Below are 48255 nucleotides of genomic sequence, written 5' to 3' on the forward strand. Positions count from 1 at the left end.
CGCGTCGAACAACACCCCGGCGGCCGCCGGGTGCAGCGACGTCTCCGGTTCCTCGATTCCCAGCAGGGTCGCCTCGCCTTCGAGTACGGCGGGCTGGAACAGCGCGGCCAGCAGCCCCGCCGCGCGCAGCGTCCCCTCGGACATGGCGTCGGGACCGAACACCAGCCCTCGATCCACGTGACGGGTACGCATAAAGAGCTCAACGGTGGAGTAGGTGTCCAGGAGCCGCTGATCGATCCCCACGGCCCCGGGAACGATGGCGCCCATGTAGTCGTCGATCCGCGCCTTGAACGCCGGATACCGCTGTGCGAGGGCCCCGAGCACCGACCCCAGCCGCCTTCCGGCGTCATCCAGCGTGGTCCCGGCGGACCTGGACTGAACCTGCCGCATCAGGCCCGCGTCCAGGTGGTAGAAGAGCATGCGGCGCAGGCTGCGGTAGACCTCACTGAAAACGCCCTGGGTGGCGGCCAGCGGGAGATAGAGCCGGTCCGGCTCGATACCACCGTCACCTGCCTGGTTGAAGAAGCCATGGGTCATGACGAAGCTGATTTCTTTGAAACTCGACTGCGGCTGGGTGTTACGGACGAAGCACTGCTCTCCCAGCACCAGGAGCGGACGGCGACCGGCGGGGTCCCGGCCGATGGTGAAGCTGTACGTGACCGACAACGGCTCGTCGTCCGGCTGGATCACGAACTCCAGCAAGACGCCGAAAGCCTTCGTGTCCGTCTGGCCTCGTCGGCTCACCTCGTCCAGGCCACCGCGCCTCACCAGGGCGTCGGCGGGCGTCGTCTCCAGCGCGTCCGCCACGAACCTGAGCACGTCAAGGAAATTGCTCTTCCCCGCCGCGTTGGGGCCGACCAGGACCAGGAGTGGCGTGAAGGTGACATCGCACGACGCGATGCTTTTGTAGTTCTCCACCTTCACGCGTCGCAGAAACGGTACGGCCCGCCCCATCACACCCCCGCCATGTCGAGCTGTCCTGTGGCGGCGGCCGTGACCGGCGCCTACCCGCGTTCCACCAGGAAACCGGCGCCACCACGATAGCGGTTCGACCGGTCCGGAGATCGGAAAGGCGGTCCGGTTCCGGGGACCCCCGGACCTCCAGGTGGCGCTGCGCGTGGGATCGGAGAGCATCTCCTCAAGAGGCGAGTTCGCTGTCAAGGTAGGCGCGGAACTCCCGAACCTGAATAGTCGTCCCGTACGGCTCAAGGCGGTCGGAGAACTTCCTGATGCGTTCGACCGAGCGCACGGACGTCAGCGACCTGGCGATCGGGATCGCGGCCCGCGCCGAGTCGACGGCCTGTTCCACCTCACCCATGCCAAGGTACGCCTCGGCGGCGTTCACCCGGTTGATCTGGGCAGAACGGGGACGCTTCTCCATGAACTCGCGTATCGCCAGCTCCGCGTGATCGGCTGCCCGCTCATACTTGCCGAGCAGCTCCCAGCAGAGCCCTGTCTCCGAGGCCAGCTCCGGTTCGTCGTGCCATGCGATCCACGCCGGATCACGGTCGGTACCTCCTTGGGCATACACCCGTTCGGCTTCGGCGAGCAGCTCTTCGACTCGCTTCGCCTGGTGTGCGTCCCGGCTCTCGGACGGCATCGCCTGCAGGGCGGTTGCCCACGCTTCCCTGACCAACAGCAACCCCATGACCTGGGGCGGCGCCTGCGCCCGGCGGGCCGCGTCCACCGCGGCACGGGCGAGCCACACCGCCTGGGAAGTGTGCTTCAGGTATATCGCCTGCTGGGTCAGACTGGTCAGCACCCACGCGCCCGTCAACGCGTCGCCACCGGTTTTCGCCAGTTTGAGTGCCTGACCGAAGTAGTGCTGAGCCTGCCCATGGCGGCCGAGATCAAAGGCCGTCCAGCCTGCCATCTGAGTCATCGCCGCCGCCGCCGTCATCAGCGCGGCCCCGACCTTGTCGTCATAACGGCCACGCAGCATCGGAGCCACCGTGCTGTGCAGGTAGTCCACAACCGCCGGGCGTATCATCCCCGCCCCGAAACGGTGATCCATCTCCCCGAACGCCTGCCGCGCCTCGACGATCCGCCGGACGTCCGACAGCCCCACCGCCGTACCGGAGCCCTGGTAGGCCGCTGAGATGTTGGGGGCGCCGTAGCTCCACTCCGACAGCCATCCGCCCAGTGCCGCCGGGACGAACGGCAGCGCGGCCAGCACGTGTCGCCGTTCCGGGTCCACATCGCACCTCCACAGTCGTCCGGCCGCCTCGACGGTAGCCCCGAGGGACAGGTCGCTGAAGTCCGGCACCAGCCAGGCTTCCGTATCGACCGGAGCAGTGCCCTCGATCCACCGTTCGACCTCGGTCGGGTCCACCCCGAACACCTCGGCCATCCGCGCCCGGTAGACCGGCCGGATCTCCTGACGCCCCCGCTCCCACCGGCTCCACGTCGTCGCCGACACCCACAGCGCCGCCGCGATCTCGTCCTGGCTCATGCCCATCCGCCGGCGAGCCCGCACCAGCTCCGGACGTCCCTCACCACCCACGGCAACCTCCATCACCCGGAGCGACGAATCATCGACCCATTGTCGACGAACGCGGCTCGCGCGGCTCGCCCGCCGACGGAAACGACCAGGAAACGACCAGCCGACAGGGTGATCCAGACGGCGTGCGACAGCGACGGCTCCCCCACGCACCCCGCGCGGGGCATCGCAACGTCCACGCCGGAACCTGGCCGCCGCCCATCCCGTGCCGTTTCCTGCTGGAACAGTCACCGAGAGCGATGGAGCGCGCACATGTGGCCAACCTTCCCCGGCCCGGCGGACCCGCCCGGCGTCCCGAGCACTTCCCGCCGGGAGATCATCGTCACCGGCGTGGGAGCCCCGGAGGAGGCCCTCGGCGAGATCGGCATGCTGGTGGCCGTCCTGCGTCCAGGCTCGGCCTCCCGCCGGGCCCGCGTCGTCGTGCGCGAGGTGCTGCTGGCCGAGGGCCTGCCCGGCGACGACGTCGCCGACACCGAGGCGATCGCGGCCGAGCTCGCCGCCAACTGCGAACGGCACGCCCGTCCGCCGTACGAGATCCGCGTCTTCAGCCTGGCGGGCGTCCCCGCGTGGTGCGAGCTCGTCGACGGCGACCCCGACCTGGGCTGGATCCCCGCGGTCCTCGACCACTCCCGTCCGCAGGCCGCGCCGGACCCGCTCGCGGAGAGCGGCCGTGGCCTGCCGCTGGTCCGGGAGCTCTCTCGGGGACACTGGGCTATCCCACGACGATCTTCACCACCGGCGCACCGGCCAAGGCGGTCGCCTTCACCCTCCCCACCCGCTGGGGCACCCGCCTGACCTGCCCGCCACTGCTGCACCTGGGCCGCCGCTCGGCCCGTCTCCTCCGGGAACCGTGACCCCTCGGTTCCACCCGCGCCGTCCGGAACCGCTCCGGGACGGGAAACCCGGCAGGGGCGTGGCTGGCGGTCCCGGCGTCCTCACGCCCCCCGCCGCCCCGGCGGGCGCGGCGATCTTATGGTGGGAGACGAACGCGACCCGAGGAGATTCCGTGAACGATCTGCCCATCTGCGTCACCTGCGGGGTCCAGTACGCCGGCCCCCGGGAGAGCTGCCCGATCTGCGAGGACGAGCGGCAGTACGTCGGCTGGGAGGGGCAGCGCTGGACCTCCCTGAACGAGCTGCGCGCGACCGGGCACAGGGCGCTGGTCGCCGAGGAGGGCACCGGGGTGGTCGGGGTCGGCACCGACCCCGCCACGGCCATCGGGCAGCGGGCGCTGCTGGTCCGCACGCCCGGCGGCAACGTGCTGTGGGACATGGTCACCCACCTCGACGACGAGTTGGTCAGGCAGATCACCGAGCTCGGCGGGATCGACGCCATCGCGATCAGTCACCCGCACTTCTACGGCTCGATGGTGGAGTGGGCGCACGCCTTCGACGCGCCGATCCACATCCACGCGGCCGACCGTGACTGGGTGGGCCGCCCCGACGACTCCGTCGTGTTCTGGGAGGGCGACACCCACGAGATCCGCGAGGGGCTGACGCTGATCAACGCGGGCGTCCACTTCGACGGCGGCCAGGTCATGCACTGGCGCGACGGCGAGGAGGGCCGGGGCGCCCTGTTCTCCGGCGACATCCTCCAGGTGGTCCAGGACCGCCGCTGGGTCAGCTTCATGTACAGCTACCCCAACCTCATCCCGGAGCGCCCAGGCACGATCCGCCGCGCCCTGTCGCTGCTGGAGCCGTACCCCTTCGAACGCGTCTACGGCGGCTGGTGGAAGCGGATCGTGCACACCGGCGGCGCCGAGGCCGTCCGCCGCTCCGCCGACCGCTACCTGTCCTTCGCCCTGGACGACTCCCGCCGGTGAGACGGACTCCTCACGCTAAAACACACTCCCGCCGGTGAGACGGGCTCCTCGCAGCGGGCACCGGAATGAAACCCCCGCGCGAGGGGCCGGAGCGGAGCCCCGGGTGAGAAACCGGGAAGGGATCCCGGCCTCTCACCCGGGGAGATCCCGGGAACCTCGAAGCCCCGGCTCAGAAGTACTTCGAGGTGAGGTCGGCCGTCGGCCACGAGGTCACCGCGCGCGCCGCCTGGCCGAGGAGCGGGTCGATCACGTCGAAGTCGGGCGACCCCTCCTCCTCACGGCGGTTGAACGTGGCGCAGTAGGAGATTCCGCCGCTCAACCGGGCCAGGAAGGCGAACGTGCCGGGCATCGAGCCCGTGTGCCAGGTGTTGACGCCGCTGCCCGAGGTACGGATCCACCAGCCGCCGCCGTACCAGGCCCCGCCGGAGTTGACGCCGGTCTCCGGCTTCGCGAACAGTTTGGCGATCGAGGCGGCGTTCAGGACCGGACCGGCGGCGTCGAAGACCGTGGCGAACTTCACCATATCGACCGCCGAGGCGATCCAGCCGCCGTTGGCGTCCTGGTTGGGCATGTTGAAACCGCCGTAGGGGTACGGCACGACGGCGCCGGAGCCGTCCACGACGGACTTGTTGGTGAACTTCGAGACGTAGTTCACCTCACTCGTCGGCGACTCCGCCCGCAGGCTGCGTCCGAGCCGCATCCGGGTGACCCCGGCGGGCGCGAGGAGCCTCTGCTTGACGTACGACTCGTAGCTCGTACCGGAGACCTTCTCGATGATCCGCCCGAGCAGCGCGTACCCGTAGTTGCTGTAGACCATCTTGGAGCCGGGGTCGAAGTCGAGGGGACGAGCCGTGGAATAGCGGATGATGTCCGCGTGGCCGACCGGCAGCGGCACGCCGAGCGCGGCCGAGATCGTGTGGTCCAGCCAGAGCCGGTCCCTGGAGACCGCGCTGTCCCAGCCGCCCAGGTGCTGCATGAGCCTCAGCACGGTCACCTCGGCCAGCCGGGGGTCGGCCGCCCCCGAGAGCCCGAGCAGGGTGGTGACCGGGGCCGAGAGGCCGAGCTTGCCGTCCTGGACCAGCCGCATGATCGCGGCGGAGGTGATGTGCTTGCTCAGGCTGGCGACGCGGAACAGCGAGGTCGGCTGCACGCGCGCGAGGACCGGCGTGCCCTGGGCGTTACGCACCGAGTACGTCCCGTACCCGCGCGCCAGCAGGATCTTGCCGTTCCGCGCGACCGCGAGCTGCGCGCAGCCGATCTGGCGCTCGGTGACGTACTTCTTCATCACGTCGTCGAAACCCTTCAGCGCCGCCGGGACGACCCCGCTGACGAGCGGCTCCCCCGCCGCCCGCGCGGGCCCCGCGCCCAGGGCGAGGGCGGGTACGGCCCCCATACCCGCCTGGAGAAGCCGGCGGCGTGTGAGCCCGGTCATGCTTGTCGTCACTGGTGACCCCCGCATCACGTACGTATCAGGAAAACCCATATATTACGGATCTTCCTGGGTGCACGGATGCGCGTCACGCCAGCGTGGTCTGCCCACCTCTCTCACGCCCGGGGCGGCGCTCGGCCCGTCCCCGGCCACCGGATCCCTCTGACGCAGTCAAGGACGATCTACTCGAAAAGGGTGTGCCGCTCGCCGCGCCGACGTCTGCGGGCGATTCTGATCCCGATCACCACGATGTCCGCGACGGCGACGGCCGCCAGCACGGCCAGGGCCACGGCGAGCACGGTGATCCCGGCCCACGCTGAGAGAAGGGCCAGAGCCGCGCACACGACAAGGCCGAAGCTCGCCAGGAGAAGCCGCAGATTCAGCGCGCTCTTCGGGTGATCGTGCGTTCCTGTCTTCTCATCCATAAGGTCACCTCCGGGCAACCTCGCTTCCCCTCGATCTCCATGTTCGCGCGAGGGGGTATGTCCCATTTCGTACCCAGGACATCCCTTACGACCCACGGCGACCCCATGGTGATCACACGCTTCACCGCAGGTCGTCGCCCCACAAGGGGTAGCGGCACACCGGGCCCGCCGGGGCTCACCACCCGGTCTCCATGTCGCGAAGATGTTATTAGCTAGATTTGTCCTTTCTTGGGCTGTTTGGCGCTTATATGCGGGTATGCAGGGATAAATCCACCTGCACAGGAAATCGAATTCGCATGAAATCGGTAAGGGGGAATGGGTCATGACGAGACCCGCAAGCCTGGAGCACCACCCCGATCTCATCGAGATGCGGGAAAGGTACGAACGAGCGGGCTCCACCTCGGTAGCCCAGGTCATCGACGGACTGGGCCTTCTGGCGGGCCTGTATCTGGCGATCTCCCCCTGGGTGGTCGGTTTCAACGGCCTGTCCAGGCTCACCGTGAGCAACCTCGTCACCGGCATCGCCGTCGCCGCCCTGGCCCTCGCCTTCGCGTCCGCCTACGGCCGGACGTACGGGATCAGCTGGGTCGTGCCGGTCATCGGAATCTGGACCATCCTGGCACCCTGGATCACCGGCTCGGCGACAAGGGGGAACATCTGGAACAACGTCATCACCGGCGGCATCATCTTCCTGCTCGGCCTGGGAGCGGTGGCGGTGGGCTCCAGGGGAGTGCCCGGCATGTCCTCGAAGAGGGACATGTCCAGGGGAGACACGTCCAACAGGCCAGACATGCCCGGTAGGCCGGACATGCCAGGCAGGCCCTAAGGTCGGGGTGGCACCGGGCGGCGGTGAAGGATCACCCCGCCGGTGCGAGCCCCCCTCCGTCACGCTCCGGAGGGGGATGCGGCACGGCTCGAACAGGGAAACCGGCAAAGATCAGGCCCAGGCGGGCGTCGGGGTCCGTCGGGGTCCGGAGGCGGGAAGCAACGGCGGGGACCCGGGTGACCGATAGCGGTGGGCGCGCTCAGCGCGGGGTGAAGAACAGGTCGCTCTCACCCGGGGTGAACTCAAGGCGCATCGACTTGTCCTCGCCCAGCTCGATGACGCGGTCGCCGGCGTCGATGCCGTCGTCACGCGACCAGGTGGCCGGGAGCACCAGCACTCCCTTGGCGGTGCGAACGAGGAGCTTCAGGCCCTCGCAGCGGTAGCGGAAGGCGATGTCCTTGCCCTTCAGCGGCCTGCAGGTCACACCGGCCGGGAACAGGGGATCCTTGTTCGCGTAGACGACCACGCCTCTCCTGCCCTCCAGCCTCACCGCGGTCAGGTGCGCCTCCTGCGTGCCGACGTGCTCGGCGTACTCGTCGGTGGCCGCGAAGATCCCGACGACCACGAGGAGCGCGACGAGGACCACCGGCAGGGTGCGCACCCACAGCGGCGGGCGGTCGGTGACCTGCGCCGGGTGATCGGCCCGCCACCAGTGGCGCCACAGGAGACCGCAGTAGATGAGTAGCCCGACCCCGCAGGACAGGAGGGTGTCGCGGGTCACCAGGGGGGATGCCCGCACCACCGGGTCACCGGCCGCGGCGAGCGCGTCGAGCGCGACAAGGGCGCCCGCGCCCACCACGGCCGCGACGCCGGCGCGCATGACCTTCCTGTCGGGCGCGGCCCTCTCGTGATCGGCGGGACCGCGCAGGCGGCGGCTCCCGAGCCTGCGCCGGACGAGGAGCAGGATCACGCCCGCGAGCGCAACGGCACCCGCCGAGGCACCCACCTGGGCGAGCGCAGGGACCTTCCCCGCCAGCCGGTTGAGCGGAGCGCCCGCCCAGACGAGCAGGGCGAGGACGGACGCTCCGGTGAGCGCGACGGTCGCCACCCGCACGGCGAGACGCCCCCGGGGCCGCTGTTGTCCGTGAAGGATCAGCCGGTGCGCTCCGATGACGAGGAGGCCCAGCATGACCAGGACGAGCACGACCGTGTAAACGGAGGTCGCGCTGCGCAGCAGGTATTCCTGGACGCTGAAACCCAGCATGCTGCTGTCGATGCCGAAATAGACGGCGTAGGTCTGGGTGCGCCTCCAGCCGAAATAGAAACCCAGCGCGGTGAGAAAGGTCGCCGGAGCGGCGATCAGCCCGACGGCTTCGACCACATCACGGATCATGAGTGGCCCGTCCGCCTGCCCAGGCTCCTCGGCGGAATCAGCCGTAGATGAGGCTGTCGACATCTATCCCCATGATTTTTATCCACGGCACGAGCTCGGGCGGCGGTCTCTTCCTTCCGCAAACCGGTTGTGTTATCCGCCCGATTCCCGAGTTATCGGCCTCGGCTATTTCCACCTTGGTCGTGGTACATCGCCGTATCCACTCCCTCTGGGCGACGACCCACGCGTTGACGGCCGCCACGATCTCCGGCGGAACGACGGGGGACGGGGGTGGAGGCGGTGGCGGAGGAGGCGGCGGGGGCGGGGGCGGAGGAGGGGGAGGCTCGACGGGCTGGCCCGAGTCCGTGGGCTGACCTGAGTCCGTGGGCTGACCTGGGCCGTCGGACACCTGCGAGACGGAGACGTCGGGAGAGGGCGGGGGGTCGGACGGCACGAGGTCCGACGTCGGCACGACGGTGGGCACCGGCACGCCCTCCACGACGTCGATGGCCTTCTTCTCCGCCCTGTCGCGCTTGTCCTCCGCTTTCACCGCCGCGCGGTAGGCGCGCTTCACCTGAGGCGGCGCGTTCTCGGGAAGGGTGAGGCCCGTCGAGGTCTCACCGTCACCGGGATCTTCACCGTCCGACCCCGAGACCCCCTCCCCACCGCAACCGGCGAGAAGCAGGGGAACGGATATGCACAGAGCGATGAAACGCACCCTTACATCGGGATTTCCATTCACGCTTTATCCCCCCAGAAGCCCGAGAGTTAATTCAACCCGCAATATCGGACAAAAAGGAAGATGGGTTCACAAGTGCAACAGAACAGCGTTGATATGGACTCCCGAAACGCACCGGCGGTCTCGCCCCCAAGCGTAACCGCCGCCATTTCCCTGCGTTCAGGGTAACTTTCCGGGTCGCGCGGAGTAAACCTCTTTTCACCCACCGTCCGCCACCACGCCGGTGACGGCGAGACCACTTCCCCTGACGACGGCTCCTCCTCCCGGCCACGGCCCTTCCCCGCAACGGCTCCCCTCCCCGCCGCGGCCCTCTGACGACGGCTCCCCTCCCGGCCACGCCTCTTCCCTGACGACGGCTCCCCTCCCGGCGACAACCCCCTGGCCACGGCCCTCCTCCCGGCGACAGCCCTCCCCAGGCCACGGCTCTCCCGACGGCGCGACTCCCCCGGTCTCCGGAGCCATGGCACGCGAAAGGCCCCCGTGGGGGTCTCCCACGAGGGCCTTTCAAGCATGCGTGCCGGTCCTGCCGGACCGTACGCGCGCGAGGAACCTGCTAGTAGATCGGGCGCGAGGAGGAGCGCAGCCGCTCCAGGGCCTCGGCCAGGATCTGCGCGCCGTCCTTGTCGCTGCGGCGTTCCTTCACGTACGCGAGGTGCGTCTTGTAAGGCTCGTTGCGCGGCGGCGCGGGCGGGTTGGCCTCGTCCTGACCGGCGGGGAGACCACACCGGGGGCAGTCCCAGAACTCGGGAACGGCCGCGTCGCTGGCGAAACTGGGACGCGTCTCATGCATGTTCGCGCACCAGAAAGGCACCCGCACACGGGGGGCCGCCTCGCCGCGCTCCGCCTCCCCCATCGGGCCGGCACCCACACGGCTGCCACGGATCGCGTTGCCACTACCCACGGATGAACTCCTTGCTCGATGGCCCCGCCGCTTGGGGATGCGGGGACTGAACCACTGTCACGCCTGTCGAAGCCGGGTCAGGGCCGCAGAAGCAGGCCCAGCGCGATGATGCAGACGAACCAGACGACACCGGTGATGACGGTGAGCCTGTCAAGGTTGCGCTCCACCACGGAGGAGCCTCCGAACGACGACGAGAAACCGCCACCGAACAGATCCGAGAGACCACCGCCCTTGCCCTTGTGGAGCAGGACGAGCAGCATCATCAGCAAGCTCGACAGGATGAGGGCGATGGAGATTCCGATTGTCACCGTTGACCTGTTCCCTATGTGCGCGTGACCCGCGTCCGGGCACGACCCTTGTGTACGCCGAAGGCGTGACGATTCAAACTTGCTCTAAGAGGGTATGACGTGGTGTCAAGTCGTACCCACCGAATGACTCAGTCAGCTCGACAATTCGCCAAAACGGCAAATCTTGACGAACTCCCCAGGGTCGAGGCTCGCGCCACCGATCAGGGCACCGTCGACATCAGGCTGCGCCATGATACCCGCGATGTTGTCAGACTTGACCGACCCACCGTAAAGGATACGGACACCGGCGGCCACTTCGGCGTCGTACAGCTCGGCGAGTCGCACCCGGAGTGCCCCGCAGACCTCCTGCGCGTCGTCCGGGGTGGCCACCTCGCCGGTGCCGATCGCCCACACCGGCTCGTAGGCGAGCACGACGGAGGCGGCCTGCTCGGCGGTGACCTTGCGGAGCGCACCGTCGAGCTGGGCGACGCTGTGGGCCACCTGGCCGCCGGCCCGGCGCACCTCCAGGCCCTCCCCCACACACAGGATGGGGGTGAGCGAGTGCCGGTAGGCCGCCTGCACCTTGGCGTTGACGACGTCGTCGTCCTCGCGGTGGTACTGGCGGCGCTCGGAGTGTCCCGCGAGGACGAAGGTGCAGCCGAGCTTGGCGAGCATGGCACCGGAGATCTCACCGGTGTAGGCGCCGCCGTCGTGCTGCGACAGGTCCTGCGCGCCGTAGACGATCCGCAGCTTGTCGCCGTCCACCAGGGTCTGCACGCTACGCAGGTCGATGAACGGCGGCAGCACGGCCACCTCGACCCGGTCGAAGTCCTTGTCGTTCAGCGCGAAGGCGAGCTTCTGGGTGTGCGCGATGGCCTCGAGGTGGTTGAGGTTCATCTTCCAGTTGCCTGCCATGAGCGGCTTACGAGGTGTGCTCATCGTTCGCTCACCACTCCCTGTTCACTGCGCGGACGGCGTCGGTCGTCGACCGGCCACTCCGCTCACCGCGTGGGTTCACTTCTACCGCTCCAGCGCCACGAGTCCGGGGAGGGTCTTGCCCTCCAGGTATTCGAGGCTGGCCCCGCCACCGGTGGAGATGTGCGAGAACCCGTCCTCCGGCAGGCCGAGCCTGCGCACGGCGGCGGCCGAGTCTCCCCCGCCGACGACCGTGAAGGCCTCCGAACCGATCAACGCCTCGGCGACCGCGCGAGTTCCGCCCGAGAAGGCGTCGAACTCGAAGACGCCCATCGGGCCGTTCCAGAACACCGTCTTGGCGTCGGCCAGCCTGCCCGCGAACAGCTCGCGGGTGCGCGGGCCGATGTCGAGCCCCTCGCGGTCGGCCGGGATCGCGGTGGCGTCGACCACCTCGTACTCGGCGTCCTCCGCGAACTCCGTGGCCGCCAGCACGTCGACCGGGAGGACGATCTCCACGCCGCGCCTGCCCGCCTCGTCGAGGAAGCCCCGCACCTTGTCGAGCTGGTCCTTCTGGAGCAACGACCCACCCACCTCGTAGCCCTGGGCCGCCAGGAAGGTGTAGGCCATGCCGCCGCCGATGAGGAGCCGGTCGACCTTGGTGAGCAGGTTGCCGATGACGCCGAGCTTGTCGGAGACCTTGGCGCCGCCGAGCACCACGACGTACGGCCGCTCGGTCTCGTCGGTCAGCTTTTTGAGCACCTCGACCTCGGCCAGGACCAGCCGGCCCGCGGCGTGCGGCAGCAGGCCGGGCACGTCGTAGACGCTGGCGTGCTTGCGGTGCACCGCGCCGAAGCCGTCGCCCACGTAGACGTCGGCGAAGGCGGCCAGCCTGGCGGCGAGGTCGGCGCGCTCGGCGTCGTCCTTGGACTCCTCGCCCGGTTCGAAGCGCAGATTCTCCAGAAGGGCCACCTGGCCGTCCTGAAGGGCCTCCACGACGTCCTGGGCGGACTTGCCGACCACGTCGGTCGCGAAGGCGACGTCGGCGCCCAGGAGCTCACCCAGCCGCTTCGCGACGGGGGCCAGGGAGTATTCCGGGTTCGGCTTGCCCTTGGGGCGTCCCAGGTGCGCGACGACGACCACGCGGGCACCCCTGCCCGCGAGCTCCTTGATCGTCGGCACCGAGGCGCGGATGCGGCCGTCGTCGGTGATGACGTCCCCCTCCAGGGGGACGTTGAGGTCGGCGCGCACCAGGACGCGCCGACCGTCCACGTCGAACTCGGAGATGTCCTTCATCAGAGGTCGGCGCCGACCAGCTCGATGAGGTCGACGAGGCGGTTGGAGTAACCCCACTCGTTGTCGTACCAGCCGACGACCTTGACCTGGTTGCCGATCACCTTGGTGAGGGCGGAGTCGAAGATGCAGGACGACGGGTCGGTCACGATGTCGGAGGAGACGATCGGGTCCTCGGTGTAGGTGAGGTAACCCTTGAGCTCGCCCTCGGCGGCGGCCTTGAGGGCGGCGTTGACCTCCTCGACGGTGGTGTCGCGGCCGACCTCGACGGTGAGGTCGGTGGCCGAGCCCGTGGGGATCGGCACCCGCAGCGCGAAGCCGTCGAGCTTGCCCTTGAGCTCGGGCAGCACCAGGCCGATGGCCTTGGCTGCGCCGGTCGAGGTCGGCACGATGTTGATCGCGGCGGCGCGGGCGCGGCGCAGGTCGCTGTGCGGGGCGTCCTGCAGGTTCTGGTCCTGCGTGTAGGCGTGGATCGTGGTCATCAGACCCTTCTCGATACCGAAGGTGTCGTTGAGGACCTTGGCCATCGGCGCCAGGCAGTTGGTGGTGCAGGAGGCGTTGGAGATGACCGTGTGGTTGGCCGGGTCGTACTTGTCGTGGTTGACGCCCATCACGACGGTGAAGTCCTCGTTCTTGGCCGGAGCCGAGATGATGACCTTCTTGGCGCCGTTCTCGGCGTGCACGCGGGCCTTGTTGGCGTCGGTGAAGAAGCCGGTCGACTCGACGACGACGTCCACGCCCAGGTCGCCCCAGGGCAGCTTGGCGGGGTCGCGCTCGGCGAACGCCTTGATCGTCTTGCCGTCCACGATGATCTCGTCGGCGGTGCTCTTCACCTCGTACGGCAGACGGCCGAGGATGCTGTCGTACTTCAGCAGGTGGGCGAGCGTGGCGTTGTCGGTCAGGTCGTTGACCGCGACGATCTCGATGTCCTTGCCGCTGGCAGCGACCGCGCGCCAGAAGTTGCGGCCGATGCGGCCAAATCCGTTGACGCCTACGCGGATGGTCACGGTGCCGATCTCCTCGTACGTCGGTGCGCCGGTCTCTCGGATCGGCGACTTGGGGCTGGCTGAAACCTCAAACACGAACCTTATCGGACCCAAATTGGCCTAGACCACTTGAGGGGGGCCTCCGTTATTGCTTAACCCACGAACAGGTATCGCACCATTCAAGTAAAGTGCCCGACTCGTCACCGTAAATACCTCCGACCCCAAGAGGAACTGCCATGACAGACAACGATCCGCACCTGGCGAACGGGCTCCTACCAGGCATTATCGCCGGTCTCCTCGCGACCCTGGCCGGCGCCGCGGGCTACGGCGCGCTCATCGCCTTCAGCGGCTACGAGATCGGTTTCGCCGCCATCGGCGTCGGTCTCCTCGTCGGCCTCGCCATGATCGCGGTCAGGCCGACCAGCCCGGTGCTGCCCCCGCTGGCCGCCTTCTTCTCCCTCGCCGGCGCCGCGCTCGGCCAGATCGCCGGGGCCGTCGTCGTCTGGGCGCGGCTGTCGGGCGAGGACTACGGCTCCGCTCTCGTACGGATCCTCGACGCCTTCCCCGACGCTCTCAGGAACGACCCGATGTCGCTGCTGTTCTGGGTGGTGGCCGCCTACGCGGGCTTCAGCTTCGTGAACAGGCGCGTCAAGACCGCCCGCGAGGCCCACGACGCCCGCGCCGCCTCGTCCGTCCCGCAGCCGGACAAGGCCGCCGAGCACGTGAACTACTTCGAGCCCAAAAAGCAGCCCTGAGCGAAGGCCCTACGGGGCCAGCATGTCGACGGTGAGGTTGGCCTCGGTGTTGGGGATGCCGATGTCCTGGGCGCGCTTGTCGGCCATGGCCAGCAGGCGGCGGATGCGACCGGCGATGGCGTCCTTGGTCAGGGGCGGGTCCGCGAGCTGGCCGAGCTCCTCCAGGGACGCCTGCTTGTGCTCCACCCGCAGTCGACCGGCGATCACCAGATGCTCGGGGGCCTCCTCCCCGAGGATCTCCAGGGCCCGCTGGACCCTGGCCCCCGCGGCGACCGCGGCGCGGGCCGAACGGCGCAGGTTGGCGTCGTCGAAGTTGGCCAGCCGGTTGGCCGTCGCACGGACCTCGCGGCGCATCCGCCGCTCCTCCCAGGCCAGCACGCTGTCGTGGGCGCCCAGCCGGGTCAGCAGCGCGCCGATGGCGTCGCCGTCGCGGACCACCACCCGGTCGACGCCGCGCACCTCCCGGGCCTTGGCGTGGATCTTCAACCGCCGCGCGGACCCGACCAGCGCGAGCGCCGCCTCGGGCCCGGGACAGGTGACCTCAAGCGACATGGAGCGCCCCGGCTCGGTGAGCGAGCCGTGCGCCAGGAACGCCCCCCGCCAGGCCGCCTCGGCGTCACAGGTCGCCCCCGCCACGACCTGGCGGGGCAGGCCCCTGACCGGACGCCCGTGGTTGTCGATCAGACCGGTCTGGCGGGCGAGCGCCTCCCCGTCGCGGTAGACCCGCACGAGGTAGCGCGAACCCTTGCGCAATCCGGCCGGGGCCAGCACGAGCACCTCCGCCTTGTGCCCGAAAACCTCGCCGATGTCCTTGATCAGCCGCCGGGCGGTGACGTTGGTGTCAAGCTCGGCCTCGATCACGATCCGGCCGCTCACCAGGTGCAACCCGCTCGCGAACCGCAGCAGCGTCGACACCTCGGCCTTACGGCAGCAAGGCTTCAAAACCGGCAGCCTGCTCAGCTCGTCCTTGACCACACCTGTCATCGCCATGCGCGTTCGTCCTCCCCCATACAGACCCCATGCGGCCCGAGATAAATCGGGCTCACAGAAGTTTCTCGCACTCCTGAGCACCGCTGACCAGGATCAACGCTTCTCACGGAAAATCTCGTCCAGGACGGAGGCAAGACGTTGTGCATCGTGTCGCGGGGAGCCGTCCTCGTCCGCCACGGAGGCGAGGACCAGCCGCCCGCCGAGGTCGGCCGCGGCCTTCTCCAGCTCCTCGCGGTCGTCGATCACCCCGGTGTCGGCGACGACGACGTCGATCTCCAGGGAGGGCGCGTGCTGGCGCAACACCTCCAGGTGCTTCTGGGGGGAGAAACCGTCGGTCTCCCCCGCCTGCGGGGCGAGGTTCAGCGCGACCAGGCGGCGCGCGCGGGTGGCGTGCAGCGCCTCGGCCAGCTCGGGCACCTTCAGGTGGGGCAGCACGCTGGTGAACCAGGAGCCGGGGCCGAACACCACCCAGTCGGCGTCGAGGACCGCCTGGACGGCCTCCGGGCACGCCGGCGGGTCCTCGGGGAGCAGCGAGATGGCCCGGACCCTGCCGGGGGTGAGCGCGCAGGCCACCTGGCCCCGCACCGTGCTCACCCGGCCGTCCAGCTCGACCTCGGCGGCGATGTCGAGCGGCACCGAGGACATCGGCAGCACCCGCCCGTGCGCGCCGAGCAGCCGCCCGAGCCAGTCGAGCCCGGCGACCGTGTCGCCGAGCCGCTCCCACAGCGCCACGATCAGCAGGTTGCCGATCGCGTGGCCGTGCAGGTCGCCCTCGCTGCGGAAGCGGTGCTGGACGACCTCGCTCCAGGTGCGCCCCCACTCGTCGTCACCGCACAGGGCGGCCAGGGCCATCCTCAGGTCTCCCGGAGGGAGCACGCCGAGCTCACGGCGGAGACGGCCGCTCGACCCTCCGTCGTCGGCGACGGTGACCACCGCCGTCAGCTGGGAGGTGACCCTTCGCAACGCCGACAGCGAGGCGTACAGCCCGTGTCCTCCACCCAGCGCGACGATCTTGAGACCCTCGTTCACTCCCGGCCCACATCCCGATGGCTCACCTGCACCTCCATGCCACCCTTGTCGCGCAGCCGGCCGCCGATCTGCTCGGCCATGGCGACGCTGCGATGCTTGCCGCCGGTGCAGCCGACGGCGAGCGTGGCGTAGCTCTTGCCCTCGCGGGTGTAGCCGGAGGCGATGATGCTGAACACCTCCTCGTAGGCGTCGAGGAGTTCCTTCGCACCCGCTTGGTTGAGAACGTACTCCCGTACGGGAGTGTCCAGTCCGTTCATGGGGCGAAGTTCGGGGACCCAGTGGGGGTTGGGCAGGAACCGGCAGTCGACGACCAGGTCGGCGTCGACGGGCAGACCGTACTTGTAGCCGAAGGAGACGACGTTGACCCGCAGGCCGGGACGGTCCTCGCCACCGAAGAAGGCGACGATCTTCCCGCGGAGCTCGTGGACGTTGAGGTTGGAGGTGTCGATCACCAGATCGGCGTTGGCCCGGACCTCGCGCAGGATGCCGCGCTCGCGGGCGATCCCGTCGACCAGGCGGCCGTCGCCCTGCAGCGGGTGCGGGCGGCGGACGTTCTCGAACCTGCGGACCAGCTCCTCGTCACTGGCCTCCAGGAAGACCACGCGCACGGCGACGCCGCGCCCCTCCAGCTCCTCGATCGCGCTGTTGAGGTCGCTGGTGAAGGCCAGGCTGCGCACGTCGACCACCGCGGCCACCTTGTCGGCGGCCAGCTTGACCCGCCCCGCCTCCTCGGCCATGGCGAACAGCAGGCCGGGCGGCAGGTTGTCGATGACGAACCACCCCAGGTCCTCCAGGGCCTTGGCGGCGGTGCTCCGCCCCGCCCCCGACATTCCGGTGACGAGGACGAACGCGGGCGCTCTTTCGCTCATGGGTACTGCCCCTTCAAGGCCGACACGATCGTCTCGGCCGTCGAGGGGCCGATCCCGGGAACCTCGCAGATCTGCGCCGCGGTCGCCTCCCGCAGCCGTTTCACCGATCCGAAATGCTTGATCAACGCCTGCCTGCGGGCCGGGCCGAGACCGGGGACCTCGTCCAGAGCGCTTTCCTTGACGCTTTTCGACCGCTTGGATCGATGGTAGGTGATGGCGAAGCGGTGAGCCTCGTCGCGCACCCGCTGAAGAAGGTAAAGGGCCTCGCTGGAGCGGGCGAGGATCACCGGCAGGTCGTCGCCGGGCAGCCAGACCTCCTCCAGCCGCTTGGCCAGGCCGCACACCGCCACGTCGTCCACGCCCAGCTCGTCGAGCGCCCTGCGGGCCGCCGCGGCCTGCGCGGGGCCGCCGTCGACGACGACCAGGTTGGGCGGGTAGGCGAACTTGCGCGGCCTGCCGGTCTCCGGGTCGATGCCCGGCGTCCGCAGCCCCTCACCCGGCCCCTCCCCCGCTTCCTCGGCAGGCTCTTCGAGCGGCCCTTCCGCGGGCCCGGCCTCGGCGCCCGCGTCGAGCTCCCCGGTGGCGGAGCGCTCCTCCAGATAGCGCTTGAACCGGCGGGAGATCACCTCGTGGATAGAGGCGACGTCACCCTCGGTGGAGCGCACGGAGAACCTGCGGTATTCGCTCTTGCGGGCCAGGCCGTCCTCGAACACCACCATGGAGGCCACCACGTCGGTGCCCTGGATGTGGGAGACGTCGTAGCACTCGATGCGGAGCGGCACCTGGTCGAGGTCGAGGGCGTCGGCGATCTCCTGCAGCGCCCTGCTCCGCGCGGTCAGGTCGCTGGCCCGCCTCAGCTTGTGCTGCTTCAGGGACTCGACGGCGTTGCGCTCGACGGTCTCCATCAGCGATCTCTTGTCACCGCGCTGGGGGACCCTGATCTCCACCCGCGCCCCGCGGTGCTCGCCGAGCAGCTCGGTGACCGCCTCGGTGTCGGGGGGCAGGACGGGCACCAGCACCTCCCTGGGCAGCGCCTCGGCGGCCGCGTCGCCGTACATCTGCAGGAGGAACTGCTCGACCAGCTCGCCCGGCGTGACCTCGTCGACCTTGTCGACCACCCAGCCTCGCTGGCCCCTGATGCGCCCGGCGCGGACGTAGAACACCTGGACGGCGGCCTCCAGCGGATCCTCCGCCAGGGCGACCACGTCGCAGTCGGTGTTGTCGCCGAGGACCACGGCCTGCTTCTCCATCGCCCGCTGCAACGCCTGGAGGTCGTCGCGCAGCCTGGCGGCCCGCTCGTACTCCTGCGCGACCGCGGCCTCGCGCATCTCGCGCTCCAGCCGCTTGATGAACCGGCCGGTGTTGCCCGCCATGAACTCGCAGAAGTCGTCGGCCAGCTCCCGGTGCTCCTCGGCGGTGACCCGGCCGACGCAGGGGGCGGAGCACTTGTCGATATAGCCCAGCAGGCAGGGGCGGCCGATCTGGGCGGCCCGCTTGAACACCCCGCTCGAGCAGCTCCTGATCGGGAAGACCCGCAGCAGCAGGTCGACGGTCTCCCTGATCGCCCAGGCGTGGGAGTAGGGGCCGAAGTAGCGGGTGCCCTTGCGCTTGGCGCCGCGCAGCACCTGGACCCGGGGGAACTCCTCCGCCATGGTGACCGCGAGGTAGGGGTAGGACTTGTCGTCGCGGTATTTGACGTTGAACCGCGGGTCGTACTCCTTGATCCAGGAGTATTCGAGCTGGAGCGCCTCGACCTCGGTGCCGACGACCGTCCAGTCGACGTCCACGGCGGTCGTGAGCATGGTCTGGGTGCGCGGATGCAGGCTCGCGAAGTCGGCGAAGTAGGAGTTGAGTCGCTGGCGCAGGCTCTTGGCCTTGCCGACATAGATGACCCGGCCGTCGGCGTCCTTGAACCGATAGACGCCTGGGGACTCGGGGATGGACCCCGGCTTCGGCCGGAAACTCGCCGGACCACCCACAGATCTCACCACACGGAAAGCCTATCGGCCCGGACCGACAGCTTTCCTTACAGCTTTCCGCACGGCTTTCCCGCACGGCCCGCGTCACGGTCCGCGGCCGGGACACGGCCTCGCGGCACAGCGGCGCCCGCCCCCGGGACCCCCTTGGACGTTCCAGGACACCGTCGGACACCCCTGGACACCTCTGGACACGGCCTCACACGACGGCGACGCCGCTCCATCGGTGGCCCGGCACCGCACGAGGGCCGCCACGCGGCGCACGGCCCCCCGCCGGAACGTTCCTCCGGCGGGGGTTCGCGGCCGGGTTCAGGCCAGGACGATGGAGTCGCCGTCCACCTTGATCGCCTTCTCCTCCAGCGGCTTGGTGGCCGGGCCGTTCGCCACGGAGCCATCAGTGATCTTGAACTTGCTGCCGTGGCACGGGCAGTCGATGGTGCCGTCCGCGATCTTGTCGACGTCACACCCCTGGTGGGTGCAGACGGAGCTGAAGGCCTTGAACTCGCCCGCGGCCGGCTGGGTGATCACGATCTTCTCGTCCTTGAAGACCTTGCCGCCTCCCTCGGGGATGTCCGCGGTCTTGGCCAGGGCGTTCGCGGAGCCGCCGCCGTCGGCGCCCGCGCTCGTCTCGGCCGCCTCCGGCGCCTGCGAGGAGGCGGTCGAGGAGGTGTCCCCGCCCTCCGCCGCCGGCTCTCCGTAGCCCGCGCACGCGGTCAGCACCGCGGCCATCCCGGCCCCACCGGCACTCAATATCACCGTACGACGCGTCGTCTCAGTCATGTATATCCTCCAGATCATTATCTTCAGGTACGGCTGGCACCCCGATGACGGTTCAGCATGCCGTACATCGCGTCAGGAGAATGTGAAGAATTACCGCCTCAGGCCCTCTTTCCGGACCATTCGGAGAGTGCCTGCCGGCCCCCCCGGCCGCGGGCTTCCTGCCCGGCACACCGGAACCGGCGGATCCGCGCCCTCCCCCGGGGAGAGGGCGGCGCCGACCGTCAGACCATGATGATCCCGTCGCCCTCGACCTTCAGCGCGTACTGGACCAGCGGCGCCTCCGCCGGGCCCTTGAGGCACTTTCCCGAGTCGGCGGCGAACTCGCTGCCGTGGCAGGGGCAGCGGATGACGCCGTCCCCGACCCTCCCGACCGCGCACCCCCGGTGCGGGCAGCTCGCCGTGAACGCCCTGAACACCCCCGAAGTCGGCTGGGTGATCACGATCTTCCACTTGGTGATCACTTTTCCGCCGCCCACCGGGATGTCGGCGGTCCGCGCGATGACCTTCCCCTTGATCCCCGGCGGCACGATGGCGGCGGCGGACTCCCCGCCGCACCCCGCCAGCGCCGCCCCGCACGCCACGGCACCCGCGGCGGCGATCACGCGCCTGCGCGCGGGCATGGCGGAAGTCTCCTGCGTGCTCATCACGGCCCTTCTCGCAACGTCGTCCCCGTCGGAACAGGGCTCCCGCGTCAAGGGTATTGACGCGGGAGCCCGGTCCCGAATCCGGCCTTCAGCTGCCGAGGATCTTGCGAAGGAAGCGGCCGGTGTGGCTCTCGTCGACCAGGGCGACCTCCTCGGGCGTCCCGACGGCGAGCACGCTGCCGCCCCGGGAGCCGCCCTCGGGGCCCATGTCGATCAGCCAGTCGGCGGTCTTGATCACGTCGAGGTTGTGCTCGATGACGATGACCGTGTTGCCCCCGTCGACGAGCTTGCCCAGCACGCCGAGCAACCTGCGGATGTCCTCGAAGTGCAGGCCGGTGGTGGGCTCGTCGAGCACGTAGATCGTCCGGCCGGTGGAGCGGCGCTGCAGCTCGGAGGCGAGCTTGACGCGCTGGGCCTCGCCGCCGGACAGGGTCGTGGCGGGCTGGCCGAGCCTGACGTACCCCAGGCCGACGTCGTTGAGCGTCTTCAGGTAGCGCTTGATGGCCGGGATGGAGTCGAAGAAGCCCAGGGCCTCCTCGATCGGCATGTCGAGCACCTCGGAGATCGTCTTGCCCTTGTAGTGGACCTCCAGGGTCTCCCGGTTGTAGCGCGCCCCGTGACAGACCTCGCAGGGCACGTAGACGTCCGGCAGGAAGTTCATCTCGATCTTGAGGGTGCCGTCTCCCGAGCAGGCCTCGCACCGGCCGCCCTTGACGTTGAAGCTGAACCGGCCCTTCTGGTAACCGCGGACCTTCGCCTCGGTGGTCTGCGCGAACAGGTCGCGGACCTTGTCGAAGACGCCGGTGTAGGTCGCCGGGTTGGACCGGGGCGTGCGACCGATCGCCGACTGGTCGACGTGCACGACCTTGTCGACCAGGTCCATCCCGTTGACCCGCGCGTGGCGGCCGGGGACGGTGCGCGCGCCGTTCAGCTCCTTGGCCAGCGCGTTGTAGAGGATGTCGTTGACCAGGGTGGACTTGCCGGACCCCGAGACCCCGGTGACCGCGGTCAGCAGCCCCAGGGGGAACTCCACGTCGACGCCCTTGAGGTTGTGCTCGCGGGCGCCCTTCACGGTGATCTGCCGCTTCTTGTCGCGCTTGCGGCGGGTGGCGGGGATCGCGATCGACTTGCGGCCGGACAGGTAGGCGCCGGTCATCGAGTCTTCCGAGGCCAGCAGGTCGGCCACGGTGCCGGAGACGACGACCTGGCCGCCGTGCTCGCCCGCCCCGGGGCCGATGTCGACCACCCAGTCGGCGGCGGCGATGGTGTCCTCGTCGTGCTCGACCACGATGAGCGTGTTGCCCATGTCGCGCAGCCTGATCAGGGTCTCCAGCAACCGCTGGTTGTCGCGCTGGTGCAGGCCGATGGAGGGCTCGTCCAGCACGTACAGCACCCCGACCAGGCCGGAACCGATCTGGGTGGCGAGCCGGATGCGCTGCGCCTCACCACCGGCGAGGGTGCCGGAGGCCCGGTCCATGGTCAGGTAGTCGAGACCCACGTCGAGCAGGAAGCCCATCCGGGCGTTGATCTCCTTGACCACCCGCTCGGCGATGTGCATGTCGCGGTCGGACAGCTTCAGCCCCGCCAGGAACGTCGCGCAGTCGCCGATCGACATCGACGAGACGTCGGCGATCGAGCGGTCGTCGACCGTGACGGCCAGCGAGACCGGCTTGAGCCTGGCCCCCCGGCAGGCCGGGCACGGGATCTCCCGCATGTAGCCTTCGTACTTCTCGCGCATGCCGTCGCTGTCGGACTCGCCGTGGCGGCGCTGCACCCAGGGGATGACCCCCTCGAAGGCGGTGTAGTAGGAGCGCTGACGGCCGTAGCGGTTGCTGTACCGGACGTGGACCTGCTCGTCGTGGCCGTACAGCAGGGCCTTCTGCGCCTTCTTGGGGAGCCGCTCCCACGGAGTGTCGAGACCGAACCCCATGGTCAGGCCGAGCGCCTCGACCAGGCGGACGAAGTAGTCGCTGGTGTGGCCGCCGGCCCACGGCGAGAGCGCGCCCTCGCCCAGCGGCCTCTCCGGGTCGGGCACGATCAGGTCGGGGTCGACCTCCATCCGGACGCCCAGGCCCGTGCACTCGGGACAGGCGCCGAAGGGCGAGTTGAACGAGAACGAGCGGGGCTCCAGCTCCTCGAACGACAGGTCGTCGTAGGGGCAGTAGAGGTGCTCCGAGTAGAAGCGCTCGCGGTTCGGGTCGTCCTCGGGCAGGTCGACGAACTCCAGGGTGATCGTCCCGCCCGACAGGCTCAGGGCGGTCTCCACCGAGCCGGTCAGGCGGCTGCTCGCGCCCTCCTTCACGGCCAGGCGGTCGACGATCACCTCGATGTCGTGCTTTTCCTGCTTCTTCAGCGTCGGCGGCTCGTCCAGCCGGACCACGGTGCCGTCGACGCGGGCACGGGCGAAGCCCTTGGCCTGGAGCTGGCTGAACAGCTCGGCGTACTCGCCCTTGCGGCCGCGGACCACCGGGGCGAGCACCTGGAAGCGGGTGCCCTCCTCCAGCTCCATGACCCGGTCGACGATCTGCTCGGGGCTCTGCCTGGCGATCGCCCGCCCGCACTGCGGGCAGTGCGGCTTGCCGATGCGCGCCCAGAGCAGGCGCAGGTAGTCGTACACCTCGGTGATCGTGCCGACGGTGGAGCGGGGGTTGCGGCTCGTCGACTTCTGGTCGATCGACACCGCGGGCGAGAGCCCCTCGATGAAGTCGACGTCGGGCTTGTCCATCTGCCCGAGGAACTGCCGCGCGTACGCCGACAGCGATTCGACATACCGGCGCTGACCTTCGGCGAAGATCGTGTCGAAGGCCAGGCTGGACTTGCCCGAGCCGGACAGTCCGGTGAAGACGATCAGAGAGTCTCGCGGAAGATCCAGCGAGACGTCCTTGAGGTTGTGTTCACGTGCACCACGCACGATGAGGCGGTCAGCCACAGCAGTCCCGACGTCGTTGGTAGAGGGTTGGAAGCAGTCGCGGGAAGACTAGCGAGAGGGGCCGACAATTTTCCGGAACAGCGTCCGAGGTCGTTTTCCCGCCCTCTCCAGACTACGGTCTCCCCCTGGATATGGCAGGTCGCCCACGGTTTCAACGATGTGAACACCCCCCTTATGCCCCCGCATGCCCCCGCTCTGCCCGCCGGGCGGAATGATGATGGTGACGAGGGCGAGGCGCGCGTCGCCCCGCCTTCCCGCGACCCCGTCCGAGGAGAATCCGTGACGTACACCGGTGATGTGCAGGTCGGCGGCCCCGCCGACCTGCGCGAGCTGCCCGCCCTGACGATCGCCAAACTGGCCGTCGGCCCGTTCGACAACAACGCCTACCTGGTCCGCTGCACCCAGACCGGTGACGGCGCGCTCATCGACGCGGCCGCCGAGCCCGACCGGCTGCTGGAGCTCATCGGCGACCGGCCGATCAGCAAGATCATCACCACTCACCAGCACGGCGACCACTGGCAGGCCCTTGAGGAGGTCGCCAGAGCGACCGGCGCCTCGGTGATCGCCCACCCGCTCGACGCGGGGGCGCTGCCGGTGCCGGTGGACCTGGAGGTGGAGGACGGCGACGACGTCACCGTCGGCGTGGTCAGCCTGGAGGTGATCCATCTGCGCGGGCACACCCCCGGCTCGATCGCCCTGTACCACCCGGGCCACCTGTTCACCGGCGACTCGCTCTTCCCCGGCGGCGTCGGCAACACCAACAAGGATCCCGAGCGGTTCGCCCAGCTCTTCGCCGACGTGTCGGAGCGGATCTTCGACCGGCTGCCGGACGACACCTGGGTCTATCCGGGCCACGGCAAGGACACCACGCTCGGTGCCGAGCGCCCCTCGCTGCCCGAGTGGCGCGAGCGCGGCTGGTGACACCCCCGCCGGGCGGCGAGGGGCCGGCCCCTCGCCGCCCGGACACGGCCGGTGACCGCTCGCGACGAGAAGGCGGGCCTCAGCCGCCGAAGACCCGGAGGATCCGATCCGCGGCCTTGGACGGATCCTCCACCCGCTCGACCAGATCGCCCCAGGACCAGCGGTAGAACCAGCCGTCGGGCAGCGAGACGCAGTCGAGGGTCTCGCTGAACATCGCCGCCTCGGGATCGGTGACCCGCAGCGACGGCGGGCTCCGCTTGAGCGTCACGCTCATGCCCCTCAGCTCCAGCTCGCGGGCGAGCATGCCGAGGAAGTAGGTGCGCGTGTGCTCATGCGGCTCAGCTGCCATGAGGCAATTGAACGCAGCCGCGCCGGGCAGGGGAAGCGGATGGGGACATTCCACGACGAGAACGAATCCCGGCATGGTGCGTTCGCGACCATCCACCGCCCCCGCTCCGCCGGGAGACCGGCGTGAGCGCGCTCCGGGCGGTCAGCCGACCCCCGCGGACGCCTTGCGCTGCTCCTTGCGCTTCTCCCGCTTGAACATCAGGACCCGCAGCGGGATGGTCGCGACGATCGTCATCTGCATGACGGCCCCGACCTTGATCAGCGTGTCGCCGCCGGCCAGGCCCGCGACCCAGATGGTCAGGCAGGCAACGTTGATCATCATCCAGGCGAGCACGGCGGCGGCCAGGTTGCCCTTGGGCTTGGGGTACTCGATCCGGCTCACCATGAGGTACGCCACCCCGAAGACGGGCAGAATCGTCCAGATCGACGGCGGGAACAGCAGCACGACCGAGACCACCGTCATCGCGCCCATCGGGATGGGCAGCCCCATGAAGTCGCCGCTCTTGGTCTTCACGCAGGCGAAGCGCGCGAGCCGGATGACGCCGGCCAGCAGCACCGACGACGCCGCGGCCATCACCAGCAGAAAAGGAATCTGCTGGTTGAAGCCCGCCCATATGACCACCATGAAGGCGGGAGCGAAACCGAAGCTGATCACGTCGGCGAGGTTGTCCAGCTCGGCACCCATGGCCGAGGCGCGGAACTTCCTGGCCACCAGTCCGTCGAACAGGTCGCAGGTGGCGCCGATCAGCAGGAGCACCACCGCGGTGCCGAAGAACCGGGGGTCGGCCGCGAAGGGCTTGTCCTGCTGCAGCGCGCTGATGGCCGACCAGGCGAGCACGCACACCGCGAGGAAGCCGCAAAGGGCGTTGCCGAGGGAGAGGGAGTCCGCGGCCGACAGGCGGAACGCCTTGCCCACGGGTCCTCGCGGCTCGTCGTCCTCCTCGTCCATCGGCCAGCTCGCGTCAGCCGTGGTCAAGACTCGTCACCCCCGCGACCGTCTTCTCGCCCACGGAGACGGCCGGGGCGATTCCCTCGGGAAGGTAGACGTCGACCCGCGAGCCGAGCCTGATCAGGCCGATCCGCTCGGCTCTGGCCACCTTCGCCCCCTCGGCCACGTAGGGCACGATGCGGCGCGCGACCGCGCCGGCGATCTGGACCAGCTCGACGTCGCCGAGCGCGGTGTCCAGGTGCCAGACGACCCGCTCGTTGGTGTCGCTGTCCTTGTTGAACGCGGGCAGGTAGCCCCCGGACACGTGCTCCATCGAGGTGACGGTGCCGTCCAGCGGCGCCCGGTTGACGTGCACGTCGAGCGGGCTCATGAAGATCGCGACCCGGGTGCGGCCGTCCGGCCACGGGTCGATGCTCTGCACCACGCCGTCCGCGGGCGACAGGATCCGCCCGGTGCCCGGAGTGCGATCCGGGTCGCGGAAGAACCAGAGCATCCCACCGGTGAGCGCGGTCAGCGGAACCGCCGCCAGCGCCCAGCGCCGGTCACGACGGGTGAGCAGGGAGGTCACGGCGGCGGCGGCCACGGTCGGAAGCAACCACGGGGAGACGCCACGTGCCAGGCCCAGCGGACCTGGCATGTGGCTTGCTGAATCGTGGGACACAGGGAACCTTTGTGATGTCTTGCGGCATTAGACCGGTATGTCTACCCGCTCTGGGGCAGGATGTTACCCATCTCTTAGCCCTTATAAGGCGCAATGAGACAAGCAAAGCGCCTCACACGCCGATTCGCTAGCCCTGCTCGACACTCGCCGGGGTGGTGTTTTCCTTGCCCTCGCGGATGTCACGCCGAGCCTTGATCAGGCTGAGCACGGTGGTGACGATCATCGTGACGACGATGACCGACAACGACACCCAGATGGGCACCTCGGGAGCCCAGGAGACGCCGCTGGAGTGCAGAGCCTCAAGGATCAGCTTAACCCCGATGAAACCGAGGATGAACGCAAGACCGAAGCTGAGGTAGACCAGCTTCTGGAGCAGGCCTCCCAGCAGGAAGTAAAGCTGGCGCAGACCCATCAGGGCGAACGCGTTCGCGGTGAAGACGATGAAGGCGTCGGTGGTCAGGCCGAAGATCGCCGGAATCGAGTCGAGCGCGAACAGCAGATCGGTGGTGCCGATGGCGATCATGACGATCAGCAGCGGGGTGACCAGGCGCCTGCCGTTGACCTTTACGATGATCTTGGAGCCCACGTAGTCGTCGGTGTGCGGCAGCACCCGCCGGGCCCAGCGCAGCACCGCGTTCTCCTGGAGGTGCTCCTCCTGGCCGAACTGGCGGACGAGCTGGACGGCCGTGTAGATCAGGAACAGGCCGAAGACGTAGAACAGCCAGCCGAAGTTGGCCAGGGCCGCGGCGCCGATCGCGATGAAGATGCCGCGCATGACCAGCGCCATCAGGATGCCGATCAGGAGCACCTTGTGCTGGTACATCTTCGGCACCGCGAAGCGGGTCATGATGATGTAGAAGACGAAGAGGTTGTCGATGCTCAGGCTGTACTCGGTGAGATAACCGGCGATGAACTGGCCCGCGGGGGTGGGGCCCGCGAAGATCCACAGGCCGATGCCGAAGAGCACCGCCAGCGTGACGTAGAAGCCGACCCAGAAGCCGGCCTGCTTGAGGGAGAACTCCCGGGGCTCGCCTCGGTCGACTATCCACAGGTCGAAAGCGAGGATGACGAGGAGTCCGCCGATGACGGCGAACCATGCCCAGACAGGAACATTCACAACTGATAAACCTCCGGCGGCGCGCACGACAGACTGCCGGAGGTCTCTCCCGCCCGCGTGAGACAAGGTCGACGTGAAGCGGGTCGACGATGAGCGGACCGACAGCCCCGGGGGCCTCGTGGAGCGAGGCAACACCGTGATGACGAGACTGCCGCGAAGGGATACTCCCCCCCTAACCACGCCAGTATAGGCGTCCGGCATGGTGGCGCCTAATCCAACATCGCGACGCCTCCGCTTGTTCCTCCCGGCTCCGGAACCGCCCGCCGGCGGCCCTTTCGCGCTCTCCGGGCTCTCCGGAAGCCCACAGGCACCCCTTCACCGGCCCCCAGGAGGAACCCGGCATATGCCCCAATCCCTTCGCCTCCGGGGGAAAGCGCGGGTATCGCCCACGCTCTCAGGAGAGCCCCGAGTAGACCGTGAGCACCGCCTCGAGCGCCTCCGGCTCGCCCGGCAGCTCACGACCCCGCCGGGCGGCGGCCCCGGCCAGCTCCTCAGCGAGCCCGTCGTCGGCGAGCACCCTCGCGACCGCGTCGCGCATCGCGGCGATGTCCCCGTACGGCACCAGCAGCCCGGCCTCGCCCACCATCGCCGGAATGCCCCCCACGGCGGTGGCGACGACCGCCGTGCCCGCCCGGAGGGCCTCCTGCACGGTGAGCGGCTGCCCCTCCCAGCGGCTCGGCACCACCAGCGCCCTGGCCACCCCGAGCAGATCCCCCACGTCGGCACGGTTGCCGAGCAGCCGCACCGGCAGGTTCTCCCGGTCGATCCGCCCCTGCAACTCCCCGCGCAGCGGCCCCTCCCCCGCCACCAGGAACACCGCCTCGGGCACCGGCTCCCCCGTGACCCCGCCGCGCACGGGCCCGGTGGGGGCCGGACCCGGTACGGGCCCCGCGTCCCCGCCAGGCCCCCGCAGGGCCTTCGCGACGTCGAGCAGGGTCTCCAGCCCCTTCTGCTGGGCGAGCCTCGCGACCGTCAGGAAGATCACCCGATCACCCGTGCCGAGCTCTCGCCTCACGTCCTCGGGATCGCGCCCCGAAGGCGGCAGCGGGGGCGCGGGAACGACGGCCGCCTCGACGCGCCCGGCCCCCAGGCGGGCCATCCGCTCCCCCAGGTCGGGGGAGACGACCAGGACCCGGTCGGCGCCGCGGGCCACGATCCGTTCCAGGAGGCCGTAGACAGCGCCGATGGCGCCGCCCGCGGTGGCGGCGTTGTGCAGGGTCACCACCAGGCCGGTCCCGGTCCCGGCCAGCGCGATCGCCGCCAGGGCCCCGGCCCGCAGCCCGTGGGCGTGCACGGCGTGCGCCCCGCGCAGCGCCCGAAGCGCCAGGACCGCCCGCAGGTCGTCGAGCGGGCGAGGCCTGTCGGAGATCGGCACGGGCACGAAGCGCGCGCCGAGGGCGGCGAAGCCGAAGGCTCGCTCCGTGCTCGGCGGACCCGCCACGACCACCCGGTGACCGCCGCGCACCAGCCCCCCGGCCAGCATGGCCACGTGCCTGCCGACCCCTCCCGCACTCGTCCCCAGCACCAAGGCCACACGCGTCCCCTGATCAGCCATCGGAACGGCTCCCCTCCCCCACGGGCCCGCGACGGAGCCTTGCCGGCAGCGCCCGGACGTCCTGTCTGTCGATGATCAGCGCCACGAGCGCGAACGCGGCCACACCGGCCACCGCGGCGGCCAGCCCCACCCCCACGGACGCCGGCACGGACACCGTGCCGAAGGCGCCGACCAGGGCCAGTCCCGCCGCCCAGGCCGCGGCGCCGCCGGCCAGGGCCGCCAGGAGGGTGCGCGGTGTCCCCGCCAGCGCGGCCGCCCCCCTGGCACGCAGCACCGCGACGGTCAGAAGCAGCCCGCCGACGGTCATGCCGACGGTGCTGCCCAGCGCCAGCCGCCCGACCACGTCGGCCTGATCCCCCGCGGTGTGGGCGAGCACGACCTGGGCCACCAGCGCGACGGCCCATCCGGTCACCGAGGCGACGGCCGCCGACCGGCCCCGCTCGCAGGCGTACAAAATGCGGGCGAGGTGCAGCATGAGCGCGTACCCGACCAGGCCCGGCGCGAACAGCGCGACCCCCATGGCCATCACGGCGGGCTCGCCCCCCGCCGTCCCCTGCAGGAACACCCTCGACACCGGTACGGCGACCGCCGCCATCACCCCGGCCGCGAGCCCCGTCACCAGGAGCACGGCCCGGGTCGTGGAGGAGGTCAGGGCGTCGAAACCCGGTGTGTCCCCCTCGGCCGCCCGGGTGGACAGCACCGGGAACGAGCTGGTGGCGATCGGCATCACGAGCACCGCGTACGGCAACTGGTACAGCGCCCAGGCGTAGGTGTAGGCGGCGATCGCGCCCTCGCCGCCCAGGCCGTTGGCCAGGCGGATGACGACGACCAGCGCGACCTGCTGCGCGACCAGCACTGCGAGACCCGCGGTGGCGAGACTCCGCGCCCTGGCCGCGACGCCCGGCGGGAACGTCAGCGAGGGCCGCAGCCTGAGCCCGAGCCTGGCCACCGGGACGACGACGGTGAGCACCATCGCGGCGGCGGCGACGGTCGCGCCGAGGGAGAGCGACAGCTGCCCGGCGCCGCTGAGCTCCGACAGGTCCCTGGCGGCCTCCTCGTTGACCGCCTCGAACAGCAGGTTGGAGGCGACGATGAGCAGGCTGGAGACCAGCGGCGCCAGGGCGGGGCCCATGAACCGCCGGTGGGCCTGCAGCACCCCGTACAGCACCACGGCCAGGCCGAAGAAGATCATCCGAGGGGCGAAGACGACGAGCAAGCCGGTACCGGCCTCGACGACGCCCGCCAGGTCGCACGGGGCGGGATCGCCCACGAGCAGCGCGACGATCGGCCCGGCGAACGCGACGATGAGCAGCGTCAGCGGCACCAGGACGAGCATCGCCCAGGTGAGCAGCGCCGAGGTGGTCCTGCCCACCTCCGCCCTGGCCTCGGGGTCGTCGTCGGCCCTGGAGGCCGCCGAGGCCAGCACCGGCACCACCATCCCGGCCAGCACTCCGCCCGCCACCAGCTCGAAGACGATGTTGGGCACGTAGTTGGCGGTGTTGTAGGCGGTGCCCAGACAGCTGTTGCCGACACTCTGCGACTGGACGAGATAGCGGCCGAACCCGACGAGCCGGGCCAGGACGGTCACGACTCCGATGAGGAGCGCCGCTCCCGCGACCCCCCGCGCGATCCTCGTGCTCATCGGGGGGTAGGTGCCTGCTCCACAGGACGACGGCCCAGCATGTCGACGCGGTGCAGGAGAGGGTTGCCCGCGATCACCTTGGTGAAGCTGATCTTCTCGGAGGCCGCGGTCAGCGCGACCACGGTGCCGAGCACGGCCAGGCGTCCGGGACGCCCCAGGGTGACGGCGGCGGCCAGGCCGAGGAGCGCGCCCAGCGCGTTGGCCCCCGCGTCGCCGAGCATCGCCCGCTCGCCGAGGTCCTCGGGCAGCAGCGCGGCGGCGGCCCCCATGGGGAGCGCGACCAGGGTGGCCGGGACCGGGTCGTCCTTGAGCAGGCCCGCGGCGAGCAGTGGCGCGCCGGCGAGCAGCCCGACCTTGACGGCGCGGCCGGGCCGCAGGTCGAAGAGGTTGGCCAGGTTGGCGCTCCCGGCGATCAGCACGCCGTTGACGGCGATGTCGAGGGGGTCGCGGGAGGTGACGGCGGCGGCGGCCAGGCCGGTCGCGCCGATGCCGAGGATCTTCACGGCCCCGCTGGTGACCTCACCCTTGGCCAGGGCGCTCAGATGCCCCTTGAACCCCTTGGACGAGGCCGCGCCGTACAGGTCGTCGTAGGCGCCGAGGCCACCGCCGCCCGCCACCGCCAGCAGCGCCGCCACGCGGACCCCGCCGGGCAGGCCGGGGATCACGGCCGCGGCGGCACCGGCACCGGCGACGAACGCCGGGCCCTCGAGCAGGGTGATCGGCTCACCCCGGTGGTTCGTGCGGGCCCAGGTCTCCGCGTCGCCGACCGGGGGCCTGCGGGTGAAGGCGGCGTACGCGGCACGCGCGGCGACCGCGCCGAGGAACGCGCCGGCGAGGGCACCCGCGAGGGCGCGGGGAGAAGCGCGACGAGCCATCGGGTCATCCTCCGGTGGTGGCCGTGGCGGCCGTGGTGGCGGCCGTGGGGGTCGGCGTCGCGCTGGGCTCGATGCCGGAGACGCCGGGGCCGATGCCGTACTGGCCGGCCAGCCCGGTGAGTTGCTCTCGGAGAGCGTAGACCACCACGACCCGTCCCGAGGGCATATCGGCGGTGTCGACGCTGGAGACCTTCTCCGTGAAGGCCGCGTCCTCGCGGAGCGCGGCGATGACCCCGCCGGGCGCGGCGGAGGTCTGCGTACCGGCCAGCACGGTGCCCTGGCCCGCGTCGTCGAGGCCGAGCGCCAGCGTCACGAGCGCGCCCGCCTGCTCGCCCGCGGTCTCCCCGGCGTACGCCTCCGCCGGGGCGAGCACCAGGGCCACCTCCGCGCGCTTGGCGGGCTCGTCGGTGACGGTGATCAGGCCACCGCGCTGGAAGGCGTCGAGGATGCCGGCCCCGGCCGGGTGCTCCTTGCCCACCTGGCTGGAATCACTGGTCAGGATCGCGCCGGCGAGCACCTCGGCCGCCTTGTCGTACGCCGTGTCCTCGACGGAGAAGACGGTCTCGGCGGCCTTGGCCCCGACGGCCAGCTTGTCGACGAAGCCCGCCTGGGCGGGATCGGTGAACCGCTCGGTGAGGGTGACGCGGCCGGTCACGCTCCCCCCGGCCTCCTCGATCACCTGCTGCGCGGCCTCGCGCACGCTCGTCGTGCTGCCCGGGGCCTCGACGATCACGATGCTCTTGCCGACGAGCGCGTCCTGGACCAGCCGGGGGGTGTCGGCGGCCACGAAGGCGTCGTTGACGGCCTCGCGCTTCTGCAGGGCCTCCACCTGGTCGCGGAGCTCGTTGTTGCCCTCGCGGAGCTGGTTGGCCAGCGACTCGCTCGCCTTGATGACGGGGTCTTCGAGCAGGGTGGTGCCGAGCACGATGCCGACCGACAGCGCGAGGAAGATCGCGACGATGGAGACGAGGTGATAGCGGAAATCGATCACGAGAAGAGTCCGACCAGCCAGAAGATGAAGCCGCTCCAGACGTCGCGGACGCTGTCCAGCCAGATCTTGCCCACCGGGGAGACGACGATCGCCACTCCCATGGTGATCAGCGTGGTGGCGACGAGCAGGAGCAGGGACGGTGTGGAGATCCGGCTGCGGTAGAGCCGGCTGACGCCTTTCGCGTCGACGAGCTTGCTGCCCACCCGCAGGCGGGTGAGGAAGGTGCTGGCCATGCCGGAGCGGCCCTTGTCGAGGAACTCCACCAGGGTCGCGTGGGTGCCGACGGCGACGATCAGATCGGCGCCCTTGTCGTCGGCGAGCAGCATGGCGATGTCCTCGCTGGTGCCGATCGCCGGGAAGAGCACCGCGGTGCGGCCCAGCTGCTGGACCCGCTCCAGCCCCGGCGCCCTGCCGTCGCGGTAGGCGTGCACGACCAGCTCGGCGCCGGTGGTGAGCGCCTTGGTGGAGACCGAGTCGAAGTCTCCGACGATGATGTCGGGCATGTACCCGGCCTCCAGCAGCGCGTCGGCGCCGCCGTCCACCCCGATCATGATCGGGCGGTATTCGCGGATGTAGGGGCGGAGGGCGGCGATGTCCTCCTTGTAGTGGTAACCGCGCACCACGATGAGGACGTGCCTGCCCTCCATGACGGTCCGGACGTCGGGGACGCCGATCCCGTCGATGAGGAGGTCGCGCTCGCGGCGGACGTACTCCATGGTGTTGGCCGCGAACGCCTCGATCTGCACCGTCAGCCCGGCCCGCGCCTCGCTCATCGCGGCCTGGATGGACTCCGCGGTCTGCACGTCGCCCTTGCCGACCACCTCGTCGTCGAGATGGACGACGCCCTCGTGCAGCCTGACCAGGTCGCCGTCCTTGATCCGCTCGAACAGCTCGGGGGTGGCGTTGTCGATGAACGGCACCCCGGCGTCGACGATGATCTGCGGGCCCAGGTTGGGATAGCGGCCGCTGATGCCGGAGGCGACGTTGACGACACCTGCCGCGCCGCACGCGACAAGCGCCTCCGCGCTCACCCGGTCAACGTCAACGTGATCGATAATCGCGATTTCCCCGGCCCTGAGGCGCTTGGTCAGCCTCTTGGTCCGCCGATCGATTCTCGCCACTGCCGTCACCCCGGGAAGGTCTGTGACCTTCCTGCGGCGGAGGTACCTTGTGAGCCTGTCTTGAAGCCCGTTAATCGGCACCTTCATCACGCCCATCCTGCCAGAGGGAACGACCGCGAGAGCCAAACAGCTGGCAGCGTGTCAGATACGTCACCCGAAACCCCCGGTACCCGCTCCCCCGGAACATGAGAATTACTCCTTCAATCCCCTACGTACTCCCTCACTCCTTTATCCGGCTTATTCAGCCCATTTCAGATCACGCCTTGTCGGCGGCGGCGATCGACAGGAGCTCCTCCGCGTGCGCGCGGCCCAACTCCGAGTCCTCGAGCCCGGCGAGCATGCGGGAGAGCTCCCGCGCCCTGCCGTCCTTGTCGAGGGCGATCACGCCGCTGCGCACCACGCTGCCGTCGTCGGCCTTCTCCACGACGAGATGCTGGTCGGCGAAGGCCGCGACCTGCGGGAGGTGGGTGACGACGATCACCTGGGAGGTGCGGGCCAGCCGCGCCAGCCTGCGGCCGATCTCCACCGCGGCCTTGCCGCCCACGCCCGCGTCGACCTCGTCGAAGACGAACGTCGGGACCGGGTCCGCACCGGCGAACACCACCTCGATGGCGAGCATCACCCGGCTCAACTCACCGCCGGAGGCGCCCTTGTTCAGCGGCAGGAGCGGCGAGGCCGGGTGCGGCGCCATGCGCAGCTCGACCTCGTCGACGCCCTGCGGGCCGAACTCGGGGGCGACGGCGACGGCCACCACCACCCTGGCGTGCGGCATGGCCAGCGCGGTGAGCTCCTCGGTCACGGCCTGCCCGAACCGCTCCGCGGCCGCCGTCCTGACCCGGGTCAGCTCGGCGGCCAGCTCGGTGAGGAGCCGGGTGACCTCCTCCTGCTCGCGGGCGAGCTCGCCGATGCGGTCGTCGTCGCCGTCGAGCTCCGCCACCCGGGCGGCGGCCCGCGCGGCCCAGGCGAGCACCTCCGCGGTGTCCTGGCCGTATCTGCGGATGACGTGGATGAGCACGGCCCGCCGCTCCTGCACGACCGCGAGCCGGCCCGGGTCGGCGTCGACCGACTCCGCGTACGCGGCCAGCTCGGTGGCGACGTCGGAGATCAGATAGCCCGCCTCCGCGAGCCGGTCGGCGATCCCGGCGAGCGCGGGGTCGAAGTCGCGCACCGCCTCGACGGCCCCGCGGGCCTCGCCCACCAGCGCGATGGCGTCCGGCATGGCCTGCTCGCCCGACAGCGGGTCGCCGAGCAGTGCCCGGTGCGCCGTCTCCGCGGCGCCCCTGAGGGAGTCGGCGTGGGAGAGCCGCTCCTCCTCCTCGTGCAGCTCGATCTCCTCGCCGGGCTTGGGATCGGCCTTCTCGACCTCGCGGAGCCCGAACCTGAGCTGCTCGGCCTCCTGGGCGCGCTCCCTGGCCCTGGTGGTCAGCTCGTCCAGCTGCTCCGCGATCTTCCTGTGCCGCTTGTAGGCCTGCTCGTAGGCGCGCAGCGGCTTGACCAGTTCCTCACCGGCGTAGCGGTCGAGGGCGGCCCGCTGGCGGCCCGGCTGCAGCAGCCGCTGCTGGTCCATCTGGCCGTGCACGGCCACCAGGTCCTCGGCGAGGTAGGTGAGCGTGCCGACGGGGACGGTGCGCCCGCCCAGCCAGGCACGGCTGCGCCCCTCGATCGAGACCGTCCTCGAGATGATCAGCTCGCCGTCCTCGACCACGCCGCCCACGTCCTGCACCTGCTGGGCGACCCGCCCCGCCGGGTCAACGATCAGCGTGCCCTCGATGGTGGTCTTGCCGGAGCCGGGACGGACACGCGCGGGGTCGGCACGACCGCCGAACAGCAGCCCCAGACCGGTCACCACCATGGTCTTGCCCGCGCCCGTCTCGCCCGTGACCACGGTGAATCCCGGCGCCAGCACCAGGACGGCCTCGTCGATCACGCCGAGCCCCTGGATGCGGACCTCCTCGACTCTAGGTCGCACTGGTCCCTCCCGTCACATCGAATTCACCGAACATCAGTGCGGTGCGCGGGCACGATCCTACGCGCTCAAGGCGTCGCCCGCCCGGACGAACTAGGGCCTCACACGGCCACGCCACCCCTGTACGGGGAGATCGAACTTGGCGACCAGCCTGTCGGTGAACGGCGCCCCGGTGTCCTCCAGGCCGTGCAGCCGGGCCAGCCGTACCGGCAGCTCCGCCCGCCTGAGCTCCACCCTCGCCCCGGCGGGCAGGTCGAACCTGCGGCGGCCGTCGCACCACAGCACCGCGCCCGCCGTCTCCGTCTGGATCTCCAGCGCCAGCTTGGAGCGGGGCGAGACCACCAGGGGGCGGGCGAACAGGGCGTGGGCGCTGATGGGGACCAGCAGCAACGCCTCCACCTCCGGCCACACGACCGGGCCCCCGGCGGAGAAGGCGTAGGCGGTCGAACCGGTCGGTGTGGCGCAGATCACTCCGTCACACCCCCAGCGCGACAGCGGGCGCCCGTCGATCTCGGCGACCACCTCGAGCATCCGCTCGCTCTTCTCGACGGTGGCCTCGTTCAGTGCCCAGCTGTCGGCCAGCAGCTTGCCGTTGAGGCGAGCGGTGACCTCGATGGTCATCCGCTCCTCGACGTCGTAGCGGCCGTCCACCACGCTGTCGACCGCCTCCGCCAGGTCCTCCACCTCGGCCTCCGCCAGGAAGCCCACGTGGCCGAGGTTGACCCCCAGCAGCGGCACCCCCGCCGGTCGGGCCAGCTCGGCCGCCCGTAGAAGGCTGCCGTCGCCGCCGAGCACGATCATCACCTCGACGTCGTCGACCGCCGTCGACCCCGCGGGAACCACGTCGGCCCCCGCGCAGGCGATCTCGTCGGCCTCGGCGCTGAGGACGCGCACGGTCAACCCGGCGTCCACGAACCGCTGGATCACCATCCGGGCGCTGTCGACGGCCGCCGCCCGCCCGGTGTGCGCGGTGACCAGCACGGTGCGCTTGGCAGTCATCGACTCTCCTTGAACGTGGAGACCCTCGCCTCGAGGTGGAGGAGGAAACGCGGCGCGGCGCCGCACGATTCGGTACCGTGCCCGGCGATGGCGATGATCATGCCACCGCGGGGGTGACCGGCGATGTCCTCGCCGACGGGACGGCGGAGAGGTGAAACGCCTGTGGAGCTGGTGTAGGACCTCAAGGGTTTTCTCCTGGCGGGCGACCGGTGGTGAATCGGGCACTCTCACGGATGACCGTGGGAGTGCCCTCCGTTCGGGGAGGGGAGGATGTCAAGTCTCCACTTTCTCGGGTCGCCGAGGCACCGGCGGCGCTCGGGCCGGGGTCGTCGAGGCGCCGGGGCACCCGGATCACCGGGTGGCCGGGGCCGTGGCCGGATGGCCGGGCGGCACCCCACCGGCACCCTATCGAGGGCCTTCCTCCACCGCTCGCCCGATCTCCGCGTCAAGATCGGGGACCGGCGGAGCGCCCTCTCCCTTGCCCAGCCAGATGACGTACTCGACGTTGCCGGACGGGCCCGGCAGCGGGCTCGCGGTGACCCCTCGCACGGTCAGGCCGAGCGTTCGCGCGGCCCCGGCCACGTCCCGCACGGCCCCGGCGCGAAGCTCCGGGTCACGGACGACCCCGCCCGCGCCGACCCGCTCCCTGCCGACCTCGAACTGGGGTTTGACCAGCATCGCGAAATCGGCCCGCTCCGCGGCGCACAGAGCCAGGGCCGGCAGTACCAGGCGCAGGGAGATGAAGGAGAGGTCGCCGACGATCAGCGTGGGAGCCTCACCGACCATGTCGGGTTTCAGGTCCCTGACGTTGACCCGCTCCATGACCGTGACCCTGTCGTCGGTCCGCAGCGACCACGCGAGCTGGCCGTACCCGACGTCGACGGCCAGGACGTGGGCCGCTCCGGCGCGCAGCAGCACATCGGTGAAGCCTCCGGTCGAGGCTCCCGCGTCCAGGCAGCGACGTCCCTCGACGGTGAGACCGAGGGGGCCGAAGGCCTCCAGCGCGCCAAGGAGCTTGTGCGCGCCCCGCGAGACGTAGTCGGGCCCCTCCGCCGCCTCCACGACCACGATCGCCGAGGCGGTGTCGACCTGGGTCGCGGGTTTGGCGGCCACCTGGCCGCCGACGCTGACCCGGCCGGCCTCGATGAGCTGGGCCGCCTGTTCCCGTGACCGCGCCAGCTTCCGGCGGACGAGCTCGCTGTCGAGGCGTGTTCGCCTGCTCACGGGCGCCGGTCCGAGGTGCCGTCGGCCGAGGCCTGCTCCTGCCCCTGTCCTTGCCCTGGGAGACCGTGTGCCAGGCCCGGTCCCCGCCGGGGAACGCCGTCCGGGGAGGCCGGTCCCTGTTTCGGGAGAGCCGGCCCTCGCCCGGGAACGCCGTCCGGGGAGAACGGCCCCTGCCCTGAGAGACCGCGTGCCGGGGATGGCCCCTGTCCCGGAACGCCGCCCGGCGAGGCGGCCACCCGCCCAGGGAGGCCCTCGACCTCGGCGACTTCCCGCCCCGAGGTGCCGTTCACCGCGGCGAGCGCCTGCTCCAGTCCGGTGAACACCCCCTCGAAGACGTCCGCGTGCGCGGAGACGGGCAGGGCGCCGAGACGGGTGAGCCCGCCCAGCGCGGTGTCCGCCCGCTCGTCGCCCGTCTCGCCCGTCTCCTCCAGCAGGTCCGTCATGCGCCCCCTCCGGAACCGCTCCTGGCCACCTCGGCCGTCATGGTCGTCGTGGCCGTCATGGCCTTGTCATGGCCCGTCATGGCCACCTCCGCGGCCCTTGCCGCCGTACGAACACGGCTTCCGCCGCACGGGCACGACGCTCGCCGGCGCCGCGCCCCTGGATTCCCCGACCGTATCGGAACCCGCGCCCCTCGTCGCCTTGGCGGGCCTTCCCGTCTTTTCCGTGCCCGTACTCGCGGGCTTCCCCTCTGTCGCCTCCCCGCGCCACCCCACGAACCCGGCCGCCGCCGTCCCTTCCGGCGCCTGCCGGTCCGGCGCGGGCCGGTTCCGGGGGAGAGCCTGTCCCGGGGAGGCCGGATCAGGGAGAGCCGGTCCTGGGGAAGCCGGATCGGCGCGGGCCGTTCCGGCGCGGGCGAGAATGGAAGGGGTTCTCCAAAGATGGGTAAACCGTGAACTATCGCGGGGACCTCGCTCGTTGTCATCCCATTAAGGTCGGCGACCGCCGGCACATACCCCCGCGATGTTTTGAACACCATGGCAGAAGCCTCTTTCTCCGGCACGCCCCCGTGCCGGATTGCATGCCTTACCCATGTGGAACGCTACCGTCCGTACCTGAAAGGGATTCGGATCGGTCAGGGAGAGAAGGGAGCGCCACGCGATGGCGACCGTCGACGAGTGCCGAGTGGCACTGCGCAAACTCGGCGAGCAGTTCGACGAGGTTGACCAGGAGAGCCGCGCCAAGCACGTGGTCGAGCGCAGCATCAGCTGCCACATCAAGGATCTCGGCGTCACCTTCTACGGCCGCCTCCACCACGGCGGCCTCGGCCCCTTCGAGGACCTCTCCCCGGACGACGGCAGGGAGGCCGAGGTGAAACTGACCATCGGCAGCGATGATCTCGTCTCCCTGGTCAACGGGGAGCTCGACATGGGGCGGGCCGTCTTCGGTGGCCGGGTCAAGGTCGACGCGAGCTTCGGCGACCTTCTCCGCCTGCGCAAGCTTCTTTGAGGATCCCGCCCGGGGGCGGGATCACGCCGATGGAGCCCCGGAGGTCGGCGACGGCCGGCTCGGCCACGACTCCCAGCCGGCGGCGCGGCATCCCGTCGGAGCGCGCGAGATCACATGGGATCACGCTGGATCACGCGGGACGGGAGCCGCGAGGGCTGAGGCGGCCCTCTCAGCCGGAGTGCGAGGTTCGCGGCGAGAGTGAGTCGAGTGCCGCCTTCACAGCGTCCTCGTCCGCCCGGTTCTCACCCGCGGCTTCCCAGGTCGCGGCGGAGGCTGCGCGGAGCCCGTCGAGCGGCTCGCCCCCGCCTTCGAGGGTGAGCGCGCCCTCCTCCCAGCGGGCCGTCCAGCCCTCGCAGGTCCACCCGTCCCCGATCCGCCGCACCTCGGGGTAGGGCCGGTGCAGGTCGGCCAGATCAGCGGCAACATAGGTGGGCCGGTGCCGGGGAGCGGCGGTCAGCACGTCGAGCGGGCCCGCCACCCCCGTCAGGACCAGCAGGCTGTCCACCCCCGCGTTGGTCGCACCCTCGATGTCGGTGTCCAGCCGGTCACCGACCACCAGGGGCCGCTGCGATCCGGTACGGAGCATCGACTCGCGGTGCAGAGGCGGCTCGGGCTTTCCCGCGACGATCGGCTCCACCCCGGTCGCCGTGGCAATGACCCTGATCATCGCGCCGTTGCCGGGAAGCTCGCCCCTGCCGGTCGGCATGGTCGAGTCGGCGTTCGCGGCGACGAAGAGTGCCCCCTCCTTCACGGCGAGTGTCCCCTCGGCCAGCAGGCCATAGGAGAGATCGGGAGCGATGCCCTGGACGACCGCGACCGGGCTGTCCAGGGCGGTGCTGACCGGCCGCAGTCCGTGGGCGCGCAACGCGGAGCGCAGCCCCATCCCACCGACCACCAGCACCGCGGCGCCGGGTTCGACCCGCTCGGCCACGAGCCGCGCGGCCGCCTGGGCTGAGGTCACGACATCCTCGGGGGTCGCCGGAGCGCCCAGCGCACGCAGGTGCTGGGCGATGGCGGCGGGGGTGCGTGAGGCGTTGTTGGTGACGTAGGCGAGGCGCACACCACGCTCCGCCGCCCGGCGCAGGGCCTCGGGAGCCGCCGGTACGGCGTTGCGCCCGAGATACACCACCCCGTCGAGGTCAAGGAGAAGAGTGTCATACGGGTCGATCAGCGTATTCGTGTCCACTGGCCCATTTCATCACCCACGTTCCACCACCCGCACAAATCCCGGGCGACAGAGCCGCGTGGATCACATCCGGCGAACCCATGCCGATCACATCGGGCGAGCACCCGCGGGCCACACCGGCAGGCAGGTACGGACCACGTCCGAGGACGTTCGGGATCACATCCGGGGGCGTGCGGGATCACATCCGGGAACGTGCAGGATCGCGTCGGCGGACTCGTGTGGACCACATTCAGGGACGCGCGAGACCACATCCAAGGGCGGGCGAGACCAAACCGGCGAACTCGTATGGACCACATCCGGGGGCATGCGAGGCCACATCCGGGGCGTGCGAGACACATCGGTGGACTTGTATGGATCACACCTCGTGGATCACATTCTGCGGGCACGCAACGTGGCGCGGACACTTTTCAACGCGGAAACGTAGTGCCGCAGGTCGGGCCGCATCGCGACGGCGATGGCCAGCGGTTCCTGAGCCCCCTCCATGTCCCCGGTACGCCACAGGGCCAGCCCGAGTCCGAAATACGCGTAGTCCTCGGCCGGATTGGCGTCGATGATCCAGCGAAAGCTGTCGACGGCGTCGGCGTACTGCCGGGAGTTGAACTGCGCCCGGGCGAGAGCCTCACGGATGCTCCGCGACTCCGGCTCAGCGTCGGCCGCCCGCTCCAGCAGCGCGGCCGCCGCCGCCGGACTGCCCTCGGCCAGCAGCCTCATCCCTCGTTGAAACCATTCGTAGACGTCCCCGACCGGAGCGCCCGTCTCAGGGCTGGGGGAATCAGACGGACCGCCACGTCCTTGGACCATTATGTGAGGCCTCCTTCATCGACAGACGACAGATCTGGCCGACTCCCTGACGGACCGGGCACCACCACAGACTCGAAGCGGCCCCCGGCCGTTTCAGGCCTTTATGGCAGCATGCCCTCTATGGCGAATCCTGAACTGCCGATACCCGACGGGCTGGTGCTGCGCCCGTTTCGCGGCGTACGGTTCACGGTCGACGATCTGGCCGGGGTCACCTCACCGCCTTACGACCTCATCGACGAGGCCGGCGTGCGAAAGCTGCTCGACACCCACCCCAACAACGTGGTCCGTTTGATCCTTCCCGGCACCGACCGCCACAGATACGCCGAGGCGCGGGAGACGCTTCACCAATGGCTCTCCTCCGGGGTGCTGGCCGCCGACAGGACCCCCGCGGTATACGTCTACGAGCAGTCGGGCCCCGGGGTCCTGCAGCGTGGGATCATCGGCGACGTGGGCCTGGCCGGTCCGGAGCTGCACATCGTCCTGCCTCACGAGAACGTGATGCCTGGACCGGTCGCCGACCGGCTGGCGCTGATGCGCACCACGGAAGCCAACCTGGAACCCATCTTCCTGCTCTACGACGGTGCGGGCGGCGCCACCACCCGCCTCGTCGACCATGTCGCCGCGTCCCGCCCTCCGCTGGCGGAGGCGGAGACCGGAGACGGGGTCAGGCACCGGCTGTGGGCCGTCACCGACGCCGGGGAACTCGCCTCCATCGACGCCGACCTCCGTCCTCGCCAAGCCCTCATCGCCGACGGGCACCACCGCTACGCCACCTACCTCGCGCTCCAGCGGGAACACCGCACCGCCCCCACGAGTGGCGCCGCCCCGACCACGGCCGGTGCGGCAGAGACGTTCGTGGAGCGTGTGGAAACCGCGGGACGGGCGACGCCGGCGGAGCCCGTGCCCGTGACACCGGCGGAGTTCGCGAATTCCGCGGGATCGGTGACACCGGCGACACAGGGGGAACCCGTGGGATCGGGGGGGCCGGCGACAGAGGGGGAACCCCTGACACCAGTGAGACCCGGGGCATCGGAGACATCGACGGACCCCGTGAGACCCGTGGGGGCGGTGACACCGGCGAGTTCCGTGAAGCCTGAGCCATGGGATTTCGGTCTTGCGCTCCTGGTGGACTCCAGTGCCTATCCGCCTGATCTGAAGGCCATCCACCGGGTCATCCCCGGACTGCCGCTTGAGGAGGCGCTGGCCAAGGCCAAGGGCTCGTGGCAGGTGCATGAGCACGCGAACCTGGCCGAAGGCCTGACCGCGCTGGAGGAGACCGACGGGCCGGCCTACCTGCTGTCCGACGGCGGGTTCGCCCACCTTCTCACCGATCCTGACCCCGACCAGCTCGAACACGCCATGCCGTCCGAGCGCTCGGCCAGGTGGCGGGCCCTGAACACCTCCATCCTCGCGGAGTTCCTCCTGCCCAAGGTGTGGGGGATGCGGGACGACGAGTTGTCGGTGCGCATCGTCCACCACGACCCGGAAGCCGCCGTACGGCTCGCACAGGCTTCGGGTGGGACCGCGGTGCTGCTGCGCCCGCTGGCGGTCGACGACGTGCTCGCGGTCGCGGCGCAGGGGGAACGGGTGCCTCGCAAGTCCACCTCCTTCGGCCCGAAGCCCAGGACCGGCCTGGTTCTGCGCCTGCTCACCCCGACACGGGCACCATCCGCGGACAACCTGCCCCTCGGGAAGCCCGGACCCTGAGAATTCAAGGAGCCGGAGCCCTGAGAGGAAGCGGACTCCTGTCACCCGCCCGCTCCGGAGACCACACCCACACGCCGTAGGGACGGCACCACCTGCGGGCGGCCCGGGATCGACCGAGGGGCTCCGAGACTCGAGATCCTGGAGGCCCGTCCGAGATCTCGGAATCCAGCATGCTCCGGAAGAAAAACACCGGTCATCCGCCCACTCCGGAGGCCACGCCCACACGCGTCGCGGGGGTCGCGGGGTAGGACACCACCTGCGGGCGGCCCGGGGTCAACACCTCCGCGATCTGGGAAACCGACACCCGCTCGCCTTCAGGAGCGAGGTCCGCTGGAGCCAGGGCGGGGCCGTCAGGCCCGCCCTGAGCAGGGTCCGGTCCAACCTGGGTGAGGTCTGGTCCGGCCTGGGCGAGGTCTGGCCCAGCCGGAACGGGACCCTGTCCGGCCTCAGCGGATTCCAGTTGGGCCGGAGCGAGGCCCGACCCGGCCGGGGTGGAAGCCGGTCCGCCTGAGGTGAGGTCAGGCCTGGCCGGGGTGAGCCGCGGCTCCGCGCCCTGTCCCCCAGCGCCCTTCCCCACGTGCAGAAGTGAGCGCACCGACCGGGCCGGGGCGGGCACGGGAACCCCCTCGTCACCGGTCAGGATCGTGGTGACCTTACGCTCGATACGTCTCACCGAACGCGCCTCGACCTCGTATCCGGACGATTTGGCCCCTTCGCTTCCCCACCAGCGGCGGCGTAGCGAACCCGTCACCTCGACGATGTCATCGGGCAGCCAACCGGCCACGGCCTCGATGACCTCCGTCTCGAACGACGCGCACGGAATGGTGTCGACCCGGGCGCCACGCCCGCGGTGCTGCCGCCGGACGATCAGCCGCCAGGTGCCGAGCGTGCTCCCGCTCTGCAATGACCTGATGTGGGCCGCCTCAGGTAGACGGCCCACGAGAATGACCTCGTTACGATCCATACGATCCTCCCTCGATCCTGCCGGTCGAGGACGACTCTCTACGATGTGAGCTGCGCCGGAACGGCCGAATACCGTTCTGTGGATGCCGGTTCCAGTTATGAGGTGGCCTGTGGACAACATCACCGCTCTCGGCGGGGACGTCTATGAGATCGACACGAGGATGGCCGGATACTCCAGCATCACGGCCGGATACCTGATCCTCGGAGACCGTCCCTGCCTGGTGGAGACCGGCACCTCCACATCCGCTCCCGTGGTGCGCGACGCCCTCACCTCGCTGGGCGTCGGCCCGGGAGACCTCGCCACGGTCGTCGTCACGCACATCCACCTGGATCACGCGGGCGGGGTCGGTGACATCGCCGGTTTCTACCCGGACGCGGAGATCGTGGTTCACGAGAAGGGCGCCCGGCATCTCGCCGACCCCTCCAGGCTGATGGCCAGCGCGCGAATGGTCTGGGGTGACAAGCTGGACATCCTGTTCGGCGAGCTTTCCCCCACGGAGGCCTCACGGATCCGTGCGCTCGGCGACACCGACACGATCGACCTCGGCAACGGGCGTTCCCTGAACAGCCACTACTCGCCGGGGCACGCCAGACACCACGTGGGACTCATCGACTCGGGCACCGGAGACCTCTACGTCGGTGACGCGGCCGGGGTCTACCTCCCTGAGACGGGCGATCTGCGCCCCGCCACACCCCCGCCGGACTTCGACCTGCAAACCGCGCTGGACTCGATCGCCCTGTTCAAAGCGCTGGGCCCGCAGAGGCTGCTCTTCAGTCACTACGGACCGGTCGCGGATGTGGAGGAGATCCTGGGGCGCTCCGCCGAGGAGCTTCGCGTCTGGGTCGACCTGACCCGTCAGGCCCACACGGAGGGCATGGACCTGGATCACGCGGCTGCCATGGTCAGGGAACGCACCCTCGACCGTTACGCGGCCCTGAAAATGGACGAGGCGACCGCCGAGCAGTTCGAGCTGCTGAGCGGCGCCCCGTCCAATGTGGCTGGAATCCTGCACTGGCTGGACCGGGTCCAACCGTAAAGGTGTGTCCCGTAAAGGCCGGAACCACCAAAGGCGCCTTTCACCGCATTCCGGGTGCACAGCTCGTGCACCCGGAATGCGGTGAAAGTTCCAGAACTACTTCTTTTCGGCCTTACCCCGGCCCCGGCCCTGCTCGTCGTCCTCGTCCCGATCCTCGTCCAGGTCGTCGTCTCCGTCGGAGTCGACATCGGGGACGTCGCTGAGGATGTCGCCGAAGTCAGGCTCGATGAAGGCCGGACCGACAGCGCGCTCCACCTTGCCGGGCTTCTCTTCCACCTTCTGCTCGGCATCGAGCGTCTCGTCCTTGGAAGAGACGTTCTCGCGAGAGTTCTCTTCGTCGGAAGAGCCTTTGTCGGCAGCGAGCCGGTTCGCGCTGAACTCTTCGTCGAAGAGATCGTCTTCGTCCTCGATCTCCGCGTCTAGAGCGGCGACGTCGTCGATGTCGGCGTCATCGTCGATATGGACGTCATCGGCGTCGTCACCCTCGTCACCGGCGTCGTCCCGGAGGCCGACGCCGCCGTCGATGATTTCCCCGTCCTCGTCGTCGTCCTCTTCGAGGTCCTCGATGACAGTGCCCGTCAGCTCCGCGTAGCGCTCGGCCGCGTCGGTCTCACCGTCCTCGTCGAAGGCCATCGCCCGGCCGAACCACTCGGTGGCCGGCCCCTCGTGACCCGCCGTGGACAGCGCGTCGGCGTAGGCGAAGGCGAGGCGGGCCGACCAGGGCTGGGGACGGGTGTCACGCAGCTCGGGAAGGCGCTGGAGGGTGATGACCGCGGCGTCGTTCTGGCCGAGATCCCTCCGGGCGCCGGACTCCACGATGGCGAGCTCGATCTTGCCGATGCGGTCGAGCCGCTCGGCCTCCTTGGAGCGGACCAGGTCAAGGGCACGCTCGGGACGGCCAAGGCCACGCTCGCAGTCCGCCATGATCGGCAGGAACGAGTCGGACCCCGTCATCCGGCGAGCCGCGCGCAGATCGCTGAGCGCCTCGGAGAAGTGACCGGCGCGGTAGGCCGCGATGCCGACGGCCTCGCGGATCACCCCGATCCTGGCCGCGAAGCGGCGGGCGACCTTCGTGTGCTCGTACGCCCGCTCCGCGTCGTCCTCGCCGAGGGCCCTCTCGGCCGCCACGAGGTGGCGGGAGATCAGATCCGCGAGGTCGAGCGGAAGGGAACGCAGTTCTTCGCGGATCTCCTTGTCCAGCTCCTCCGCGGTGATGTCCGGAGCGAGCTCGGGCAACTCCTCACGCTGGCCGCTGGGAGCCTCGTCGCGACCGCCGGGCCGGTCATCCCGGCCGTAGCGGGTGCGGGATCCCTCACCGTCGCGGTCACGGTTGAACGGAGGACGCCCACCACCGGGACGGTCGTCACGGTTGAACGGCCTGCGCTCACCCCGGTCATCGCGGTTGAACGAGGGCCGGTCACCACCGCGGTCGTCGCGGTTGTAACTGGGGCGATCGCCGCGGTAACCACCGCCGGGACGGTCGTCACGGTTGAAGGGCTTGCGCTCACCATCCGGGCGCGACTCATAGCGGCTACGGGTCTGGTCGCGGTCACCGTACGAGGGACGGCCCCCACCGCGGTCATCGCGGTTGAACGACGGCCGGTCACCACCAGGACGGTCGTCACGGCCGGCGGGAGGACGACCCGAACCCCGATCATCACGGTTGAACGGAGGACGCCCACCCCGGTCGTCACGGTTGAACGGGGGACGATCTCCCCCACGGCTGTCACGGTTGAACGGCGGACGCCCACCACCGGGACGGTCGTCGCGGTTGAACGGCGGACGCCCACCACTATCGGGACGCGAACCGTACTGACCACGCGACTGATCGCGGTCACCGTACGAGGGACGGCCCCCACCGCGGTCATCGCGGTTGAACGACGGCCGGTCACCACCAGGACGGTCGTCACGGCCGGCGGGAGGACGACCCGAACCCCGATCATCACGGTTGAACGGAGGACGGTCACCCCCACGACTGTCACGGTTGAAGGAAGGACGATCACCACGGTAACCACCGCCGGGACGGTCATCACGGTTGAACGGAGGACGGCCACCACCGGGACGATCGTCACGGTTGAACGGGGGACGGTCTCCCCCACGACTGTCACGGTTAAAGGGAGGACGCCCACCAGCAGGACGGTCATCACGGTTGAACGGCTTGCGCTCACCACCGCGGTCGTCGCGATTGGCCGGAGGACGGCCGGAGCCGCGGTCGTCACGGTTGAAGGACGGCCTGTCGCCGCGGTCACGGGCTCCATAGGAACCACCGCGGGACTGGTCACGGTCACCGTAGGGGCGCTGGCCCTCGCCACGCGGCCCTGAGGACCTCTGCCCGCCACCCGGACGGTCGTCACGGTTGAACGGAGGACGGCCGGACCCGCGGTCGTCACGGTTGAAGGACGGCCTGTCGCCACGATCACGAGAGCCGTAAGAACCACTCGGGCGCCCCTCTCGGCGCTCACCGTATCGGGGACCGTCGCCCGGACGTCCCCTGTCACCACCTGCGCGATCGCTGCGGTGGCCTCCCTGGCCACCGGATCCGCGGTTTTCGCCCTCTTCGCGTCGGCCCGCGCCCTCAGGCCCGTTGTCACTGTTCACTTCTGGTCCATTCGTTGGCTCACTCTGCGAGCGCATCCCATCTCCTCGATCGGAGGGGACGATTCGCTGTGCGGGCGGTCTCCGGCCGCGGGGTGCGCCCCGTTCGCTATCGCTGCCCCGCCCTATCGTGGTCTGGCGCGACGAAGGCCACCCGCTGGTGGGGTGGCCCGGCCCCTCCAGCCTAGCAAGCCCACGAAAGTCCACACGCCCTTCCCCCATGCCCACAAATGATCATCGACATCACGGCGGGGCCTTTGCGGGGATCCTTGAGAGAACTGCGGAGCCATATAACCCGCCGGCCACCACGATGGCCCAGGAGCCGAAGGCCACTCAGTGAACGCCTCCAAAACGCCAAAAAAATGACCTTCACCCGCAGTGGAAGCCCTACCTCCTGGAAACCTTGAACGCCGGGCAGCCCCGACGCTCCAAACCTCTGAAAGCAGGAACCCCGAGGCCTCGAAAACCCCAACGGCCCTGAGGAAACCCCGGCGCCCCTGACGCTCCCGAAAAACCAGGCGCCTCCGGGAAACAGCCCGGAAAGGGGCTCGGAAGAGGGCGAGAAAAGGACCCGAAAAGGGTCCGGAACGGGGAGGCCATGAAGACCCGAGAAAGACCCAGGAAAGACCCGAAAAAGACCTGTGAAAATACGAAAGGCCCCCACCAATGGTGGGGGCCCTTCGAAAAGATTGTCCGGCGGTGACCTACTCTCCCACACCGTCCCCGGTGCAGTACCATCGGCGC

The 48255-nt window shown here is 70.0% G+C and carries 44 protein-coding genes (1 of these 44 only partly in view); 9 read left to right on the forward strand and 35 right to left on the reverse strand.

Annotated features, from left to right (window positions below):
• Together ACSDR0_RS26895 and ACSDR0_RS26900 are read right to left on the reverse strand one after the other, a co-directional pair.
• Nucleotides 1-1134: the 5' portion of an AAA family ATPase gene (locus tag ACSDR0_RS26895; RefSeq protein ID WP_435291660.1), read on the reverse strand. Its footprint begins 234 nt before the window's first position; only the first 1134 of its 1368 coding nucleotides appear in the window; the start codon lies at nucleotides 1132-1134; its stop codon lies off the left edge, out of view.
• Between the two features lie 4 nt (nucleotides 1135-1138).
• Nucleotides 1139-2515 (reverse strand): helix-turn-helix domain-containing protein, encoded by a 1377-nt coding sequence (locus tag ACSDR0_RS26900; RefSeq protein WP_435291661.1) that lies wholly within the window; start codon nucleotides 2513-2515, stop codon nucleotides 1139-1141.
• Between the two features lie 237 nt (nucleotides 2516-2752).
• On the opposite strand from ACSDR0_RS26900, the gene ACSDR0_RS26905 reads away from it, so the two are divergent.
• Entirely contained in the window at nucleotides 2753-3295 is a 543-nt protein-coding gene (locus ACSDR0_RS26905; protein ID WP_435291662.1) for an ATP-binding protein, read from the forward strand.
• Nucleotides 3296-3506: 211 nt separating this feature from the next.
• Nucleotides 3507-4322: an MBL fold metallo-hydrolase gene (locus tag ACSDR0_RS26910; RefSeq protein ID WP_435291663.1), complete on the forward strand. Its 816-nt coding sequence runs from the start codon at nucleotides 3507-3509 to the stop codon at nucleotides 4320-4322.
• Nucleotides 4323-4491: 169 nt separating this feature from the next.
• On the opposite strand, the gene ACSDR0_RS26915 is transcribed toward ACSDR0_RS26910, so the two are convergent.
• Together ACSDR0_RS26915 and ACSDR0_RS26920 are read right to left on the reverse strand one after the other, a co-directional pair.
• Nucleotides 4492-5754, reverse strand: coding sequence for a serine hydrolase domain-containing protein (locus ACSDR0_RS26915; protein WP_435291664.1), 1263 nt, complete (start codon nucleotides 5752-5754; stop codon nucleotides 4492-4494).
• A gap of 179 nt (nucleotides 5755-5933) precedes the next feature.
• A complete protein-coding gene (locus ACSDR0_RS26920; RefSeq protein ID WP_435291665.1) occupies nucleotides 5934-6176 on the reverse strand; it encodes a DUF6343 family protein in 243 nt (80 codons plus the stop codon).
• A gap of 322 nt (nucleotides 6177-6498) precedes the next feature.
• On the opposite strand from ACSDR0_RS26920, the gene ACSDR0_RS26925 reads away from it, so the two are divergent.
• The gene (locus ACSDR0_RS26925) at nucleotides 6499-7002 is read left to right on the forward strand and encodes an SPW repeat protein (protein WP_435291666.1); all 504 of its coding nucleotides are present in this window, start codon (nucleotides 6499-6501) and stop codon (nucleotides 7000-7002) included.
• 199 nt (nucleotides 7003-7201) lie between these two features.
• On the opposite strand, the gene ACSDR0_RS26930 is transcribed toward ACSDR0_RS26925, so the two are convergent.
• The 7 genes from ACSDR0_RS26930 to gap form a co-directional block, all read right to left on the reverse strand.
• Nucleotides 7202-8323: a hypothetical protein gene (locus ACSDR0_RS26930; protein ID WP_435291667.1), complete on the reverse strand. Its 1122-nt coding sequence runs from the start codon at nucleotides 8321-8323 to the stop codon at nucleotides 7202-7204.
• Between the two features lie 49 nt (nucleotides 8324-8372).
• On the reverse strand, nucleotides 8373-8888 hold the full coding sequence (locus ACSDR0_RS26935; protein WP_435291668.1) for a hypothetical protein: 516 nt from the start codon (nucleotides 8886-8888) through the stop codon (nucleotides 8373-8375).
• 718 nt (nucleotides 8889-9606) lie between these two features.
• Nucleotides 9607-9954, reverse strand: coding sequence for an RNA polymerase-binding protein RbpA (locus ACSDR0_RS26940; RefSeq protein ID WP_012892502.1), 348 nt, complete (start codon nucleotides 9952-9954; stop codon nucleotides 9607-9609).
• A gap of 77 nt (nucleotides 9955-10031) precedes the next feature.
• Complete coding sequence (secG, locus tag ACSDR0_RS26945; RefSeq protein WP_030905020.1) at nucleotides 10032-10262, reverse strand: preprotein translocase subunit SecG; 231 nt, start codon at nucleotides 10260-10262, stop codon at nucleotides 10032-10034.
• Between the two features lie 132 nt (nucleotides 10263-10394).
• Complete coding sequence (gene tpiA / locus ACSDR0_RS26950; protein WP_435291669.1) at nucleotides 10395-11180, reverse strand: triose-phosphate isomerase; 786 nt, start codon at nucleotides 11178-11180, stop codon at nucleotides 10395-10397.
• Nucleotides 11181-11261: 81 nt separating this feature from the next.
• Nucleotides 11262-12449, reverse strand: coding sequence for a phosphoglycerate kinase (locus ACSDR0_RS26955; protein WP_435291670.1), 1188 nt, complete (start codon nucleotides 12447-12449; stop codon nucleotides 11262-11264).
• On the reverse strand, nucleotides 12449-13453 hold the full coding sequence (gap, locus tag ACSDR0_RS26960; RefSeq protein ID WP_435291700.1) for a type I glyceraldehyde-3-phosphate dehydrogenase: 1005 nt from the start codon (nucleotides 13451-13453) through the stop codon (nucleotides 12449-12451). The genes ACSDR0_RS26955 and gap overlap by 1 nt, the downstream gene beginning before the upstream one ends.
• Before the next feature lie 215 nt (nucleotides 13454-13668).
• Between gap and ACSDR0_RS26965 the strand changes: the two genes are divergently transcribed.
• Nucleotides 13669-14187: a hypothetical protein gene (locus tag ACSDR0_RS26965; protein ID WP_435291671.1), complete on the forward strand. Its 519-nt coding sequence runs from the start codon at nucleotides 13669-13671 to the stop codon at nucleotides 14185-14187.
• Between the two features lie 9 nt (nucleotides 14188-14196).
• Here the strand turns inward: ACSDR0_RS26965 and whiA are convergent, their stop codons facing one another.
• The 7 genes from whiA to uvrA form a co-directional block, all read right to left on the reverse strand.
• A complete protein-coding gene (whiA, locus tag ACSDR0_RS26970) occupies nucleotides 14197-15177 on the reverse strand; it encodes a DNA-binding protein WhiA (protein ID WP_329079024.1) in 981 nt (326 codons plus the stop codon).
• A 93-nt stretch (nucleotides 15178-15270) separates the two neighbouring features.
• On the reverse strand, nucleotides 15271-16188 hold the full coding sequence (locus tag ACSDR0_RS26975; RefSeq protein WP_435291701.1) for a gluconeogenesis factor YvcK family protein: 918 nt from the start codon (nucleotides 16186-16188) through the stop codon (nucleotides 15271-15273).
• 14 nt (nucleotides 16189-16202) lie between these two features.
• A complete protein-coding gene (gene rapZ, locus ACSDR0_RS26980) occupies nucleotides 16203-17075 on the reverse strand; it encodes an RNase adapter RapZ (RefSeq protein WP_435291672.1) in 873 nt (290 codons plus the stop codon).
• A complete protein-coding gene (gene uvrC / locus ACSDR0_RS26985; protein ID WP_435291702.1) occupies nucleotides 17072-19054 on the reverse strand; it encodes an excinuclease ABC subunit UvrC in 1983 nt (660 codons plus the stop codon). The genes rapZ and uvrC overlap by 4 nt, the downstream gene beginning before the upstream one ends.
• 306 nt (nucleotides 19055-19360) lie before the next feature.
• The gene (locus ACSDR0_RS26990) at nucleotides 19361-19831 is read right to left on the reverse strand and encodes a Rieske (2Fe-2S) protein (RefSeq protein ID WP_435291673.1); all 471 of its coding nucleotides are present in this window, start codon (nucleotides 19829-19831) and stop codon (nucleotides 19361-19363) included.
• Between the two features lie 221 nt (nucleotides 19832-20052).
• Nucleotides 20053-20475, reverse strand: coding sequence for a Rieske (2Fe-2S) protein (locus ACSDR0_RS26995; protein ID WP_435291674.1), 423 nt, complete (start codon nucleotides 20473-20475; stop codon nucleotides 20053-20055).
• Nucleotides 20476-20563: 88 nt separating this feature from the next.
• Nucleotides 20564-23404, reverse strand: coding sequence for an excinuclease ABC subunit UvrA (gene uvrA, locus ACSDR0_RS27000; RefSeq protein ID WP_435291675.1), 2841 nt, complete (start codon nucleotides 23402-23404; stop codon nucleotides 20564-20566).
• A gap of 279 nt (nucleotides 23405-23683) precedes the next feature.
• On the opposite strand from uvrA, the gene ACSDR0_RS27005 reads away from it, so the two are divergent.
• Complete coding sequence (locus tag ACSDR0_RS27005; RefSeq protein ID WP_435291676.1) at nucleotides 23684-24325, forward strand: MBL fold metallo-hydrolase; 642 nt, start codon at nucleotides 23684-23686, stop codon at nucleotides 24323-24325.
• 79 nt (nucleotides 24326-24404) lie between these two features.
• On the opposite strand, the gene ACSDR0_RS27010 is transcribed toward ACSDR0_RS27005, so the two are convergent.
• From ACSDR0_RS27010 to ACSDR0_RS27070, 13 genes are all read right to left on the reverse strand, one after another.
• Entirely contained in the window at nucleotides 24405-24674 is a 270-nt protein-coding gene (locus tag ACSDR0_RS27010; RefSeq protein WP_435291677.1) for a hypothetical protein, read from the reverse strand.
• A gap of 141 nt (nucleotides 24675-24815) precedes the next feature.
• On the reverse strand, nucleotides 24816-25649 hold the full coding sequence (gene pssA / locus ACSDR0_RS27015) for a CDP-diacylglycerol--serine O-phosphatidyltransferase (protein ID WP_435291678.1): 834 nt from the start codon (nucleotides 25647-25649) through the stop codon (nucleotides 24816-24818).
• Nucleotides 25636-26283: a phosphatidylserine decarboxylase gene (locus tag ACSDR0_RS27020; protein ID WP_435291679.1), complete on the reverse strand. Its 648-nt coding sequence runs from the start codon at nucleotides 26281-26283 to the stop codon at nucleotides 25636-25638. The genes pssA and ACSDR0_RS27020 overlap by 14 nt, the downstream gene beginning before the upstream one ends.
• Before the next feature lie 127 nt (nucleotides 26284-26410).
• Complete coding sequence (locus tag ACSDR0_RS27025) at nucleotides 26411-27400, reverse strand: TerC family protein (protein ID WP_435291680.1); 990 nt, start codon at nucleotides 27398-27400, stop codon at nucleotides 26411-26413.
• Between the two features lie 394 nt (nucleotides 27401-27794).
• Nucleotides 27795-28955 (reverse strand): glycosyltransferase family 4 protein, encoded by a 1161-nt coding sequence (locus ACSDR0_RS27030; protein WP_435291681.1) that lies wholly within the window; start codon nucleotides 28953-28955, stop codon nucleotides 27795-27797.
• Nucleotides 28948-30597 carry a murein biosynthesis integral membrane protein MurJ gene (murJ, locus tag ACSDR0_RS27035; protein WP_435291682.1) on the reverse strand — a complete coding sequence of 550 codons (1650 nt, stop codon included), beginning with the start codon at nucleotides 30595-30597 and terminating at the stop codon, nucleotides 28948-28950. Before murJ ends, ACSDR0_RS27030 begins: the two co-directional genes overlap by 8 nt.
• A complete protein-coding gene (locus tag ACSDR0_RS27040; protein WP_435291683.1) occupies nucleotides 30594-31472 on the reverse strand; it encodes a hypothetical protein in 879 nt (292 codons plus the stop codon). The genes murJ and ACSDR0_RS27040 overlap by 4 nt, the downstream gene beginning before the upstream one ends.
• Before the next feature lie 4 nt (nucleotides 31473-31476).
• On the reverse strand, nucleotides 31477-32463 hold the full coding sequence (locus ACSDR0_RS27045) for a copper transporter (protein ID WP_435291684.1): 987 nt from the start codon (nucleotides 32461-32463) through the stop codon (nucleotides 31477-31479).
• Nucleotides 32460-33671 (reverse strand): putative cytokinetic ring protein SteA, encoded by a 1212-nt coding sequence (gene steA, locus ACSDR0_RS27050; protein WP_435291685.1) that lies wholly within the window; start codon nucleotides 33669-33671, stop codon nucleotides 32460-32462. The genes ACSDR0_RS27045 and steA overlap by 4 nt, the downstream gene beginning before the upstream one ends.
• A gap of 169 nt (nucleotides 33672-33840) precedes the next feature.
• Entirely contained in the window at nucleotides 33841-35553 is a 1713-nt protein-coding gene (gene recN / locus ACSDR0_RS27055; protein ID WP_435291686.1) for a DNA repair protein RecN, read from the reverse strand.
• 90 nt (nucleotides 35554-35643) lie between these two features.
• Nucleotides 35644-36549: an NAD kinase gene (locus ACSDR0_RS27060; protein WP_435291687.1), complete on the reverse strand. Its 906-nt coding sequence runs from the start codon at nucleotides 36547-36549 to the stop codon at nucleotides 35644-35646.
• A 405-nt stretch (nucleotides 36550-36954) separates the two neighbouring features.
• Nucleotides 36955-37773: a TlyA family RNA methyltransferase gene (locus ACSDR0_RS27065; protein ID WP_435291688.1), complete on the reverse strand. Its 819-nt coding sequence runs from the start codon at nucleotides 37771-37773 to the stop codon at nucleotides 36955-36957.
• On the reverse strand, nucleotides 37770-38216 hold the full coding sequence (locus tag ACSDR0_RS27070) for a hypothetical protein (protein ID WP_435291689.1): 447 nt from the start codon (nucleotides 38214-38216) through the stop codon (nucleotides 37770-37772). The genes ACSDR0_RS27065 and ACSDR0_RS27070 overlap by 4 nt, the downstream gene beginning before the upstream one ends.
• Nucleotides 38217-38874: 658 nt before the next feature.
• Here ACSDR0_RS27070 and ACSDR0_RS27075 point away from each other — a divergent pair.
• Nucleotides 38875-39222, forward strand: a complete 348-nt coding sequence (locus ACSDR0_RS27075) for an SCP2 sterol-binding domain-containing protein (protein WP_435291690.1) — start codon at nucleotides 38875-38877, stop codon at nucleotides 39220-39222.
• 169 nt (nucleotides 39223-39391) lie between these two features.
• Here ACSDR0_RS27075 and ACSDR0_RS27080 read toward each other — a convergent pair whose 3' ends face one another.
• Both ACSDR0_RS27080 and ACSDR0_RS27085 read right to left on the reverse strand, forming a co-directional pair.
• Nucleotides 39392-40408, reverse strand: a complete 1017-nt coding sequence (locus ACSDR0_RS27080; protein WP_435291691.1) for an HAD-IIA family hydrolase — start codon at nucleotides 40406-40408, stop codon at nucleotides 39392-39394.
• A 369-nt stretch (nucleotides 40409-40777) separates the two neighbouring features.
• On the reverse strand, nucleotides 40778-41209 hold the full coding sequence (locus tag ACSDR0_RS27085) for a tetratricopeptide repeat protein (protein WP_329078985.1): 432 nt from the start codon (nucleotides 41207-41209) through the stop codon (nucleotides 40778-40780).
• A gap of 111 nt (nucleotides 41210-41320) precedes the next feature.
• On the opposite strand from ACSDR0_RS27085, the gene ACSDR0_RS27090 reads away from it, so the two are divergent.
• Complete coding sequence (locus ACSDR0_RS27090) at nucleotides 41321-42916, forward strand: DUF1015 family protein (protein WP_435291692.1); 1596 nt, start codon at nucleotides 41321-41323, stop codon at nucleotides 42914-42916.
• Between the two features lie 193 nt (nucleotides 42917-43109).
• On the opposite strand, the gene ACSDR0_RS27095 is transcribed toward ACSDR0_RS27090, so the two are convergent.
• The gene (locus tag ACSDR0_RS27095) at nucleotides 43110-43880 is read right to left on the reverse strand and encodes a single-stranded DNA-binding protein (protein WP_435291693.1); all 771 of its coding nucleotides are present in this window, start codon (nucleotides 43878-43880) and stop codon (nucleotides 43110-43112) included.
• 109 nt (nucleotides 43881-43989) lie between these two features.
• Here ACSDR0_RS27095 and ACSDR0_RS27100 point away from each other — a divergent pair, with 109 nt between their 5' ends.
• The gene (locus tag ACSDR0_RS27100) at nucleotides 43990-44916 is read left to right on the forward strand and encodes an MBL fold metallo-hydrolase (protein WP_435291694.1); all 927 of its coding nucleotides are present in this window, start codon (nucleotides 43990-43992) and stop codon (nucleotides 44914-44916) included.
• A 96-nt stretch (nucleotides 44917-45012) separates the two neighbouring features.
• On the opposite strand, the gene ACSDR0_RS27105 is transcribed toward ACSDR0_RS27100, so the two are convergent.
• Nucleotides 45013-46044 (reverse strand): hypothetical protein, encoded by a 1032-nt coding sequence (locus ACSDR0_RS27105; RefSeq protein ID WP_435291695.1) that lies wholly within the window; start codon nucleotides 46042-46044, stop codon nucleotides 45013-45015.
• 3 nt (nucleotides 46045-46047) lie between these two features.
• Between ACSDR0_RS27105 and ACSDR0_RS27110 the strand changes: the two genes are divergently transcribed.
• On the forward strand, nucleotides 46048-47238 hold the full coding sequence (locus tag ACSDR0_RS27110; protein WP_435291696.1) for a hypothetical protein: 1191 nt from the start codon (nucleotides 46048-46050) through the stop codon (nucleotides 47236-47238).
• Nucleotides 47239-48255: the final 1017 nt, after the last annotated feature.

The sequence above is a fragment of the Streptosporangium sp. G11 genome (genome assembly GCF_051192615.1).
Lineage (GTDB): Bacteria > Actinomycetota > Actinomycetes > Streptosporangiales > Streptosporangiaceae > Streptosporangium.

Coding starts and splice junctions, on each gene's coding strand:
- ACSDR0_RS26965 (WP_435291671.1), top strand. CDS start 13,669: ATGACAGACAACGATCCGCACCTGGCGAACGGGCTCCTACCAGGCATT.
- ACSDR0_RS26925 (WP_435291666.1), top strand. CDS start 6,499: ATGACGAGACCCGCAAGCCTGGAGCACCACCCCGATCTCATCGAGATG.
- ACSDR0_RS27030 (WP_435291681.1), bottom strand. CDS start 28,955: ATGGCTGATCAGGGGACGCGTGTGGCCTTGGTGCTGGGGACGAGTGCG.
- rapZ (WP_435291672.1), bottom strand. CDS start 17,075: ATGAGCGAAAGAGCGCCCGCGTTCGTCCTCGTCACCGGAATGTCGGGG.
- ACSDR0_RS27095 (WP_435291693.1), bottom strand. CDS start 43,880: ATGGATCGTAACGAGGTCATTCTCGTGGGCCGTCTACCTGAGGCGGCC.
- whiA (WP_329079024.1), bottom strand. CDS start 15,177: ATGGCGATGACAGGTGTGGTCAAGGACGAGCTGAGCAGGCTGCCGGTT.
- ACSDR0_RS26905 (WP_435291662.1), top strand. CDS start 2,753: ATGTGGCCAACCTTCCCCGGCCCGGCGGACCCGCCCGGCGTCCCGAGC.
- ACSDR0_RS27075 (WP_435291690.1), top strand. CDS start 38,875: ATGGCGACCGTCGACGAGTGCCGAGTGGCACTGCGCAAACTCGGCGAG.
- ACSDR0_RS27040 (WP_435291683.1), bottom strand. CDS start 31,472: ATGGCTCGTCGCGCTTCTCCCCGCGCCCTCGCGGGTGCCCTCGCCGGC.
- ACSDR0_RS26955 (WP_435291670.1), bottom strand. CDS start 12,449: ATGAAGGACATCTCCGAGTTCGACGTGGACGGTCGGCGCGTCCTGGTG.
- murJ (WP_435291682.1), bottom strand. CDS start 30,597: ATGAGCACGAGGATCGCGCGGGGGGTCGCGGGAGCGGCGCTCCTCATC.
- ACSDR0_RS27085 (WP_329078985.1), bottom strand. CDS start 41,209: ATGGTCCAAGGACGTGGCGGTCCGTCTGATTCCCCCAGCCCTGAGACG.
- ACSDR0_RS26900 (WP_435291661.1), bottom strand. CDS start 2,515: ATGGAGGTTGCCGTGGGTGGTGAGGGACGTCCGGAGCTGGTGCGGGCT.
- ACSDR0_RS27070 (WP_435291689.1), bottom strand. CDS start 38,216: ATGACGGACCTGCTGGAGGAGACGGGCGAGACGGGCGACGAGCGGGCG.
- ACSDR0_RS27010 (WP_435291677.1), bottom strand. CDS start 24,674: ATGGCAGCTGAGCCGCATGAGCACACGCGCACCTACTTCCTCGGCATG.
- steA (WP_435291685.1), bottom strand. CDS start 33,671: ATGAAGGTGCCGATTAACGGGCTTCAAGACAGGCTCACAAGGTACCTC.
- ACSDR0_RS26995 (WP_435291674.1), bottom strand. CDS start 20,475: ATGAGCACGCAGGAGACTTCCGCCATGCCCGCGCGCAGGCGCGTGATC.
- tpiA (WP_435291669.1), bottom strand. CDS start 11,180: ATGAGCACACCTCGTAAGCCGCTCATGGCAGGCAACTGGAAGATGAAC.
- ACSDR0_RS27060 (WP_435291687.1), bottom strand. CDS start 36,549: ATGACTGCCAAGCGCACCGTGCTGGTCACCGCGCACACCGGGCGGGCG.
- ACSDR0_RS26915 (WP_435291664.1), bottom strand. CDS start 5,754: ATGACCGGGCTCACACGCCGCCGGCTTCTCCAGGCGGGTATGGGGGCC.
- ACSDR0_RS27090 (WP_435291692.1), top strand. CDS start 41,321: ATGCCCTCTATGGCGAATCCTGAACTGCCGATACCCGACGGGCTGGTG.
- ACSDR0_RS26990 (WP_435291673.1), bottom strand. CDS start 19,831: ATGACTGAGACGACGCGTCGTACGGTGATATTGAGTGCCGGTGGGGCC.
- ACSDR0_RS26920 (WP_435291665.1), bottom strand. CDS start 6,176: ATGGATGAGAAGACAGGAACGCACGATCACCCGAAGAGCGCGCTGAAT.